This is a genomic window from Kitasatospora sp. NPDC087271, assembly GCF_044744605.1.
In the GTDB taxonomy this organism is placed as follows: Bacteria; Actinomycetota; Actinomycetes; order Streptomycetales; family Streptomycetaceae; genus Kitasatospora.
Genome location: NZ_JBIUYQ010000001.1, coordinates 511,703 through 569,373, shown reverse-complemented (window position 1 = coordinate 569,373; position 57,671 = coordinate 511,703). Strand labels below are relative to the sequence as shown.

Annotated in this window: 43 protein-coding genes (2 of these 43 running past the window's edge); 27 read left to right on the top strand and 16 right to left on the bottom strand. The window is 74.3% G+C overall.

The genetic code is table 11. The features are described 5' to 3' along the window. The 5 genes from ACIO9K_RS02385 to ACIO9K_RS02365 form a co-directional block, all read left to right on the top strand. Positions 1-938 carry the 3' portion of a glyceraldehyde-3-phosphate dehydrogenase gene (locus ACIO9K_RS02385; RefSeq protein WP_363588319.1) on the top strand. 505 nt of this gene lie to the left of the window's left edge, so 938 of the gene's 1,443 nt are visible here — the last part of the coding sequence; the start codon falls outside the window, past its left edge; it ends in the stop codon at positions 936-938. 547 nt (positions 939-1,485) lie between these two features. Next, the gene (locus ACIO9K_RS02380; RefSeq protein WP_400326281.1) at positions 1,486-1,989 is read left to right on the top strand and encodes a hypothetical protein; all 504 of its coding nucleotides are present in this window, start codon (positions 1,486-1,488) and stop codon (positions 1,987-1,989) included. 327 nt (positions 1,990-2,316) lie between these two features. Continuing rightward, the gene (locus ACIO9K_RS02375) at positions 2,317-3,345 is read left to right on the top strand and encodes a hypothetical protein (RefSeq protein ID WP_363588315.1); all 1,029 of its coding nucleotides are present in this window, start codon (positions 2,317-2,319) and stop codon (positions 3,343-3,345) included. Between the two features lie 54 nt (positions 3,346-3,399). Then, positions 3,400-5,286: an HSP90 family protein gene (locus tag ACIO9K_RS02370; RefSeq protein WP_400326278.1), complete on the top strand. Its 1,887-nt coding sequence runs from the start codon at positions 3,400-3,402 to the stop codon at positions 5,284-5,286. Next, entirely contained in the window at positions 5,286-8,198 is a 2,913-nt protein-coding gene (locus ACIO9K_RS02365) for a hypothetical protein (protein ID WP_400326275.1), read from the top strand. The genes ACIO9K_RS02370 and ACIO9K_RS02365 overlap by 1 nt, the downstream gene beginning before the upstream one ends. Positions 8,199-8,284: 86 nt before the next feature. Here the strand turns inward: ACIO9K_RS02365 and ACIO9K_RS02360 are convergent, their stop codons facing one another. Together ACIO9K_RS02360 and ACIO9K_RS02355 are read right to left on the bottom strand one after the other, a co-directional pair. Beyond that, complete coding sequence (locus tag ACIO9K_RS02360; RefSeq protein ID WP_400326272.1) at positions 8,285-9,565, bottom strand: carbohydrate-binding protein; 1,281 nt, start codon at positions 9,563-9,565, stop codon at positions 8,285-8,287. Positions 9,566-9,773: 208 nt separating this feature from the next. Next, the gene (locus tag ACIO9K_RS02355) at positions 9,774-10,724 is read right to left on the bottom strand and encodes a LysR family transcriptional regulator (protein ID WP_400326269.1); all 951 of its coding nucleotides are present in this window, start codon (positions 10,722-10,724) and stop codon (positions 9,774-9,776) included. 166 nt (positions 10,725-10,890) lie between these two features. Between ACIO9K_RS02355 and ACIO9K_RS02350 the strand changes: the two genes are divergently transcribed. Genes ACIO9K_RS02350 through ACIO9K_RS02340 form a run of 3 tightly spaced genes read left to right on the top strand, consistent with a single transcriptional unit; the run spans position 10,891 to position 13,790 of the window. After that, entirely contained in the window at positions 10,891-11,829 is a 939-nt protein-coding gene (locus ACIO9K_RS02350) for a DMT family transporter (RefSeq protein ID WP_400326266.1), read from the top strand. Between the two features lie 9 nt (positions 11,830-11,838). Beyond that, positions 11,839-13,149 (top strand): sensor domain-containing protein, encoded by a 1,311-nt coding sequence (locus tag ACIO9K_RS02345; protein ID WP_400326263.1) that lies wholly within the window; start codon positions 11,839-11,841, stop codon positions 13,147-13,149. Next, entirely contained in the window at positions 13,134-13,790 is a 657-nt protein-coding gene (locus ACIO9K_RS02340) for a response regulator transcription factor (RefSeq protein ID WP_363588301.1), read from the top strand. Before ACIO9K_RS02345 ends, ACIO9K_RS02340 begins: the two co-directional genes overlap by 16 nt. Positions 13,791-13,836: 46 nt before the next feature. Here ACIO9K_RS02340 and ACIO9K_RS02335 read toward each other — a convergent pair whose 3' ends face one another. From ACIO9K_RS02335 to ACIO9K_RS02310, 6 genes are all read right to left on the bottom strand, one after another. Beyond that, positions 13,837-15,051 (bottom strand): lanthionine synthetase LanC family protein, encoded by a 1,215-nt coding sequence (locus ACIO9K_RS02335; protein WP_400326259.1) that lies wholly within the window; start codon positions 15,049-15,051, stop codon positions 13,837-13,839. 137 nt (positions 15,052-15,188) lie between these two features. Then, complete coding sequence (locus tag ACIO9K_RS02330) at positions 15,189-15,359, bottom strand: hypothetical protein (protein ID WP_350883108.1); 171 nt, start codon at positions 15,357-15,359, stop codon at positions 15,189-15,191. 12 nt (positions 15,360-15,371) lie between these two features. Further along, a complete protein-coding gene (locus tag ACIO9K_RS02325) occupies positions 15,372-18,137 on the bottom strand; it encodes a lantibiotic dehydratase (RefSeq protein WP_400326255.1) in 2,766 nt (921 codons plus the stop codon). Position 18,138: 1 nt separating this feature from the next. Beyond that, entirely contained in the window at positions 18,139-19,101 is a 963-nt protein-coding gene (locus ACIO9K_RS02320; RefSeq protein WP_363624363.1) for a thiopeptide-type bacteriocin biosynthesis protein, read from the bottom strand. Between the two features lie 264 nt (positions 19,102-19,365). Then, positions 19,366-20,445: a glycosyltransferase family 4 protein gene (locus ACIO9K_RS02315; RefSeq protein WP_400326646.1), complete on the bottom strand. Its 1,080-nt coding sequence runs from the start codon at positions 20,443-20,445 to the stop codon at positions 19,366-19,368. Next, positions 20,352-21,938: a hypothetical protein gene (locus ACIO9K_RS02310; protein WP_363624365.1), complete on the bottom strand. Its 1,587-nt coding sequence runs from the start codon at positions 21,936-21,938 to the stop codon at positions 20,352-20,354. The genes ACIO9K_RS02315 and ACIO9K_RS02310 overlap by 94 nt, the downstream gene beginning before the upstream one ends. A 175-nt stretch (positions 21,939-22,113) precedes the next feature. On the opposite strand from ACIO9K_RS02310, the gene ACIO9K_RS02305 reads away from it, so the two are divergent. From ACIO9K_RS02305 to ACIO9K_RS02265, 9 genes are all read left to right on the top strand, one after another. Next, complete coding sequence (locus ACIO9K_RS02305) at positions 22,114-23,130, top strand: GNAT family N-acetyltransferase (RefSeq protein WP_400326251.1); 1,017 nt, start codon at positions 22,114-22,116, stop codon at positions 23,128-23,130. Next, entirely contained in the window at positions 23,123-23,917 is a 795-nt protein-coding gene (locus ACIO9K_RS02300; protein WP_400326248.1) for an aminotransferase class IV, read from the top strand. The genes ACIO9K_RS02305 and ACIO9K_RS02300 overlap by 8 nt, the downstream gene beginning before the upstream one ends. Before the next feature lie 152 nt (positions 23,918-24,069). Beyond that, positions 24,070-24,927 carry an ABC transporter ATP-binding protein gene (locus tag ACIO9K_RS02295; protein ID WP_363624371.1) on the top strand — a complete coding sequence of 286 codons (858 nt, stop codon included), beginning with the start codon at positions 24,070-24,072 and terminating at the stop codon, positions 24,925-24,927. 43 nt (positions 24,928-24,970) lie between these two features. Continuing rightward, entirely contained in the window at positions 24,971-27,601 is a 2,631-nt protein-coding gene (locus tag ACIO9K_RS02290; protein WP_400326244.1) for an ABC transporter permease, read from the top strand. A 256-nt stretch (positions 27,602-27,857) separates the two neighbouring features. Then, positions 27,858-28,328 carry a hypothetical protein gene (locus ACIO9K_RS02285; RefSeq protein WP_400326241.1) on the top strand — a complete coding sequence of 157 codons (471 nt, stop codon included), beginning with the start codon at positions 27,858-27,860 and terminating at the stop codon, positions 28,326-28,328. Next, the gene (locus tag ACIO9K_RS02280) at positions 28,325-29,917 is read left to right on the top strand and encodes a multicopper oxidase family protein (RefSeq protein WP_400326238.1); all 1,593 of its coding nucleotides are present in this window, start codon (positions 28,325-28,327) and stop codon (positions 29,915-29,917) included. Before ACIO9K_RS02285 ends, ACIO9K_RS02280 begins: the two co-directional genes overlap by 4 nt. A gap of 178 nt (positions 29,918-30,095) precedes the next feature. Continuing rightward, positions 30,096-31,454, top strand: a complete 1,359-nt coding sequence (locus ACIO9K_RS02275; protein WP_363624378.1) for a DUF2252 domain-containing protein — start codon at positions 30,096-30,098, stop codon at positions 31,452-31,454. Between the two features lie 109 nt (positions 31,455-31,563). Next, positions 31,564-32,106, top strand: coding sequence for a GNAT family N-acetyltransferase (locus ACIO9K_RS02270; RefSeq protein WP_363624380.1), 543 nt, complete (start codon positions 31,564-31,566; stop codon positions 32,104-32,106). A gap of 103 nt (positions 32,107-32,209) precedes the next feature. Next, on the top strand, positions 32,210-33,130 hold the full coding sequence (locus tag ACIO9K_RS02265) for a DUF6891 domain-containing protein (protein ID WP_363624382.1): 921 nt from the start codon (positions 32,210-32,212) through the stop codon (positions 33,128-33,130). A gap of 31 nt (positions 33,131-33,161) precedes the next feature. Here the strand turns inward: ACIO9K_RS02265 and ACIO9K_RS02260 are convergent, their stop codons facing one another. Then, positions 33,162-34,043 carry a diacylglycerol kinase gene (locus ACIO9K_RS02260; protein ID WP_400326233.1) on the bottom strand — a complete coding sequence of 294 codons (882 nt, stop codon included), beginning with the start codon at positions 34,041-34,043 and terminating at the stop codon, positions 33,162-33,164. 26 nt (positions 34,044-34,069) lie between these two features. Further along, positions 34,070-35,692, bottom strand: coding sequence for an FAD-binding oxidoreductase (locus ACIO9K_RS02255; protein WP_400326230.1), 1,623 nt, complete (start codon positions 35,690-35,692; stop codon positions 34,070-34,072). 20 nt (positions 35,693-35,712) lie between these two features. On the opposite strand from ACIO9K_RS02255, the gene ACIO9K_RS02250 reads away from it, so the two are divergent. Both ACIO9K_RS02250 and ACIO9K_RS02245 read left to right on the top strand, forming a co-directional pair. Continuing rightward, the gene (locus ACIO9K_RS02250; RefSeq protein ID WP_400326227.1) at positions 35,713-36,327 is read left to right on the top strand and encodes a TetR/AcrR family transcriptional regulator; all 615 of its coding nucleotides are present in this window, start codon (positions 35,713-35,715) and stop codon (positions 36,325-36,327) included. Further along, positions 36,324-37,901 carry a glycerol-3-phosphate dehydrogenase/oxidase gene (locus ACIO9K_RS02245; protein WP_400326224.1) on the top strand — a complete coding sequence of 526 codons (1,578 nt, stop codon included), beginning with the start codon at positions 36,324-36,326 and terminating at the stop codon, positions 37,899-37,901. The genes ACIO9K_RS02250 and ACIO9K_RS02245 overlap by 4 nt, the downstream gene beginning before the upstream one ends. Before the next feature lie 16 nt (positions 37,902-37,917). Here the strand turns inward: ACIO9K_RS02245 and ACIO9K_RS02240 are convergent, their stop codons facing one another. Next, positions 37,918-38,211 carry a hypothetical protein gene (locus ACIO9K_RS02240; RefSeq protein ID WP_063349769.1) on the bottom strand — a complete coding sequence of 98 codons (294 nt, stop codon included), beginning with the start codon at positions 38,209-38,211 and terminating at the stop codon, positions 37,918-37,920. A gap of 239 nt (positions 38,212-38,450) precedes the next feature. Between ACIO9K_RS02240 and ACIO9K_RS02235 the strand changes: the two genes are divergently transcribed. Beyond that, positions 38,451-39,026, top strand: a complete 576-nt coding sequence (locus tag ACIO9K_RS02235; protein ID WP_350883073.1) for a TerD family protein — start codon at positions 38,451-38,453, stop codon at positions 39,024-39,026. 69 nt (positions 39,027-39,095) lie between these two features. Here the strand turns inward: ACIO9K_RS02235 and ACIO9K_RS02230 are convergent, their stop codons facing one another. Continuing rightward, positions 39,096-40,355, bottom strand: coding sequence for an FAD-dependent monooxygenase (locus tag ACIO9K_RS02230; protein WP_400326219.1), 1,260 nt, complete (start codon positions 40,353-40,355; stop codon positions 39,096-39,098). Between the two features lie 185 nt (positions 40,356-40,540). Here ACIO9K_RS02230 and ACIO9K_RS02225 point away from each other — a divergent pair, with 185 nt between their 5' ends. The 3 genes from ACIO9K_RS02225 (at position 40,541) to ACIO9K_RS02215 (ending at position 44,096) form a co-directional block, all read left to right on the top strand. Further along, positions 40,541-42,583, top strand: coding sequence for an FAD-dependent oxidoreductase (locus ACIO9K_RS02225; protein ID WP_400326216.1), 2,043 nt, complete (start codon positions 40,541-40,543; stop codon positions 42,581-42,583). Between the two features lie 76 nt (positions 42,584-42,659). Then, on the top strand, positions 42,660-43,247 hold the full coding sequence (locus tag ACIO9K_RS02220; protein WP_400326213.1) for a PadR family transcriptional regulator: 588 nt from the start codon (positions 42,660-42,662) through the stop codon (positions 43,245-43,247). Between the two features lie 90 nt (positions 43,248-43,337). Continuing rightward, positions 43,338-44,096: a hypothetical protein gene (locus ACIO9K_RS02215; RefSeq protein ID WP_400326210.1), complete on the top strand. Its 759-nt coding sequence runs from the start codon at positions 43,338-43,340 to the stop codon at positions 44,094-44,096. 239 nt (positions 44,097-44,335) lie between these two features. Here ACIO9K_RS02215 and ACIO9K_RS02210 read toward each other — a convergent pair whose 3' ends face one another. Beyond that, positions 44,336-45,592: an alpha/beta hydrolase family protein gene (locus tag ACIO9K_RS02210; RefSeq protein ID WP_400326207.1), complete on the bottom strand. Its 1,257-nt coding sequence runs from the start codon at positions 45,590-45,592 to the stop codon at positions 44,336-44,338. Positions 45,593-46,038: 446 nt separating this feature from the next. Between ACIO9K_RS02210 and ACIO9K_RS02205 the strand changes: the two genes are divergently transcribed. From ACIO9K_RS02205 to ACIO9K_RS02190, 4 genes are all read left to right on the top strand, one after another. After that, positions 46,039-46,707 (top strand): DUF4097 family beta strand repeat-containing protein, encoded by a 669-nt coding sequence (locus ACIO9K_RS02205; protein ID WP_363624400.1) that lies wholly within the window; start codon positions 46,039-46,041, stop codon positions 46,705-46,707. Between the two features lie 65 nt (positions 46,708-46,772). Then, a complete protein-coding gene (locus tag ACIO9K_RS02200; RefSeq protein WP_400326202.1) occupies positions 46,773-47,894 on the top strand; it encodes a serine hydrolase domain-containing protein in 1,122 nt (373 codons plus the stop codon). Between the two features lie 264 nt (positions 47,895-48,158). After that, the gene (locus ACIO9K_RS02195) at positions 48,159-49,127 is read left to right on the top strand and encodes a DUF4331 family protein (protein ID WP_363624404.1); all 969 of its coding nucleotides are present in this window, start codon (positions 48,159-48,161) and stop codon (positions 49,125-49,127) included. Between the two features lie 116 nt (positions 49,128-49,243). After that, positions 49,244-49,486, top strand: a complete 243-nt coding sequence (locus ACIO9K_RS02190) for a helix-turn-helix transcriptional regulator (protein WP_400326199.1) — start codon at positions 49,244-49,246, stop codon at positions 49,484-49,486. Positions 49,487-49,528: 42 nt separating this feature from the next. Here the strand turns inward: ACIO9K_RS02190 and ACIO9K_RS02185 are convergent, their stop codons facing one another. From ACIO9K_RS02185 to ACIO9K_RS02175, 3 genes are all read right to left on the bottom strand, one after another. Then, positions 49,529-49,903: a hypothetical protein gene (locus ACIO9K_RS02185; RefSeq protein WP_400326196.1), complete on the bottom strand. Its 375-nt coding sequence runs from the start codon at positions 49,901-49,903 to the stop codon at positions 49,529-49,531. A 353-nt stretch (positions 49,904-50,256) separates the two neighbouring features. Next, on the bottom strand, positions 50,257-50,631 hold the full coding sequence (locus ACIO9K_RS02180) for a hypothetical protein (RefSeq protein ID WP_400326193.1): 375 nt from the start codon (positions 50,629-50,631) through the stop codon (positions 50,257-50,259). A 140-nt stretch (positions 50,632-50,771) separates the two neighbouring features. After that, positions 50,772-57,671: the 3' portion of a ricin-type beta-trefoil lectin domain protein gene (locus tag ACIO9K_RS02175; protein WP_400326190.1), read on the bottom strand. Its footprint extends 1,512 nt past the window's final position; the window shows 6,900 of its 8,412 coding nt (coding positions 1,513-8,412); its start codon lies off the right edge, out of view — the gene reads right to left on this strand; its stop codon occupies positions 50,772-50,774.

Here is a 57,671-nt window from a genome sequence, read left to right as displayed (position 1 = left end):
ACGACCTGGTCAAGCGCGCCTCGCTGCTGCGCCGGGACTCCATCCACGGCCAGTTCCAGGGCACGATCACCGTCGACGAGGCGAACAACAAGATCATCGCCAACGGCAACGAGATCACCGTGATCTACTCCGACGACCCGACCAAGGTCGACTACACGGAGTACGGGATCAAGGACGCCATCCTGATCGACAACACCGGCCGCTGGCGCGACCGGGAGGGCCTGTCCAAGCACCTGCGCCCCGGCATCGCCAAGGTCGTGCTGACCGCGCCGGGCAAGGGCGACGTCCCGAACATCGTCCACGGCGTCAACCACGACACGATCAAGCCCGACGAGCAGATCCTGTCCTGCGCCTCCTGCACCACCAACGCCATCGTCCCGCCGCTGAAGGCGATGGACGACGAGTACGGCGTGCTGCGCGGGCACGTGGAGACCGTCCACTCGTTCACCAACGACCAGAACCTGCTGGACAACTACCACAAGGCCGACCGTCGCGGCCGCTCGGCACCGCTCAACATGGTGATCACCGAGACCGGCGCCGCCTCGGCCGTCGCCAAGGCCCTCCCGGACCTCCAGGCGAAGATCACCGGCAGCTCGATCCGCGTCCCCGTGCCGGACGTCTCGATCGCCATCCTCAACCTGCAGCTGGCCCGCGAGACCAACCGCGAGGAGGTCCTCGACTACCTGCGCGACGTCTCGCTGACCTCGCCGCTGAAGCGTCAGATCGACTACACCGACTCCCCGGACGCGGTCTCCAGCGACTTCATCGGCTCGCGCCACGCCTCGATCGTCGACGCCGGCGCCACCAAGGTCGAGGGCGACAACGCGATCCTCTACCTGTGGTACGACAACGAGTTCGGCTACTCCTGCCAGGTCATCCGGGTCGTCCAGTACGTCTCGGGCGTCGAGTTCCCGACCTACCCGGCCCCGGCGGTCTGATCCTCAGGTAGTCCAGGTAGTCCAGGTAGTCCAGGTAGTTCCGGCAGTCCCGGCGGCGGGGCGGTGACCAGTACGGTCGCCGCCCCGCCGCCGTTCACGCCCCGGCTCCGTCCTTGATCGGCCCGGGTGCACCCGGACGCGGGTGGGCCGGGGGCGGCGGCTATCTTGATGGGTCACGGACATCCGGAGGGAGCGGGCGATGGGGATGGGGATGGCTGGTCGGAGGGTGGCTGCCGCAGTGGCGGCCGGGGCGTTGATGGGGGTGCTGGCCGGGTGCTCGTCGGGTTCTACGGGGAGTTCCCCGGCGGGCTCGGACGCGGCCAAGGGCGCGGCGGGGGCGGCGAGCGCGACGGGTCCGGCGGGCGGTGAGAGCGGTGCAGGGGCTTCGGTCTCCGCGTCGGCGTCCGCGTCCGCGTCTGCTGCCGCGACGGGGGCGGGTGCGGCCTCGGGTGCGGCCGCGGCCTCGGCGCCGGCGACCGGAGGCGGCGGCACCGGGGCCTCCGCTCCGCCGACCGGTGCGGCGACGCCCGGGGCGGACCTGGAGGCGGTGCTGCTGGACGACAAGCTCGTCGGGCAGGTGCTGCCGGACGCGAAGGCGATGGCGGGCTGGGAGGAGGAGAAGCGCAAGGTCGACACCATCGACCACACCACCACCTGCACCGCGTCGGTGCCGTGCACCGGCAAGCCGCTCAGCGGCTCCGTCCGGTTCTCCTCGGGGGATCTGGTCGCCCGCTTCATCGTCGAGACGCTGCCGAACCGCGACGCCGCCAAGGGCAAGCTCAAGGAGTCCTACGCCTCCTACGGAGCCGGGCCGTTCCGCAAGGTCGACTCCCCGGTGCTGGGCAGCGAGAGCCAGGTCTTCCAGGGCCAGCTGGGCGAGGGTGAGGGCATCGGCATCGTGCTGCGCTCGGGCACCGTCGTCGCCAGCGTGACCACCGAGGGCGGGCCGGCCGACGTGGCTGCCGCCCGGCGGTTCGGGGCGATGCTGGTCAAGCGGATCGAGCAGGCCCAGGCGGGCAAGACCCCGGACGCCGGGCTCGGACTGGCCTGACGGCCGCCGCGTACGCGAAGCGAAGCGAAGCCCCGGGCCGAGGAGGCGCCGGGGCCGTTTGCGCTCGGCGCCGGACCGGACGGCGTCGGACCGGACGGCGCCGCCGCCCTCGACGTGCCCTCACCCCGTTCGACGTGCCCTCACCCCGGCCGTCGGCCCCGGCCGTTCGCCCCGCTCGGCGGGCCGCGGGGCGGTCCCCGCGCGTGCCGGACCGGGACCGCCCCTGGGCTGGGGAAACGGATGTCGGTCGGCCGTGATATCTACTCATCTGGGGTGGCCGTCGTGCGGCCATGCGAAAGATGCCGATGATGTTCGAGGGGGCCACACATGCCGCTGTTCCGACGCCGCTCCGGCGAGGAGGCCGCGCAGAGCGGGGCGGGCTGGCGCGGGAGGGTGCGACGGGCCGTCGGGTCCGCGCCCGTGGCGGCCGTTGCGGCGCCGCGGCTGGATCCGGCGCTCGGGGACGAGTCGCTGCGCCTGATGCTCGGCCAAGCCGCCGCCGGTGACTGGGCGGCCCTGGGCCCCGCGCTGGCCGCCGTCGGGGACGGCGCCGACCTGACCGGGCGGGTCGGTGCGATCGCCGAGGTGCCCCGGGTCGAGGAGTGGACGGCCCGGGCCCTCGCCGACCGGCCCGAGGACACGTCGGCGCTGCTGCTGTCCGGTGCCCGGCACGTCACCTGGGCCTGGGAGGCCCGGACGGGCGCCCGGGCGAAGCACGTGTCCGAGAAGCAGTGGAAGGTGTTCCACGAGCGGCTGGACGTCGCCGAGGAGCAGCTGCTGGAGGTCGCCGAGCGCGAGCCGTCCTGGCTCGCCCCCTGGTACTTCCTGCAGATCAGCGCCCGCGGCGCCTCGCTCCCGGCGGAGGTCGCGACCTGCCGCTTCGAGGCCGCCGTGCGCCGTGCTCCCGGGCATCCGGCCTCGCACCGCCAGCGCCTCCAGCAGCTGTGCGCCAAGTGGGGCGGCTCGCACGAGGAGATGCACGCCTTCGCCCGGTCCTCGATGCTCGCGGCGCCGGAGGGCAGCCAGCTCGGCGAGCTGGTCGTGCTGGCGCACCTGGAGCGCTGGCTGGACCTCCCGGACGGTGAGGACCGCGCCTACCTGGCCAGCGCGGAGGTGGTGGCCGACTTGCAGGAGGCGGCCTTCCGCTCCGTGCTGCACCCGGACTTCACGCCGGTCCGCGGCTGGCAGGGTTCCTTCAACGCCTTCGCGATGGCCTTCTCGCTGGCCGGCCAGCGCAAGACCGCGCGCCTGCTGTTCGAGGCCTTGGACGGCGCCGTCACCGAGTCGCCCTGGCACTTCCTGTCCGGTGATCCGCTCAAGGCGTTCGCCTCCCACCGGGACCGCTGCGCGTACTGACGCCCCGGCCCCCCAGAACCTCCGTCACCCGCCCCGCGATCGAAAGAGCCCCCGGTGTCCCCATCCGAGAACCCGACGCCCGACAACGCGGCGAGCGCGCACACCTTCCAGGTGGACCTGCGCGGCCTGGTGGACCTGCTCTCCCACCACCTCTACTCCAGCCCGCGGGTGTACCTGCGCGAGCTGCTGCAGAACGCGGTGGACGCGATCTCCGCCCGCCGCGCCCTCGATCCGCAGGCACCGGCCCGGATCGTCGTGCGCGCCGACGACGAGCTGAGCGTCACCGACACCGGCGTCGGCCTGACCGAGGCGGACGTCCACACCTTCCTCGCCACCATCGGCCGCAGCTCGAAGCGCGACGCCGACGGCCGGCTGGACGGCGCCGGGCTGGCCCAGGCCCGCGGCGACTTCATCGGCCAGTTCGGCATCGGCCTGCTGGCCTGCTTCGTGGTCGCCGACGAGATCACCGTGGTGACCCGCTCCGCCGCCACCCCGGACGCGCCGGTGATCGAGTGGCGCGGCGGCTCCGACGGCCGCTACACGATCCGCACCCTGCCCGCCGCGGCCAAGCCGGAGCCGGGCACCACCGTGACGCTGGTCCCCCGCGCCGACGCCGTCGAGTGGACGCGGTCGGGCCGTGTCCTCGCGCTGGCCCGGGACTTCGGCAGCCTGCTGCGCCACGACGTCACGGTGGTGGACGCGAACGGCACCGAGCACCGGGTGAACCGCACCCCGCCGTGGGCCGAGCGGCACGGCTCGCCGCTGGCCCGGCGCGACGCGCTGACCGAGTACTGCCGTGCCGCCTTCGACTTCACCCCGCTCGACACCATCGACCTGGACCTGCCGCTGGTCGGCCTGCGCGGCGTCGCCTACGTGCTGCCGGACGCGGCCCCGCCGTCCCGCCGTTCGGGCCACCGGGTGCACCTCAAGGGCATGCTGCTGTCCGACCAGTCCGCCGAACTGCTGCCGGACTGGGCGTTCTTCGTCCGCTGCGTGGTGGACACCGACGGCCTGCGCCCGACCGCCTCCCGCGAGGGCCTGTACGCGGACGAGACGCTGGCCGCCGTCCGCGACGCGCTGGGCGTCCGGATCCGCGACTGGCTGACCGGCCTGTCCGCGAGCGATCCGGCGCTGCTGCACCGCTTCCTGTCCGTGCACCACCTGGCCGTCAAGGAACTCGCCCGTTACGACGACGAGTTGCTGCGGATGATGCTGCCGTGGCTGCCGTTCGAGACCACCGACGGCAACGTCACCCTGGACGAGTTCACCCGCAGCCACCCGGTGGTGCTGGTGACCCGCACGGTCGAGGAGTTCCGCCAGGTCGCCCCGATCGCCGGCGCCGCCGGCCTCGGCGTGGTCAACGGCGGCTACACCTACGACCGCGACCTGGTGCACCGGCTGCCCGAGATCCGCCCCGGCGTCTCGGTCTCCGACCTCGACCCGGGCACCGTCACCGCGCACCTGGACACCGTCGACCCGGCCGCCGAGCTCGCCGCGAACGCCTTCCTCGCCGTCGCCCGCGAGGTGGTCGGCCGCTTCGACTGCGACGTCGCCCTGCGCAGCTTCCACCCGACCAACGCGCCCGCGCTGCTGCTGGACAACCGGGAGGCCCGGCACGAGCGCAGCCGCGCCCAGCTCGCCGAGGAGGCCGACGGCCTGTGGGCGGACATCCTGGGCTCGCTGCGCGCCGAGGCGCCCCGCGCCCAACTGGTGCTCAACCACCTCAACCCGCTGGTGCGCCGCGCCGCGACGGTCACCAACCGCGAGCTGGCCGTCACCGCCGTCGAGGCGCTGTACGGGCAGGCCGTGCTGATGACCCGCCGCCCGCTCAAGGCGAGCGAGAGCGCCCTGCTCAACCGCTCGTTCATCAGCCTGCTCGACCACGCCATGCTCGGCCACGAGTCGGCCGGCCCGGACCGCACCGACCCGAAGGAGGCCTGATGCTGGACACCCCCGACGCGGTGATGGCCGCGCTGCGCGAGAACGACGCCCGCCCGTACGGCCGCCAGCGGACCGTCGCGGCCGAGGAACTCGTCGACGCCGCGGAGCAGTTCGACGACACCGGGGCGCGCTCGATGGCCCTGCTGGAGCTGATGGAGGCGTACGAGTACGACGGCGAGCGCAGCAAGAGCCCGGTCGTCTTCGCCCGCCTCCTCAAGCTGTGGGACGCCGACCCGGACGGCTTCGGCGAGTGGGCCCGCCAGCAGGTGTTCTGGCGGTTCAAGTGGGTGGCCGGCGCGCTCCTGGGCAACCCGGACGTACCGCTGCCGGCCCTGCGGCGCTGGCACACCGAACTGCGCGACCGCTACCGGGCGGCCGGCTTCGACCTCCAGCCGTACTACGCCCAGCGCTACCACCTGGCCGCGCAGACCGGTACCGGCCGCCAGGACGCCTACGAGCTGTGGACGGCCCGCCCGCGCTCCGAGCTGAGCGACTGCCACGCCTGCGAGACCCGGGCGCGCGCCGAGCACTTCGCGGACGCAGGCGACGACGCCCGGGCGCTGGAGGTCCTGCAGCCGGTCCTCGACGGCCGGAGCAGCTGCGAGCAGGAGCCCGCCCTCAGCCAGGCCGCCGCCCTGCTCCCGCTGCTGCGCCGGGGCCGTCTGGACGACGCCCGCTCCAGCCACCTGACCGGCTACCGCGCCGCGCGCGGCAAGGCCTCGATGGCGCACGCCGTCGGCCGCCATGTCGAGTTCTGCGCGCTGTCCGGCAACGAGCCGCGCGGCCTGGAACTGCTCGCCGAGAACCGCGACCTGTTCGCGGTGGCCGGCGAGCCGTCGGGGCTGCTGTCCTTCCTCACCGGCGTCGAGGTGCTGCTCGCCGTCCTGGCCCGGGGCGGCCACGGCGGGCTCGCCGTCAGCGGCCCGCCCGGCACCTCCTGGACGGCGGACACCCTGCTCGCCCACGTGCGCGCCGAGGCCGACGCGCTCGCCGCCCGCTTCGACGCCCGCAACGGCACCGACGCGGTCGGCGCCGACCGGCGCGCCCGGCTGGCCCGCGAGCCGCTGCTGGCCGAGCCGCTGGCCCTCGGCGTGCGCGCCGCCGCCGCGCCCGAGCTGGCCGCCGCCCCGGCGCTCGCGCCCGCACCGCGTCGGGCCGTCGAGCCGGAGCCGGAGGACTTCACCGCCTTGGTGGTCCGGGCCCGCGAGCTGGAGCTCGTCGGGCACCCGGACGCCGACCGGCTCTGGCGGCGGATCGCCGAACGCGCCGCCGCCGACGGCTTCGCCCACCCCGAGGGCACCGCGGTCGGCAGCCCCGGGCGGCTGCGCGCCGAACTCGCCGAGCAGCGGGCCCACCAGGCGCTGGAGCGGGACGAGCACGCCGATGGCCGGGCCGGGCTGCTGGCCGCCGCCGACCTGTTCGAGCAGGCCGGGCTGCCCGGCCAGGCCCTGATGGTCCGGGCCCGCGCGCTGATCGTGGAACTCGGCGAAGTCGAGGGCGCGGTGGCCGACTGGCCGGCGCTCGACGAGGTGCTGCGCCGGGCCGAGGAGCTGCGGTCCGCCGGCGCGATGGCCGACGACGACCACCTGATCGTGTGGCAGGTCCGCGCCTACGCCGCCCACCACGACCTGGTCGAGGCGCTGCCCGAGCCGCCCGCCGAGGCCGTCGAGCGCTTCGAGGCGGCGGCCGGCGGCTACCACCGCACCGCCGTGGAGCTGGGCTCCGCCCGCCGCGCCGCCACCTCCCGCCAGTACCTGGCCGACGCGGCCGCCCGGCAGGGCCGGCTGGCCGAGGCCACCACCGAACTGCGCGAGGTGCTCGGCGAGTTGGACGCGGCCGAACTGCCCTGGCACACCCCGCGGGTGCTCGGCCTGCTGGGCCAGGTGCTGCTGCAGGGCGGCGAGTCCGCCGAGGCCGTCGAGGTGTTCCACCGGGCGCTCGCCGAGGCCGCCCGCTGGGGCGACGACTCCTACCCGCACGCGCCCACCTACCTGATGCTCGGCCACGCGGCCATGGGGGCCGGCGACCGCGGCGGCGCGGTCCGGGCGCTCACCGAGGCGGCCGCGCGCTTCGACCGCAAGGGCCGGGAGGCGGCCGAGGACGCCGCCCGGGCCCGCCTCCAGCTGGCCGACGTGCTGCGCGCCGCCGACCGCACGGCCGACGCCGTCGCGGTGCTGGAGTCGGTGCTGCTGGACGCCGCCGCGCCGGAGCTGGACGTGCGGATGCTCGCGCAGGCCCGGCTGGACCTCGCCCGGGGCCTCACCGAACTGGACGAGCACCGGGACGCCGCCGAGGAGTACCTGCGGCTGGCCGACGCCGTCGCCGGCTGGGAGGAGCAGGACACCCACACCATGGTCGCCTGCGAGGCCGCGCTGGCGCTGGCCCGGGCGGACCGCTGGGAGGCCGCGAAGGCCGCCCTCGACCGCGCCCTCGCGGCCCACGCCCAGGCCCCCCAGGTGGACCAACTGGCCGCTACGCTACGCGAGTTCGCCCGGCTGACGATGCACGCCGAGGGCCCGGAGGGGCTGGCGTCGGCGCTGGCCCGGCTGGCCGAGGCGGACGCCGCCGGGGAGCACGCCGGGCAGGCCGGTCAGGAGTACAACCCCTGGTACCTGCGCGGCGGTTCGCACTACGAGCGGGCGCGCTGCCTGGCCATGGCAGAGCGCCACGAGGAGGCGCTGGCCGAGGTCGAGCGGGCGATCGCGGTCTACGAGGGCGGCGACGAGCGGGCCGGGACGTCCAGGGCCGAGGCGGTCCGGCTGGCCGCGCTGATCGAGGGCGCCGACCTCGGCCGTACCGGGGCGGCCGTCGCCCGGCTGACCGCGGGCATCGCCCGCTGCGAGGCCGCCGGCCTCCCGGAGGCGGCGCAGGTGCTGGCCGACCTGCGGGAGCGGTTCGCGGCCGCGAACTGACCGCGGCCGCGAACTGGCCTGCCCGGGGCCCGGGGTGCGCAGATCCCCGGGCCCCGGGCGTCGGCCCGTCAGCCCGTCGGCCCGTGTCAGCAGGGACCGTCGTCGCCCCAGACGCCCCACTGGCCGCTGGCGCTCGGCACCTCGTTCAGCGTCCACCACTTGGCGTGGTACTTGTGGCCGCCGTACGAGACCTTGCTGCCGCTGGTGTACGTGGTGCTCGCGCTCCACGCCGGGTCGGTGCAGGCCCCGGGGGTGGTCGGGGGAGTCGTCGGCGGGGTGGTGGGCGGGGTGGTCGGCGGCGTGGTGGGGGGCGTCGCCCCGGCGAACTTCACGGTGTACTTGGTGAAGTCCCAGTCGTTCTGCGCCACGCTGGAGCAGGAGCCGGACAGCCCCGGGTCCACCGGGCCCGTGCACTGCCGGTCCCGGTTGACCGACCAGTAGGTGTACCGGGCCAGGTCGTGCGCGGTGGCGAAGTCCAGCACGGCCTGGAAGTCCGCCTGCCGGAAGTACTCGGCGGCGTCGGTGCGGCCGTTCATCATCGACACGCCCTCGTGGGCGTAGGCCGTCGCCTCGGACCAGCCGAAGGTGGTCTGGAGGATCTGGTTGAACTTCACCAGCGCGTCGGTCTGCGCGGCGGCGCCGTTGAACCCGCCGTCGAACGGCATGATCGAGTAGTTGTTCGGCGTGAAGCCCTGCGACTTGGCCTCGTTCAGCATCTGCGTGCCGAACCAGCCCGTCCCCGCGTTGGTCCCGGCGGTGGTGATCGAGATGTAGAGGCCGGGGTTGTTCTGCTGGAGGATCCGGGCGGCGCCGACCTCGTTGTGGATCGCCGCGGTGTTCTCGTACTCCGGCTCCTCCAGGTCGAAGTCGATCGCCTTCAACTGGTACTTGGTGATCACCTTCTGGTACCCGGCGGCGGTCGCCTCCGGTGTGCCGCAGACCTGGCCGAGCTTGGTGCCGCCGTACCCGCCGACCGACACCGAGACGTCCCCGCCCTTGCCGCGGATGGTCTGGATGACGCCGGGCATGGTGGTGTCGGTGTCGATCGAGGAGGTGCCGCCCCAGGACGGCGAACAACTGGTGCCCTGGGCCAGGATGAACGCCAGTTGGAAGGCCTTCTGCCCGGTGGCGTCCATCACCGCCGCGGCGTCCGGCGGGCTGTTGTCCTCGGGCATCAGATAGGGCGCCGAGGCGTACCAGTTGCTGCCGAGGCCGGTCGTGGTGTCGGCGGCGGCGGAGCCGGTGTTCGCGAGCGCGGCGACGCCGCCGGCGACCAGGCCGAGCACCCCGGCCACGGCGGCGGCGACCCGGCGCGGGCGGCGGCGCGGGTTCCGGGGGGCGGGGTGTGGGGGAAGTGCGCGTTCCATCGAGGGCCTTTCCAGGCGGGACGGCAGTGGGGGAGGGGCTGCTCACGCCGGAGGTGGGGGTGGCGCGCAGACCGAACGGGCCTCCGGCAGGGGGTAGTTGCCGAAGGCTGTCACTGGTATAGACCTGTCGGGGAAGGGTGGTCAACCCCGAAATGGTCAAGCCGGGGCCCGGCGCCGGCGGTGGACCGGGCGCCGGACGGGCTCCCCGTCAGGCGCGCGCCGCCACGCGGACCCCTGCCCCCGTTCCCTGCGCGGCGTCACCGGCTCCCTGTGTGGCACCCACCGCCCCCTGCGCGGCGCCCACCGCCGCCAGCAGCCCGCCGACCGCCGGCGACCACGGCCGGCTGGTCGGCCCGGTGAGCGTGAGCGTGCGGTGGACGGCCGGCCGGATCGGGACGAGCACGCAGTCGGCCGGGAGCATGGTCAGCGCCAGCGCGGGCATCACCGAGACCCCGATGCCCGCGTGCACCATGCCGATGAGCGTGTTGAGGTCGCGGATGCGGTGCCGGGGAGTGAAGCGGGTGCCGGCCCGGCGGAAGGCCTCGCGGATGTGGCGTTCGCAGCCGCCCTCGGAGAGCAGGAAGTCGTCGTCCTCCAGGTCGGCGACATGGATGGCCTCCTGCCCGGCGAGGGGGTGGTCGCGGCGCAGCAGCGCGTGCATGGAGTCGGCCCCGAGCGCGACCGCCCCGGGCGGGAGCGGCCCGGCGTCGACCAGGACGGCGGCGTCGACGGTGCCCGCCTCCAGCCAGGTGGCGAGCTCGTCGTCCTCGCCCTCGAAGACCCGGACGGTGACCTGCGGGTAGGCGGCCTTCCAGTCCCGGAGCAGCCCGGGCAGCAGCGCCTGGCAGACGGTCGTCGGCGCGGCGAGCCGCACGGTCCCGACGGGGCCGCCGGAGTGCCGGGTGGCGATGGCGCGCACGGCGGCGGCGGAGGCCACGGCGGTGCGGGCGTGCGGGAGGATCTGCTCGCCCAGGGGAGTGGGCCGGGCCGGGGTGCCGCGCAGCAGGACGGGCGCGCCGAGGGTCCGCTCCAGCGCGGCGACGGCGTGCGAGACGGCGGACTGGCTGATGCCCAGTTCGTCGGCGGCCGCGCCGAACCCGCCGGTGTCGGCGACCGCGACCAGGGCCCTCAGCTGGGCCAGGTTGACCTCCGGGGCCATGAGACTTCCTCATCCATCCGGCACTGCCACTTGTTGGACTCATGCTCTGCCACCGGGCCACCCTCTGTCCAGACGGGACCCGAGGCGGGACCCGAGACTGGACCCTGGGCGGGACCGGGACGGAACCCGACACGGAACCAACGGGACGAAGGTGGAGGTGATCCGGGTGCGGCGCTGGTTGCCGGGCTTCGTGGCGCTGTCGGCGATCTGGGGCGCGAGCTTCGCGCTGATCAAGGTGGCGGTGGAGGCGGGGGTGCCGCCGCTGTGGGTGGCGCTGTGGCGCTGCGCCCTCGGGGCGGTCACCCTGTGGGCGATCCTCGTGCTGCGCCGCGAGCGCGTCCCCCGCGACCGCGCGCTCTGGGGGCACTCCGCCGTGGTCGCGGTGCTCCTCAACACCGTGCCGTTCACGCTGTTCTCGTTCGGCGAGACCCGGGTCAGCTCCGTCCTCGCCGGGGTGATGAACGCGACCACCCCGCTGTTCACCCTGCTGTTCGCCGTCCTCATCGTCACCGAGGAGCGCCGCCCCGGCGCCCGTCGGCTCTCCGGACTCGCCCTCGGCTTCGTCGGCGTGCTCACCGTGCTCGGGGTCTGGCGCGGCATCGGCTCAGGCGAGGCCGCCGGCGGCCTCGCCTGCCTGGCCGCCGCCTGCTGCTACGGTGCGGGCTTCACCTACCTGCGCCGTTTCCTCTCCGGCCGGCCGGAGTCGGTGGTCACCCTCTCAGCCGTCCAGATCGCCTGCGCCACCGCCGAGCTGGCCGCCGTCGCGCCGTTCGCCGCGGGTGCCCCGCACTGGCCGGGGGCGGGCGCGGCTGGCGCCCTGCTGGTGCTGGGCGCGGTCGGCACCGGCCTCGCGTACCTGCTCAACCTCGGGCTGGTCCGCACGGCCGGCACCGCGGTGGCCTCCGCCGTCACCTACGTCATGCCGCTGTGGTCCACGGCCCTCGGCGCGGCCTTCCTCGCCGAGCCCGTCGGCTGGAACGCCCTGGCCGGCGGCGTCCTGGTGATCGCCGCCGTCGCCCTGACCCGCCCCCGGCCCGCACTCCGCCCGGCCGGCTCCGCCGCCTCCACGACTGACGCCCCGAGGCCTGGTCAGAGGGTTCGTTAGAGTGGCCGGGTGAACGAGGGGGAGCAGCAGCCGACGGCCGTCTGGGCCGCGCTGCGAGCCCACCCGCTGCGCTTCCCCGTCACCCCGTGGGTGCCGCGCTGCTGGGCCTACCTGCTCGGCGGCGCGCTGCTCGGCCCTCTGCTGCTGGCCGCCCTGACGGTGCTGCTGGTGCTCGGTCTGGGCCTGTCCGTGGTCGGGGTCGGACTGCCGGTCCTCCTCGCCCTGGCCCTCGCGGGCATCCCCGCCGCCGCCCTCGAACGCCGACGGCTGCGGCTGGTCGAGCCGGCACCGCTGCCCGACCCGCACCGCCCGCTGCCCGGTGCCGGCCGCCGCGCCCGGCTGCGGACCCGCCTGCGCGAGCGCGCCACCTGGCGCGAACTGGCCCACACCGCGCTCACCGCCACGGCCCTCGCCGCCGCCACGCTCGGCTTCAGCGCCGCGCTGCTGTTCTCCGGCGCCCTGGTCGCCTCCCCGGTGATCGTCTGGGCGCTGGCTCCCGAAACCGTCATGATCATTCCCGGCAGGGCGGTGTCCGGGCCGCTCGCCGCCCTGCCGTTCAGCGCCGCCGGGCTCGCCGGGCTCCTCCTCTGCGCCTACGCCGGGGCCCTGCTGACCGCCGCCCAGGTGGCCCTCGCCCGCCTCCTGCTCGGGCCCCGCGAGGAGGACACCGGCCGACAGGTCCTCGAACTCACCCGCTCCCGGGCCCGGCTCGCCGACGCCTTCGAAGCCGAACGCCGCCGCATCGAACGCGACCTGCACGACGGCGCCCAACAGCAGCTCGTCGCGCTCAGCATGACCCTCGGCCTCGCCGACTACGCGCTGCGCGACGGCAGCGCCCGGTCCGGCGACCGGGCCACCGCCCTGGTCGCCCGGGCCCGCGGCGAAGCCCGGCAGGCCCTGGAACAACTGCGCGGCCTGGTCCGCGGCATTCACCCCCAGGTGCTCACCGACCACGGCCTCGCCGCCGCCGTCGCCGAGGTCGCGCTGCGCCACCCCATCCCGGTCCGGTCCGACTTCGACCTCCCCGGCCGGCTGCCCGCCCCCGTCGAGACCACCGCCTACTTCACCGTCACCGAAGCGCTCACCAACGCCGCCAAGCACAGCGGCGCCGCCGCGATCACCGTCAGCGGGCGCATCGCCGACGGCCGGCTGGTGCTCCAGGTGACCGACGACGGCCACGGCGGGGCGGACCCGGCCGCCGGGGCCGGACTGCGCGGACTCGCCGACCGGGTGGCACTCCTGAAAGGACGGCTCATGGTGACCAGCCCGACGGGCGGCCCTACCACGCTGCGGCTGGAGGTCCCGTGCTCCGGATCGTGATCGCCGAGGATGCCGTCCTGCTGCGCGCCGGACTCGTCGAACTCCTCACCCTCGGCGGCCACCGGGTGACCGCCGCCGTCGGCGACGCCCGCGCCCTCGCCGCCGCCGTCGACACCGAACGGCCCGACGCCGTCATCACCGACGTCCGGATGCCGCCCGACTTCTCCGACGAGGGCCTGCGCGCCGCCCTCGACCTGCGCGAACGCCACCCGGGCCTGCCCGTCCTGGTGCTCTCCCAGTACGTCGCCACCCCGTACGCCACGCGCCTGCTCGCCGCCGCCGGCGCCCAACCCGCCGGCCTCGGCTACCTCCTGAAGGACCGCGTCGGCGACGTCGCCGACTTCCTCGACGCCCTGCGCCGGGTCGCCGCCGGCGAGACCGTCATCGACCCCGACGTGGTCCGCGTCCTGCTGCGCCAGCAGTCCGCCGACCGCCCCCTCACCCGCCTGACCCCCCGCGAACGCGAAGTCCTCGCCCTCATGGCCGAGGGCCTCAACAACCAGGCCATCGCCACCCGGCTCACCATCACCGAGGCCTCGGTGGTCAAGCACTGCGGCAACATCTTCATGAAGCTCGACCTCGATCCCACCGAAGGCAACCGCCGCGTCCTCGCCGTCCTGGCCCACCTCCGGGAGGCGTAGGGCGGGTCCGACAAAAGGCTCGGGTCCGACAACGGGCGTCGGCGGCTCAGCGCAGACCGAGACAGGGCAGCCAGGCCCGTGAGGCGCCGTGGCCCGCGGTGAGCAGGGCGCACAGCGGGCCGGCCGCGCCCCCGAGCAGGCCCATCCCCTCCGCGCCCAGGGCCTCCACCTCGGGCAGGCGGGCCCTGAGGTGGGCGAGCAGACGGGCCTTCAGCGCGGCCGCGGCGGGCAGGCCGGCGTGGTGGGCGAAGGCGTCGGCCACCGCCAGCACGCCCGAGGCGCCGTGGCACAGGGCCAGCAGGTCGCTCGCGCGGTCGCCGAAGAGGTGGAACCGCTCGTCGTACCGTTCGGCGAGCGTGCTGAAGGCCGCTGCGGCCCAGTCGGCCGTCTCCCGGTCGCCCGTCGCGTCGGCCGCGTCCCACAGCGCCCAGGACACTCCGGGGGTGCCGTAGCACCAGGCCTGGCGGGCGCGCGCTCCGGCGGGCGGCGGGCCGTCGAGCCCGGCGCCGTCCCAGGTGCGGATGGAGCGGGCGTCGTCGAAGGACTGCCGCATCAGCCACCCGGTCGCGCGGCGCAGGGCGGGGGTCAGGTCGGGGTGCGGTCCGAGATGGCGTACGGCTGCGGTGAGTGCGGCGACGACTCCTGCGGCGCCGTGGCCCGTGCCGGTGTTGATCCGTCCGTCGAGCCAGCCCAGGTGCGGGTGGCCGGCGTACTGCCCCGTCCGCAGCCGGGGCAGCTCGTCGGCGTCGCACAGCCGGGCCAGGTGGTCGGCGTACGGGCCGAGTTGGGCCGGTGTCGGGCGGGTGCCCGTGCTCAGGGCGAGCAGGGTGCCGGAGGGGCCGACGATGAGGTCGTAGTCCGGGAAGGCGACCTGTTCGCAGCGCCAGGTGAGAGCCGGCGCGGTGCGGACCAGGTGGTCGCGGAGCCGGTCGGCGACCGGATCCAGCCCCGGGAGCACCCGGGCTCCCAGCCGCAGGCCCGCCAGCGTTCCGGCCAGTCCGCCGTCGTACAGCCCGCAGTGGCCCGGCCCCTGGCCGGCGGTGCGGGCCCACACCGCCACGGCACGGGCCGCGGACCGTTCGCCCTCCGGCCCTCCGGTGGTGTGCAGCAGGGCGGCCAGGACGGGGACGCCCGGATCGGAGGGGTGCTCGGCGACCGCCGGGCTCTCGCGGGGCCGGGCGGACCAGGCGTCGAGGAGCCGGACGGCGAGTCCGGTGACGGCGGTGTCGGTGTTCTCGGCGTTCGCGGTGTACTGCGGCACGGTGGCTCCTCGGGAACGACGGGTCGGCACTCCGCCCGGCCTGGAGGGGCCGGGCGGAGTGCCGGTGGTGGCGGCCGTCAGGGGCCGCTGTCCGGGTGGCCGTCCGAGGGCGTGCCCTCGGACGGCCCGACGGGAGATCAGCAGAACAGGCCGCTACAGAGCAGCACCGTGTCGCAGATCAGGACGGTGCAGACGCCGCTGCAGCCGCCGCTGCTGGCCTCGGGGGTCGGCAGGGTGGTCTCGGTGATGCGCGCGTCCAGGTCGCCGATGAGGGCGTCGAGGTCGGTGAGCGCCGTGATGTCGGGCATGGTTGTCCTCCTTCAGGAGCGGTGATGGGTGGAGACCGCCCCGGTGGCCCGCCCGCGGGGGGCGGGCGCACCGGGGACGTCGGGTTCGCCGCGCAGTGCGGCGGCGGCGGGCTCCGCGAGTTCCTCGGCGCCCTGGTCGAACGGAAGTCTGAGCAGCAGTTGGGCGGCGACGGCGGCACCGCCGTGCACGGGGTCGTGGAGCAGCAGGCCGCCGGGGTCGGGGAGCATCTCCTCGACCAGCAGGTCCGCACCGGGGTGGCGCGCGCAGATCCGCTCCAGCAGGGCGACCGAGGTCAGCGCCGCGAAGTCCACGGGCACCGGTTTCGGCTGGGGTACGGCCCGGACGAACGCGAAGCGCGGCAGTCCGGCGGAGCGCCCGAGGGCGGCGAGGGCGCGCACCTTGGTCAGGTCGCCGTCGCCGGGCCGCCACAGCTGGGCCGCCGGCACGCGCCAGACCGCGGGGCTGATGACCAGGGCGCCGCCGCCGACGGTCACCCGGGGCAGCCGGTCCGTGTCGGGGAACGCCTCGGCCAGGCCGTCCAGGCGGATCAGGCGCGAGCCCGCCGGGTGGCCGGCGGCCAGCAGCAGCCGGACCAGGACGTCGTACGGGGGCAGGGGTGTACGGGTGGCGTGGTGGACGGGCAGCAGCCGGCACCCGTCGGCCTCGGCGATGATCCGCGGGCCGACCCGTCGCAGGGTGATGCGCTCCAGCGGCAGGTAGCGGGCCGTCAGGCCGTCCGCTCCCTGGTACGGCAGGGGATCGGGATCGCCCGTCCACCAGCCGGTGATGACCGGCCGCCGTACGGCGTTGGCGGCGCGTCCGGCCAGCGGCGGCACCAGCAGTTCGACGAAGCGGGCCCCGGACAGCCGCTCGACGGAGGCGAGGAAGGCCCGGTAGCTCCGCAGGTTGTCGTAGCCGCCGTGCAGGGTGTGGAGCGCGTCGGCGAACCGGGCGTCCAGCACGCCCGCCGGTGAGGCGGTCTCCAGCACCGCGACCGGACCGGGGCCCGGCAGCGGACGCAGCAGGCAGTCCAGGGGCCAGGGCGGCAGCGCGGTCGCGGCCGGGGGTGCCCCGAGGGTGTCCAGCAGGTCGTCGTCCAGGTCCACCGGTCCGCTGCCGGCCCGGGCGGACAGGTGGGCCAGCAGCCCGGCGTAGCCGGACCCGGAGGTCTCGGCGGGGTGCCAGCCCGCGTACCGGCGCGGGGGCTGAGGCGGCGGCGGGCAGCTGCCGTCGGGCAGGTGGCGCGCGAGGATCTCGCCGAGCGGGCACGGCCGTTCGGTGAGCTCCGCGAGCTCGGCCGGCAGCCGGTGCGGGTCCGGCCCCGCGAGCCGGTCGGCCTCCCGCAGCCACGCCACGCGGGCGGCGGTGCCGAGGCCCTGCTGCACCTGGCGGGCGGCCGCTCCGGAGACGGCCGAGGCTATGGTGCGGTAGGAGTCGGTGAACCACGGCCGGGAGTCGTCGGCGGGGGCGGCGGAGCCGGTGGTGCGGAGCGCCGACGCGGGTGCGGGTGCGGGTATGGGCGCGGGTGCGGCGGAATCGGCGCTCGGTGCAGGTGTCGGAGGAGGCGCCGGTTGCGGAAGGGTGCCGCGCGCGCGGACGTCCTCGGCGGCGAGCCAGCCCGTGGTGCGGCGGCGCGGGGCCGCGCAGGCCTGGAGCACGCCGAGTCCGAGCAGGTGCGCGAGGAAGCCGCGCAGCACCGCGGGAGCGGAAGCCGCCGCCCCGGCCGCCGCTGCGACGGTCGTCGCCGTGCCCAGCAGAGCCGCTTCGAGGTCGCCCAACGGGCGAGGGCCGCCGGCCAGTTGAGCCAGCACGTGATCCAGGGGGAGGGAGCGCCGCAGGTCGACCTGCCGCAACCGGCCCCGGTCGTGCGGGTCGGTCACCCAGCAGCGCAGGACGCCGGCGCCCGGTGCGGTGCCCGCCGGCTGGGGGAAGTGCAGCGGAGCCAGGGCCAGCACCGTGGCCGGGTCCGCCGCCCGCAGGTCCAGGGCGCCGAGCCGGGCCCGCACCCCGTGGACGTTCTCCACGGCCTGGGCCGCCACCTCGCCGAGGGTCGTGCCCGGCGGGACGAGCCGCAGCAGGGTGCCGTCGGCCCGGCCGCCGTTCCCGTCATCGTTCCCGCCGCCGTTCGCGCCCGTCGGGGTGACCGGCAGCAGGGTGACCTGGCCGACCCAGCCGCGCGGGGTGGTCTTCGCCGCGGCCCGGCCGAGCGCCCGCCACACGTACGCCGTCCGCTTGCGCAGCCGCTTCCCGCTCCAGGACTCGCCCGCGGCCAGCCGGCCGGCCACGTCTGCGGCCGCTCCGGGCTCCACCTCGTCCAGGAAGGCCCGCATGACGGGCGACGCGCACACCAGGGACCAGCCCAGGGCGCCCACGCGCTCGCGCTCGGCCGCCACCGCGGCCTCCAGCCGCCGCAGGGCGACGGCCGCCGCCTCGGCCTCGCCGGACAGCCGTGCGGCGTCCGCGACGAGGCCGCCGGCGGCGGGCAGCCGCCCCAGCAGCCCGCAGTCGGCCGGGCCCGGTGCGGCGCCGGAGTGCAGCCGACGGCGCACGGCCAGCACGGCGCGGCGGTCGGCGGCGGTGAGGGCGGGGTGCGGCACGACCACGATGCCCAGCTGCTCGGCCAGTCGGCGGGCGTGCTCCGCCCGCCGTTCGTCCCGTCGGGCGTGGTCGGCGACCTGTGCGAACAGCTCCGGGTTGCCCGCCGCCGCCCACGCTGCCAAGGGCATGCCGGCCACGCGGAGCAGTGCCGCGGCGCCCAGTTCCCGGTCCTCGTCCACGTCAGGACCTCCCGTCACCGGTGAGCGCGTGGGTCAGCAGGCTCTGCCGGGCCAGGGAGAACCGCCCCCGGTTCCAGTGGAAGACGACGTAGTGGGCGGCGGCGCGGCGCGGGCCGATCACCGCTTCACCGGACTCGAAGTAGCCGGTGCGCCACCCCTCGGCGGCCCGGCGCACGGCGTCCCCGTGCACCTCGACCGCCGCCCGCCGTTGCGGCGGCAGCGGATCGAGCAGGCTCCGTCCGCCGGCTCGCCAGGCCGCGAGGATGCCCGCGGCGGCGCGCCGGGTGTCCTCGTCCGGCTCGGTGCCCAGCCTGCGGCCGGCGTCGTCCTGGAGCACCTGCCAGACCCCGCGGTGCTCCCAGCCGACGATGCCGAGGCCGTCGAGGAGTTCACCGAGGAGGTACAGGGACAACCGCCAGTCCGCGACGGCCTCCGGTCGGCCCGGTGCCGCGACGGTGTCGTGGTGATCGAGCCAGGCCAGGGAGTCCACCGTGAACAGGTCGTGGACGTGCCGCATCGAACGCGGGCCGCCGAAGAGGTAGGTCTCCGGCTCGTACCGCCCGCACAGCGGCGGTTGCGGCTGTCCGTCCACCGCGCGGAAGCGGCGCGCCAGTTCCTCGCGCAGCGCCCCGACTTCGGACCGGCCCGCCTCGAACCGGACCCGCAGTCCGGGCGGTTTGTGCATGAAGAAGAAGGAGCGCGCCGCGCCGGCGGAGATCAGGTCGCGGGCCGTGTCCGCGACGGCGCGGTACGTCCGGTGCCAAGTGGCCGGGCCCGGCGCGAGGTTGATCTGCACCCAGCCGTCCTCGGGCCGGTCGTCGCGCAGCGCGGACAGCCCGGCCGTCAGGAACGCGCGGCGCGCGGCCTCGTACTCGGGGCCCGCGGAATCGACCGGTACCGTTCCCCACGGAATGTCGCGAGCGTCCCGGAGGCAGTCGGCCAGCAATCGTTCGACCTCCACCATGGTGCCCACCTCCTCGTGATTTCGGCTCTACTCCCGGGGTTTCCACCATTCGGTCGGATTGAAAAACGGAAGGCAAATATTCATATGATGAAAAAGGGTGCGCCTGCTGCGCATACGGGACTTCGCGCGCCGAAGGCGCATCCTGCGGGCGGATTCGGCAGCCTTTGCCCCCCCTGACTCGATGATCGCCCGCATGTTGGTGAGTTGGTGTCACTTCTGCTCGAACTCCCATTGAACAAAACGGCGTTGGCGCGCCCGAAAGTGTCAGGAGAGCTCGGCGAGGGCGCCGGTGACGGAGCGGGTGGGGTCGAGCAGGTGGGCGAGGCGGTGGGCGGAGGCGGTCCAGGACCAGTGGGTGGCGGCCCAGTCGCGGCCGGCGGCGCCCATCCGGGCGCGGTCCGCCGGCGGGGCGAGGAGGAGGCGGGTGAGGGCGGCGGCCACGGTGGCCGGGTCGCGCCCGTCGACGACGGTGCCGGTGACGCCGTCGAGGACGGTGTCGGGGACGCCGCCGGAGCGGCCGGCGACGACGGGCAGGGCGGCGGCGGCCGCTTCGAGGTAGACGATGCCGAGTCCTTCGGCTTCGAGGCCGGCCCGGCGGGTGCGGCACGGCATGGCGAAGACGTCGGCCTCGGCGTAGTGGGCGGCGGTGGCCGCGTGGTCGAGACCGCCGGCGAATTCGACGCTGCCGGGCTCGGTGCACCGGTGGGCGAGCGCGCGCAGACGGTCCTCGTACGGGCCCTGGCCGACGAGGACGAGGACCGCGCCGGGGACGGCCCGGCGGATCGCCGGCAGGGCGCGGATCAGGACGTCCTGCCCCTTGCGCGGGACGAGCCGGGCGACGCAGAGGATCACCGGCCCGGTGCGGGCCCGCCGGGCGCCCTCGGCGCCGGGCCGGAAGCGGTCCGGGTCCACGCCGGGGACGAGGCGCGCCAGCCGGGCGTCCGGGCCGAGGGCGGGGGCGATCCGGGCGCGGGTGTACTCGCCGAGGTAGGTGACGACGTCGACGCTGCGGCCTATCCGGCGCAGCAGGCGGCGGGCGCCGGGGGTGCGGGCCCACCAGATCTCGTGGCCGTGAGTGGTGGCGACGGTGCGGCGGATGCCGTCGGCCTGGCGGAGCAGGCCGGGGGCCATCGCGGCGAGCGGGGCGGCGGCACCGAACCAGACCCGGTCGCAGCCGTGGGCACGGGCGATCTCGGCGGCGCGGCGGGTGGCCCGGGCGGTGGGCAGCAGGGTGCGGGCCCGGTCGCGGATCACCGGGAAGGGGAGAGCGGCGTCGTGCCGATCGGCGCCCGGTTCGGCGGAGGTGTAGACCACGACGTCGGAGTGGGGCAGCCGGGTGGCCAGGGCGTGGACGAAGGTTTCGATGCCGCCTTGGCGGGGCGGGAAGTCGTTGGTGACGATGAGTGTGCTGCCCATGGGCGGGTGGGACCTCGGTTCGGTGTCGGAGAAGGGGCCGGAGAAGGGATCGGAGAAGGGGCCGGGGAAGCGGCCGGGGAAGGGATCGGAGAAGGGGCCGGGGAAGCGGCCGGGGAAGGGATCGGAGAAGGGGCCGGGGAAGCGGCCGGGGAAGGGATCGGAGAAGGCGGCGGAGAAGGGCTCGGAGCGGGGAGGACGGGGAGGGGCGGCGGGAGCACCCGGGCGAGCAGGACGAGGAGGACCGGCAGCGCGAGGTAGCCGAACCGCCCGGCGGGGGCGAGCAGGAAGGCCAGGGCGAGCCCGAGGGCGAGCCGGTCGGCGGCGGCCGCCGCGTGCCGGGGCGGGTGGGTGAGCAGGGAGGCCGCGAGGGCGGTTGCGGCGAGCAGCAGCAGGCCGACGGCCGCGTACCAGCCGGGCGGGCCGAGGTCGGCGAGCAGCCGTCCGGGCAGCGGACTGGCGGCGGGGGTGGGCAGGTCGCCGCGGCCGGTGGGGAAGGCGAACACCTGGTGGAGCATCGGCCCGGGCGAGCGCAGGGCGCCGGGCAGGACGAGCAGGGCCGTGCCGCCCACCGCGACGGCGGCGGCGCGCAGGGCGGGGCGCCGTCCGGCGGTGGCGGCGAGCAGCGCGGTGACCACGGCGACGGCCGGCCAGGCCGTCCACTTGAGCGAGCAGGCGGCGGCGAGGGCCAGTCCGGCGGTGGCGGGGCGCCGTCGGGCGGCGAGGGTGAGGGCGAGCCAGCAGAGGCCGGTCATCGGCAGGTCGACGCCGCTGACGCAGAGCGGCAGCGCGACGACGGGCGAGGCGGTCAGCGCGGCGAGGGCGGTTCGCGGGCCAAGGGGTGGGGTGGTCGGCGCTGCGAGGGCGGTCCGCCGCCCGGCGGGCGCGGAGCGCGGCAGGCAGGCGAGGAACGCGGCCGCGCACCAGAGCCGCGCGTCGCCCGCCACCCGGGCGAGCGGCAGACCGCCGAGTGACAGGCCATCGAGTGACAGGCCGCCGAGCGGCAGCCCGTCGAGCAGGGCCCGGGGGAGTCCGAGGAGCGCCATCCCGGGCAGGTACGGGGTGTACTCGGCCACCGTCCGGGGCTCGGCGAGGTACGGCGTTCCGGTGTGCAGCAGCAGGGCCCCGGAGCGTTCGATCACCCCGATCTCGCTCTGCCCCCGGCCGGTCAGCACGAGGGCGAGCAGTGGCACGGCGACGGCCCCGGTGAGTGCGAGGGCGATGGACAGCGGCCGGCCCCGGCGCGTCGGCAGGAGGGCGGCGAGCGCCGCCAGCAGGTAGCCGACGGCGGCGCAGGTGCCCCAGGTGCGGTGCGGGCCGAGGTCGGAGAGCAGTGGGAAGGCCCCGGCCCATCCGGCCGCGAGGAGCCATCCGCCGCACCAGGCGGCGGCGTGTCGCCGGTCTGGGGAGTCGTGCCGATTCATCACCCGTTCATTGCATCGTCGCAGGTCAGCCTGGTCATCACGGTCAGGTCGAGTCCTCTGGTCGGGTTTCCCCTACCATCCGTCGAGGCCGTCGCCCGGCGACCTTCGCATCCGATCTGACGTTCGGTGTTCGTCGAATTACGGAAAGTGCCCGCGCTCCCGCTATCGTGTCGGCGTGGTGAGGTCGTGGGATGCGGCAGTGGAGCGGGCGCAGGACCGGCTGGCGGCGGGGCCGCGGCTGCGGGCGGTCGCCGAGGGGGACGAACGGCGGTTCGCCCTCTGGGACTTGGCGTCCCTGGTGGAGGGTGAGCTGGGGGAGCTGGTGGCCCCGGACGAGCTGACGCCGGAGGCCGAGCGCCGGTGGCGCGAGCGGCTGGGGGAGAGCGGCCGGGAGTGGCCCGGCGGCGAGCTGTACCGGCGCCGCTACTGGGTGCTGGACGAGGACGGCGCCGCGGCCGGCACGGTGGCGGTGGACAACTGGACCAAGGGGCCCGGCCAACTCGCCGTCTCCTCCCTCTACTTGATCCCGGAGGCGCGCGGCCGGGGGCTGGCCGCCGGGGCGCTGGACGAGGTGTACGCGGCGGCGGCCGCAGAGGGCCTGCCCGGCTTCCGGCTGGAGTCGCACTGGGCCTGGCAGCACGCCGTCCGCTACTACCTGCGCCGCGGCCTCTGGGTGGTCGGCTGGAAGCGTTCGCTGGCCCTGGCCCGGATGCCGCAGCTCCCGCCGTACCGGGTGTGCGAGGAGGGCGGCTGGCTGCACCTGCTGGTCGCGGACCGGGGGTGGGGCTGGGTGCCGATGCTCGCCGCCGGCTGCGAGGGCCGCTGGCTGCGGCTGGACGAGACGCCCGACTACCGGGCGGCCGACGGCTGGGTGCACGAGTACGCGCGTTCGACGCTGGCGCTGCACCTGGCGCTCGCGGGCCGGCCGCTGGTGCGCGGCCCGCAGTGGTGGGCGGAGGCGTGGCGGTGGTCGGACGCCGGGGAGCCGGAGGGGCTGGCCTACAAGATCGAGCACTTCGAGCAGCTGGCCCTGGCGGCGGGCCGCCAGGTGGTCAGTCCGTACCGCCCGGCGGTGGCGGCGTCTGAAACCCCGACCCAGTCCCCGACCCCGACCCCGTCCCCGGCACCGGCGCCGAGAGCGGAGGCCCCGGTGGCGGCGGCGCCGGGGCTGGCAGACTCGGGGGATGGCTGAGATCGAGATCGACGGCGCGCCGGCCGACCCGGCGCGGCTGGCCGCACTGGGGCTGCTGAACTACGGGCACTTCACCACCCTGCGCGCCGAGGCGGGCCGGGTCCGGGGCCTGGCGCTGCACCTGGACCGGCTGGTCCGGGACTGCCGGGTGCTGTTCGCCGCCGAGTTGGACCGGGAGGCGGTGCGGGAGCGGATCCGCGCGGTGCTGCCCGCCGACGGCGCGCCGGTGATCGTCCGGGTGACGGTGTACGACCCGGCGCTCGGCCTGGAACGCCCCGGCGCCCCGGCGGTGCCCCGGCTGCTGCTGACCACCCGCCCGGCGGCGGCGGCAGCGGCGCCGGGCCCGCTGCGGGTGCGCACGGTCGGGTACCGGCGGGAGCTGCCGGAGGTGAAGCACGTCGGCCTGTTCGGCCTGGTCCACCACCGCAGGCGGGCCCAACTCGACGGCTACGACGACGTGTTGCTGGTGGATCCGGACGGCGGCGGGGTGGTCGAGGGCGCCACCTGGAACGTCGGCTTCCTCGACGGCCGCCGACTGGTCTGGCCGGACGGCCCGAGCCTGCCCGGGGTGACCGCCGCTCTGCTGGCCGGCGCGTACGGCGGGCCGCAGTCGCGCGAGCGGGTGGACGCGTCCGGGCTGGGCCGCTTCACGGCGGCGTTCGCGGTGAACGCGGGCGTCGGCGTCCGGCCGCTGGCAGCGGCCGACGGCACGGCCTTCGACCCGGCGCACCCCGTGCTCGCCGAACTCGCCACCGCCTACGGGGAGATCGTCGCCGACCCGGTGTGAGCCCGCCCGCTGCGGGCCCGCAGCCCCCCCGGAGGGGGGTGGGGATATCCCCACCCCCGGTCCGCCAGCGGCCTCCATGGTCCGCCGGCCTGGCCTTTTCTAGCGTGGAACCCGTCGACGACCACCGACGATCCCCGAGGGAAGGCCCAACCATGGCACGCCGCCACGACCGCCCATCGACCGAGCCGTACGCCGCCGGACCGCACGCCGCCGGCCCGTACGCGACGGGGGCGTACGGCGGCGGCCCGTACCCCGAGCAGGGCGCCCGTCCGGCGATCGAGCTGCGCGGGGTGCGCCGCACCTACGGCCGCGGCGGCGAGACCGTGCACGCGCTGCGCGGGATCGACCTGGCGCTGGCCCGGGGCAGCTTCACCGCCGTGATGGGCCCGTCCGGCTCCGGCAAGTCGACCTTCCTGCAGTGCGCGGCGGGCCTGGACAAGCCCGACCAGGGGGAGATCCGCCTCGGCGGCGAGGACATCACCCGGCTGAGCGAGGACCGGCTCACCAAGCTGCGCCGCAGCCGGATCGGCTTCGTCTTCCAGTCCTTCAACCTGCTGCCCTCGCTGACGGTGGAGCAGAACGTGCTGCTCCCGCAGCGGCTGGCCGGCGAGCGCCAGGACCGCGCCCGGGCCCGGGAGCTGCTGGCCCAGGTCGGCCTCGGCGAGCACGCCAAGCGGCGGCCCGGCCAGCTCTCCGGCGGCCAGCAGCAGCGGGTGGCGATCGCCCGCGCGCTGATCACCGACCCGGACGTGGTGTTCGCCGACGAGCCGACCGGCGCGCTGGACACCCGCACCGCGCACGAGGTGCTGGGCCTGCTGCGGCGCGCCGTGGACGACCTGGGCGCGACGGTGGTCATGGTGACCCACGACCCGGTGGCGGCCTCGTTCGCCGACCGGGCGCTGTTCCTGGCCGGCGGCGCGCTCGTCGACGAGCTGCACCACCCGCAGGCGCAGGCCGTCGCCGACCGGATGGTCTCGCTCACCGCCCGCCCGGTGGGGGTCGCGGCGTGAACGGGCGGCGTGGACCGATCGACGAGTGGAACGGGGCAGGGGCATGAGCAACGGACTGGCGCGCGCCTCGGTGCGCTTTCGACCCGCCTCCTTCGTGGGCACCCTGGTCGCCCTGCTGCTGGGCGCCGTGGTGGTGGTGGCCTGCGGCGTGCTGCTGCAGACCGGCCTGACCGCGAGCGTCGCACCGCAGCGGTACGCGGGCGCCCCGGTGGTGGTCGCGGCCGATCCGATGGTGCGGATCACCGCCAAGGTCGGCCGCGACAACGAGACCAGGGAGCTGACCACCCCCGAGCGGGCCCGGACGGACGCCGCCCTGGTGGGCCGGATCGCCGCACTGCCCGGGGTCGCCGCCGCCCGCCCGGACAGCGCCTTCCCGCTGCCGGCCGGCGCCGGCACCCCCGCCCTGACCGGCCGGGGCTTCGCCGCGCTCGGCATCGCCGGCCCGGCCGACCAGCTGGTCGAGGGCCGTGCGCCCGGCGCCGACGAGGTGGTACTGGACGCCGACACGGCGCGCGCCGCCCACCTCGCGCCCGGCGCGAAGCTCACCCTCACCGCCCCCGGCGGCACCGGCGACTACCGGATCTCCGGCCTGGCCGCCGCCCAACCGGCCGGCCCCACCGCCTGGTTCGCCGACGCCACCGCCGACCGCCTCTCCGGCCACCCCGGCCGGATCGACGCGATCGCCGTCCAGCCGCGCGAGGGCGTGGACCGCGCCGCGCTGGTCGCGCAGGTCCGCCAGGCCCTCGACGCCCAGGCCCTCGGTGCCAAGGCCGCGGACACCCGGGCCGCGGACGCCAAGGCCGCCGGCACCCCGGCCATCGGCCTTGAGACCAAGGCCGAGAGCGGCGGCGCCAAGGTCTTCACCGGCGACGGCCGCGGCACCGTCGAACAGCCCGCCATCGGCGAGGCCCGCACCCTGCTGATAGGGCTCGGCGGCAGCTTCGGCGGCTACGCCACCATGACCGCGATCTTCGTCGTGATGAGCACCGTCGCCCTGGCCACCGGCCAGCGCGCCCGCGAGTTCGCCCTCCTGCGCGCCATCGGCGCCACCCCGCGGCAGATCCGCCGCACCATCGCCACCGAGGCGATGCTGGTCGCGCCGGTCGCCGGGGCGCTCGGCATCCTGCCCGGACTGGCCCTGGCCCGCTGGTGGTTCGACGAACTGACCTCGCGCGGCGCCGTGCCGCAGGGCGTGCGGCTGGACGTCGGCCCGCTGCCGATGCTCGCCGCCGTCCTCATCTGCACCCTCGCCGCGCTGACCGCCGGCTTCCTGGCCGCCCGCCGCCCCGCCAAGCTGCGCCCCGGTCAGGCGCTCGGCGCGGCCGCCGTCGAACCGGGCCACCCCGGCAAGGTCCGGACCGTCATCGGGCTGCTCTTCGCCGTCGGCGGTGTGGTGGCCGCCGCCTTCGCGGCCGCCCTGGACGGCATCAACGCCGCCAACACCGCGCTCGGCGTGGTCATGTGCTTCATGCTGGCCGTCGCGCTGCTCGGCCCCTGGGTGGCGCGGGTCGCCGCCACGGTGTTCGGCGCCCCGCTGAGGGCCGGCGGCGCCCCCGGCTCGCTGGCCGCCGACAACACCCGCGCCAACGCCCGCCGGCTGGCCTCCGCGATCACCCCGATCGTGCTGGTCACCGCCTTCTGCGGCACCCTGCTGTTCCTCCAGAGCACCATCAGCCACACCACCGGCGCGAACGTGCGGGACGGCATCGTCGCCGACCACGTGATCGGCTCCACCGGCCCCGGCCTGCCCGCGGGCACCGCCGGGCGGGCCGCCAAGGTGCCCGGTGTGGACGCCGCGGTCGGCGTGCTGCGCACCGCCGCCGTGTACACCCACGACATGCAGCTCGGCTCCGCCACCGCGCTCGGCGTCGACGGCGACCCGGCCCGGCTGTCCCGGGTGCTCGACCTGGGCGTGCGCAGCGGTTCGCTCGCCGACCTGGGCCGCGCCGCCGACACCGTCGCCCTGGACGCCACGCTGGCCGACGCCCTGGACGTCGAGGTCGGCGACCGGGTGCCGCTGCGGCTCGGCGACGGCACCCCGGTGCGGCCCGCCGTGGTCGCCGTCTACGACCGCGGGCTCGGCTTCGGCCAGGTGCTGCTGCCCCGGGCGGTCGTCGCCGGGCACGTCACCGCCGGGTACGACAGCCAGGTGCTGGTCGCCGACGCGCCGGGCGCCGACCGCGCGGCGGTGGCGGCCGCGCTGGCGGGCCTCGCGGGCCCCGGCGGGGCGACCGTGACCGACCGGGCCGGATTCGTCGCCCAGTCCGACAAGATGATGGAGCTGAACGCCTGGGCCAACACCGTGATGGCCGGCGTGCTCGGCGGGTTCGCCGCCGTCACCGCCGTCAACACCCTGGTGATGACCGTCCTCGACCGGCGCCGCGAGGTCGCCCTGCTCCGACTGGCGGGCACCACCCGGCGCCAGGTGCGCGGCATGATGCGCTGGGAGGCGCTGCTGGTCGCCGCGACCGGCCTGGTGATCGGCGGGGGGATCGCCTGGATCGCCCTCGTCCCGATCGCCCGGGGCGTCGCCAACTCCTCCCCGTACATCCCGCCGGCGCTCGCCCTGCCGCTGGCCGCCGGAGCCGTCCTGCTCTGCCTCGGCGCGACCGGGCTGCCCGCCCGGGCCCTGCTGCGCACCCGCCCGGTGGCGCTGGGCGCCGCCCGGCAGTAGCCGAGGCCAGTGAAAGCCCGAAGGGCCCCGTCCGGTACCGCCGGACGGGGCCCTTCGAGCATTCGCGGCACCTGCTCGAGGATCGCTGGACGGGCACACCAGAGCCTCGCTCGTACGGGTGACAAAAGCCGGGCCGAGTAGGCGCAATGGGGTAGCTGGGAAAGTCCAAACCCCTTTATTGGAGCTGATCGTGATGTCGGATCAGCTACGCTCTCGCCCGCCCCGCCCGACCCGCCGAAGCAGAGAGTAGCCCGACATGAGCAGTCCTCCCGAGGCCGCCGCGCCCCGCTGGCCGCTGATCCTGCTGCGCACCACCGCGACCACCCTGGCGGTCCTGGCCCTGCTCCAGGTCATGCTGGCCGGCAGCTTCCTCAACGGCACCTACGAGTCCCTCAAGGACCACGAGGGCAACGCGATGACGCTGGCCACCGTGGTCCTCTGCCAACTGGTGGTGGCCGCGCTGGTGCGCCGGCCCGGCCGCGGCCCGCTCTGGCCGCTGTGGACCACCGCCGTGCTGACCGTCGCCGTCGTCGGCCAGATCGCGGCCGGCTACGCGCGGTCGATCAGCGTGCACGTCACCCTCGGGGTGCTGCTGGTCAGCGGGGTCCTGTTCGGGCTGGTCGGCGCCTGGCGGCTGCCGCTGCCCGCCCGCGCGGACCACCTGCCCGAGCCGGACGGCAGCGGACGCCTGCCGCGCCCCGGCGGGCCGCTGGAGGTGTCCAAGTGAACCGTCGCCGGTTCCTGGGCGTCGGCGCCTCCGTCCTGGGCGCGGGCGCGCTGGCCGCCGTCGCCGGCCCCGCCGCCGCCCGGCTGTTCGCCGAGGGCCACCCCGGCCGGCTGCTCGGCAGCGGCCTCGACCTGCCCGAGCCGTTCCAGGTCCCGCTGCCGGTGCCCACGGTGCTCCAGCCGGTGCGCACCGACGCGACGGCCGACTACTACGAGATCACCCAACGGGTCGCCGAGCTGGAGATCCTGCCCGGCGTCAGGACCGAGGCCTGGACGTACGGCGGCACCTTCCCCGGGCCGACGGTGGTCACCCGGTCCGGCCGGGCGGCGGTGGTCAAGCACCGCAACGAGCTGCCGGTGCCGTCCGTGGTCCACCTGCACGGCGGCCACACCCCGGCCGACAGCGACGGCTACCCCGTCGACCTGCTGCTGCCGGTCGGCTCCTCCGGCGCGGGCCGGGGGGCGCCGGGCATGCAAGGGATGTCCGACATGCCCGGCATGCAGGGGATGGGCCACGAGGCGGGGCGCACCGCGGAGGGCGAGCGCACCCACACCTACCCGGGCAAGCAGCGCGCCGCCACCCTCTGGTACCACGACCACCGGATGGGCTTCACCGGCCCCGGCGTCTGGCGCGGCCTGGCCGGCTTCCACCTCGTCCACGACGACGAGGAGAGCGCCCTGCCGCTGCCGCGCGGCGACCGCGACCTCCCGCTGATGCTCGCCGACCGCTCCTTCGCCGGGGACGGCTCCTTCCGCTACCCCGCCATGGACGAGGACCTCGCCTCGCCCGGCGTCACCGACGACTACATGAACGGCGTCCTCGGCGACGTCATCCTCGTCAACGGCGCCCCCTGGCCCCGCCTCGACGTCGACCGCGCCCGCTACCGGCTGCGCCTGCTCAACGCCTCCAACGCCCGCCCCTACCGGCTCCGGCTCGACCCGCAGCCCTCCGGCGGCGACGCCCTCGTCCAGATCGGCTCCGACGGCGGCCTGCTCGCCGCCCCGGTCGCCCACGACGTGCTGGAGATCGCCCCGGCCGAGCGCTTCGACATCGTCGTCGACTTCTCCCGCTACGCCCCGGGCACCTCGGTGCGGCTGCTCAACCTCTTCGGCAGCGGGCGCACGGCGGAGGTGATGCGCTTCGACGTCTCCGGCAAGAAGGTCAGCGACGACTCGACCGTGCCCGACAAGCTGTCCACGATCGAGGAACTGGACGCCTCCGCCGTCGACGTCACCCGCAAGTTCGTCTTCCGGCGCAGCGGGAGCTACGGCTGGACCATCAACGGCGACCTGTACCGGCCCGGCCGCGACCTCGCCCGGCCCGCCCTCGGCAGCACCGAGCGGTGGCGCTTCACCTCCGACCTGCACCACCCCGTCCACGTCCACCTCAACCAGTTCCAGGTGCTCAGCCGCAACGGTCGCGACCCGGGCCCGTACGACGGCGGCTGGAAGGACACCGTCGACCTGCGTCCGGCCGAGGCGGTCGAGGTTCTGGTGCGCTTCACCGACTACCGGGGGACGTACATGATGCACTGCCACAACCTGGAGCACGAGGACATGGCGATGATGGCGGACTTCACCGTGCAGTGAGCGGGGGCCGGGGGGTCTCATCCGGTCGGCTTCATCCGGTCGGCCGAGTGTCGGAGGGCGCGCGGTGCGCGCTCCGGCACTCGTGGCCTAGCGTCGCGGGGAGACGTACCCCGCCCGCCGTCTCGCCGCTTCGTCCTCCCGCCGACCCGCCGTCCCGCCGACCGAGGAGCCGCCGCGCATGACCACCCCCGCCGAACGCCGCCGGCACGGCCGGGCCGCCCGCGACCGCGTCTCCCGCTCCGCCCACGGGCGGTGGATCCCCGCCGCCGACCGGCCCGACCCGGTCGAGGTGCTGGTGCGCCAGGGCGAGGACCGGGTCGCCCGGCTGCTGCCGATCCGCTACGGGCGGATGGCCGACACCCCCTTCGCCTACCTGCGCGGCGCCGCCGCCGTCATGGCCGCCGACCTCGGCGCCGTCCCCGACACCGGCCTCACCGTCCAACTCTGCGGCGACGCCCACCTGGTGAACTTCGGTCTGTTCGCCTCGCCGGAACGCGCCCTGCTCTTCGACGTCAACGACTTCGACGAGACCCACCCCGGCCCCTTCGAGTGGGACGTCAAACGGCTGGCCGCCAGCATCGCCGTCGCCGCCCGCGACCACGGACAGGACGAGGACCGCGCCCACCGCGCCGCCCGCACCGCCGTCCAGGGCTACGCCACCGCCATGCGCCGCCTCGCCGGGCTCGGCGAACTCGACGTCTGGTACTCCCGGATCGACGCGGGCGACCTGCTGGCGCCGCTCCGCAAACCCCGGCAGCGCAAGCAGGCCGAGGCCGACCTCGCCCAGGCCCGCCGCCGCACCAGCCTGCACGCCTTCGGCAAGCTCACCGAGGAACGCGACGGGCAGCGGCGCATCATCAGCGCGCCACCGCTCATCGAACCGCTGAAGAAGAACGAACTGCTCGACATCGGCAAGGTGTTCAGTGACTACCGGGCCACCCTCGCCGAGGACCGTCGCGTCCTCCTCGACCGCTACCGCTTCGTCGACGCGGCGATGAAGGTCGTCGGTGTCGGCAGCGTCGGCACCCGCTGCTACATCGTCCTGCTGGAGGGCCGGGACACCCGCGACCCGCTGTTCCTCCAGCTCAAGGAGGCCGGACGGTCCGTCCTGGAGGACCACCTGCCGCCCACCCGGGTCGACGCCGAGGTCTCCGTCCACCACGGCGGGCGCCGCGTCGTCACCGGCCAGCACCTCATGCAGGCCGCCAGCGACATCTTCCTCGGCTGGACCACCGGCCCCGCCGGGCGCCACTTCTACGGCCGCCAACTGCGCGACATGAAGGGCTCGGTCGAGGTCGCCGACCTCACCCCGTCCGGCCTGCGTGCCTACGCCGACCTGTGCGGCCGCACCCTCGCCCGCGCCCACGCGCGCACCGGCGACCGCCTCGCCATCGCCGGCTACCTGGGCGGCGCGGACGCCTTCGCCGAGGCGATCGCCGACTTCTCCGTCCGGTACGCCGACCAGACGGCGCTCGACCACGCCGAACTGCTCGCCGCGATCGACGCCGGCCGGATCGTCGCGACCCCGGGCGTCTGAGTACGGCGCGCCTCCCGGCGGGTGCGCTCCTGGGTACGGGGGTACGGGGGTACGGGGGGTGCGGAAAACGGGTTGCCCCGGCGGGCACGGTCGGCGTTGGCTGGCCCGCATGACCGAACTGCGCACCGACCGCCTTCTCCTGCGCCCCTGGCGGGACACCGACCTCGCACCCTGGGCCGCGATGAACGCCGACCCCGAAGTCCGCGAGCACCTCGGGGACGTCCTCACCCGCGAGCAGTGCGACGCCTCGGTGGCGCGCTTCGAGGCCGAGAGCGCGGCGCGCGGATACGGCTGGCTGGCCGTCGAGGTGCGCGCGACCGGCGAGTTCGTCGGCCTGGCCGGCCTCGACGAGGTCGACGAGGGCCTGCCCTTCACCGGCGTCGAGATCGGCTGGCGCCTCGCCCGCGCCGCCTGGGGCCACGGCTACGCCACCGAGGCGGCCCGTGCCGTCCTCGCCCACGGCTTCGACACCCTCGGCCTCCCCGAGATCCTCGCCGTCACCACCGCGACCAACCACCGCTCGCAGGCCGTCATGCGCCGCCTCGGCATGACGTCCGACCCCGCCGACGACTTCGATGACCCGACCGCCCCCGAGGGCCCGCTGCGTCCCAACGTGCTGTTCCGCCTCCGCCGCGAGCAGCGGGCGGGCTGACGGCGGCCTGAGGGAGGCCTGACGGCGGGCCGAGAACGGGCCGACGGCGGGCGCGTCCCGGGGCTCGGCGCCGTTGTCAGTGGCGTGTGGTTGGGTGATCCACATGCTGGCGATCGGGGTGCAGGAGAACGACGGGACGCGCCACCTCCGGGTGGAGGCGGCCGAGTTGGCGCGGCTGGTGCGGCGGATCGGCGCGAAGGGCGACCGCTTCCTGGTCGCCCAGCGGATACCGGACCTGCCGGACGTCTTCATCCAGGTGTGGCACGCCGAAGGCGGCGAGTACACGCTCGAACACCGCGACGGCTCCGCCGCCCGGCACTTCGAGGTGCGCACCGACGGTCCCGAGGCGGTCATCGCCGCGATGACGGGCTGGGCGCGGCACGAGCCGGGCTGGGGCGACGGCCTGGACTGGCAGCCGCTCGACCTGGGCCCGCAGCCGGAGCCCGCCCCGCCGCTCGACCTGCCCGCCGACGACCTGTGGCAGTTGCACGACCGGCTGCGCCTCACCCTGGCCGGCGGCTACACCACCCGCGCCGAGCTCGCCGAACTCGCCGAGGACCACCTGGTCTCCGGTGACCACCGCCCGCTCTCCCGCGACCAGGCCGAGCAACTGGCCGACCGGCTCTGGCTGGAGCGCGTCGGCGAGCAGACCGGCTGGATCGGCGAGACCGACCCGGAACGCCTCACCCGGGCCTTCGCCGCCCTGGAGGAGGCCGGCATCACCGCCCGGGAGCACTTCAGCTGCTGCGGTTCCTGCGGCGACGCCGAGATCGCCGCCGCCGGGGCGCCGGACGCCCGCGGCTACGTCTACTTCCACACCCAGGCCACCGACTCCGCCGCCGCCGGCCACGGCCTCACCCTCCGCTACGGCGGCTTCGACGCCTCCCCGCTGACCACCACCGCCATCGGCCACGAGGTGGCCGCCGCGCTCACCGACGCCGGCCTGCCCGCCCGCTGGAACGCCGACCCCTCCCGCGCGTTGGAGATCCGCCCCCTCCTCTGGCGCCGCCGCCTGGCCGGGTGAGGCCCGTGGCTCCGACGGAGAGGCGGGTGGATCACGGCACCAGGAGGTGGAGGGCGCCGGGCGCGGCGCTCACGTCGACGGGGAGGGCCGCGATGAACTCGCCGTCGGCGTAGGCGGTGATGGCGGGGGAGTCGATCCGCAGGGATGCGGTGCGGTGGGTGGTGACTTCGGGGTGGGCGGTGTGGGTGCCCTTGAAGAGGGTGGGGAAGAAGCGGGCGATGCGCAGACGGGGCATGGCGGCGACGAGGGTGAGGTCGAGGAGCCCGTCGTCGGGGAGGGCGTCGGGGCAGATGAGCATGCCGCCGCCGTAGCTGCGGGTGTTGCCGACGGCGGCCAGGGTGAGGTCGCGTTCGATGACGGTGCCGTCGGCGAGGGTGATGCGGAAGGGCAGCGGGCGCAGGTTGGCGAACTCGGCGAGGATGGCCAGGTTGTAGCGCATCCGGCCGCGGGGCCAGCGCAGGCGGTTGGCGCGGTCGCTGACCAGCGAGTCGAAGCCGGTGGCGAGGACGGAGCCGTACCAGCGGGTGGTGCCGTCGGCGGCGGTGACCAGGCCGAGGTCGACGGTCCTGGTGCGTCCGGCGGCGACGACGTCGGCGGCGGCTTCGGGGGTGGCGAGGGGGAGGCCGTACGCGCGGGCGTGGTCGTTGCCGGTGCCGGCGGGTATCACGCCGAGCGGGACGGCGGTGCCGGCGACGGCCTGGAGCGCGAGGTTGACCATGCCGTCGCCGCCGACGGCCACGACGGCGTCGACGCCGTCCGCCACGGCCCGGCGGGCGAGGCGGACGGCGTCCTCGGGGTCGCGGCCGGCGTGCCGGTCGACGTGGAGGCCGAGGGCGTGCAGACGGGCGACGGCCCGGTGGGCGGCGGGTGCGGCGTGGCCGGCGCCCGCCGCCGGGTTGCTGAGGACGGCCACTCGCCTGATGGCTCGCGGACCGCCGGTCACGGGATCAGCTTGCCGGGGTTGAGGATGCCCGCCGGGTCCAGTTCGGCCTTGACGGCGCGCAGGATGCGCACGCCGAGCTCGCCGATCTCGTCGCTCATCCAGGGCCGGTGGTCGGCGCCGACGGCGTGGTGGTGGGTGATGGTGCCGCCGGCGGTGACGATGGCGTCGCCGGCGGCGCGCTTGGCGGCGGCCCACCGGGCGAGCGGGTCCTCGCCGAGGGCGGCGACGACGGTGAAGTAGAGCGAGGCGCCGGTCGGGTAGACGTGCGAGACGTGGCAGAGGACGAGGGCGCCGGGCAGGGCGGTGGTGAGGGCCTCGGTGACGGCGGTCCGCAGCCGCGGGAGCCGGCTCCAACTGGCCGCGGTCTCCAGGGTTTCGCAGAGGGCGCCGGCGCTGAGCAGGGAGTCCCGCAGGTAGGGGGCGTTGAAGCGGCCGTGTTCCCAGGCCCGGGCGGGGGCTTCGCCGAGGGAGGTGGCGCCGGCGGCGAGCAGGGTGTCGCGGGTGAGCCGGTGGCGGGTGGCGACCTGTTCGGCGGTGCCTTCGAAGACGGTGACGGCGAGGCAGCCGGTGACGGCGGGGGCGCCGCCGATCTGCTCGGTCATGGCGAGGTTGACCATCGTCTCGGCCTCGTCGGAGAGCCGGATGACGGTGGGGCCGGTGCCGGCCTGCTCGACGGCGCGCAGGGCGGCGCTGCCGGTGGCGAAGTCGGGCAGGCTCCAGGCCTCGTAGGCCTTGACGGCGGGCAGCGGGTGGACGCGGAGCCGGACGGCGGTGATGACGCCGAGGGTGCCTTCGGAGCCGAGGAAGAGTTCGCGCAGGTCGGGGCCGGCGGCGGAGGCGGGGGCGCGGCCGAGGTCGAGCACCCCGGCGGGGGTGACGACGCGCAGGCCGCGGACCATCTCGTCGAAGCGCCCGTGGCCGGCCGAGTCCTGGCCGGAGGAGCGGGTGGCGGCGAAGCCGCCGAGGGTGGCGTAGCGGAAGCTCTGCGGGTAGTGGCCGAGTTCGTAGCCGCGCTCGGCGAGCAGGGCCTCGGCGGCGGGGCCGGTGAGGCCGGCGCCGAGGACGGCCTCACCGGAGGTCTCGTCGAGGTCGTGGAGCCGGTCGAGGCGGCGCAGGTCGAGCGAGATGACGGCGGTGAGTCCGCCGCGTTCGGGGTCGAGGCCGCCGACGACGCTGGTGCCGCCGCCGAACGGGACGACGGCGATGCGGCGTTCGGCGCAGAGTGCGAGGACGGCGGCGATCTCCTGCTCGTCGCCGGGCAGCACGACGGCGTCGGGCGCGTCCTGGGGGGTGCGGCTGCGGCGGCGCAGCAGGTCGGGGGTGGACTTGCCGCCGGCACGGGGGAGCCGGTCGGCGTCGGCGGCGCTGACGTTGGTCTCGCCGACGGCGGCGGCGAGGGCCTTGAGGTCGTCGGCGGTGATCCGCGAGGGGTGCAGGAGGACCTCGTCGGCGGCCGGTCCGGGGGTGGCGTCGCCGGTGACGCCGAGGGCGGCGGCGAGCAGCCCCTTGATGTCCGCGGACAGCTCCTTGGCGAGGGCCGGGTCGCCCCAGGCGTCCCACTTCATCGGGGGGAGCGGCAGCGCGGCGCCGGCCGGTCCCGCTTGCGTCTCAGGTGCCATGCGTTACAGTTTCACACATCATGTCAAGTAGTAACGCCGAGTCCCCTGGCAGTCCCGCGCGCAGCACCGACGACGCGATCCTGGACGCCGCCGCCGACCTGATCGTCCATCTCGGCGTGCGCCGAACGCAGTTGGCGGAGATCGCCCGCCGCGCCGAGGTCAGCCGGCCGACCGTCTACCGGCGCTGGCCGGACGTCCGGGCGGTGATCGGCGCCCTGCTCACCCGGGAGATCCGGGCCACCCGGGAGGGCGTCGCCCTGACCCTCGGGGGCGACGGTGCCCCGATCGGCCGGGAGGCCTTCGTCGACGGGGTCGTCGAGGTGGCCGTCCGGCTGCGGGACCACCCGGTGCTCGGCGCGCTGCTGCGCTCCTCCGACTCCGACCTGCTGCTGGAGTACGTCGTCGAGCGGCTCGGCACCAGCCAGCGCGGCCTGCTGGAGGCGCTGCGGGCCGGCATCGAGCAGGGGCAGGCGCACGGTTCGATCCGGGCCGGGGAGCCGGTCGAACTGGCCGCCATGGTCCTGCTGATCGCCCAGTCCACCGTCCAGTCGCACCGCATGGTCGCCTCCCTGCTGCCGGAGGCCGCCTGGCGGCGCGAACTGACCAGAGCACTGAACGGATACCTCGCGCCATGACCTCGACGCCCGCCGGATCCTCCGCCGCTCGCTCCGCCGCTCACTCCGCCGGCTCCAGCCGACTCGACGCCGGCCGGCGCCGGGCGGAACTCGAAGCGCTGGGGGACCGCCCGAGAGTCGACCTGCTGGTGATCGGCGGCGGCGTCACCGGTGCCGGGGTGGCCCTGGACGCCGCCTCGCGCGGGCTGCGCACGGTGCTGGTCGAGTCCCGCGACCTGGCGTTCGGCACCAGCCGCTGGAGCTCCAAGCTGGTGCACGGCGGCCTGCGCTACCTCGCCTCCGGGCGGATCGGGGTGGCCCGGGAGAGCGCGATCGAGCGCGGCGTGCTGATGACCCGCACCGCCCCGCACCTGATCCGCGCGCTGCCCCAACTGGTGCCGCTGCTCCCGGGGCTGCTGCGCCCCGGGCAGGCCTCGCTGATCCGGGCGGGCTTCCACGCCGGGGACGCGCTGCGGATCGCCGCCCGGACGCCGGGCGCGCTGCTGCCCCGGGTGCGCCGGATCGGCGCCGCGCGGACGCGGCAGCTGGTACCGGGCGTGCGGACCGCCGGACTGTCCGGCGCGCTGGTCGCGCACGACGGCCAACTCGTCGACGACGCCCGGCTGGTGGTGGCGCTGGCGCGAACCGCGGCGCAGTACGGCGCCACCGTGCTGACCAGGGTGCGGGCGGAGTCCGTGACCGGCAGCTGCGCCCGGCTCACCGACACCGTCACCGGGCAGTCGCTGACCGTCGAGGCCGGTGCGGTGGTCAACGCCACCGGCGTCTGGGCGGGCGAGGTGGATCCGTCGATCAGGCTGCGCCCCAGCCGGGGCACCCACCTCCTGGTGGACGCCGCCGCGCTCGGCCACCCGACCGCGGCGCTCACCGTGCCGGTGCCCGGTTCGACCAGCCGCTTCGTCTTCGCGCTGCCCCAGCAGCTCGGCCGGGTGGCGATCGGGCTGACCGACGAGGACGCGCCCGGTCCGATCCCGGACGAGCCGCAGCCCGCCGAGGGGGAGCTCGCCTTCCTGCTCGACACCGTCAACGCCGCCCTGAGCACCGCGCTGACCAGGGCGGACGTATGCGGCGCGTACGCGGGGCTGCGGCCGCTGATCGACACCGGGGGCGGCAGCACCGCCGACATCTCCCGGGAGCACGCGGTGCTGGAGTCGCCGTCCGGGCTGGTCACGGTGGTCGGCGGCAAGCTCACCACCTACCGGCGGATGGCCGAGGACGCGGTGGACGCCGCCGTGCGGCTGCGCGGCCTGCCGGCCCGGGCCTGCTGGACGGCCCGCCTGCCGCTGGTCGGCGCCCCGGCCCACCGGGACAGCCGCCCGCTCCCGGCGGGCGCCGTGCCCGGCTCGCTGCTCGCCCGCCACGGCGGATCGTCCCAGGAGGTGGTGGCCACCGGGGAGTTGACGCCGATCGCGGAAGGCCTGGACGTGACGCGTGCCGAGGTCGCCTACGCCGTCACGCACGAGGGCGCGTTGGACGCCGCCGACGTGCTCGACCGCCGGACCAGGATCGGCCTGGTCGCCGAGGACGCCGAGCGGGCCCGGAAAGCGATCGAGGAGATCGTGGCGCAGCGCCTGTAGCGGGCGGGCGGAGGGCTCAGCGCGCCGCGCGCTCCGGCATCGGGTGCTCGGCTCCCGCGACCTCCAGGACGCAGGAGTACGGGTGCTCGGCCGCGCCCGTGCGGTCCAGCCGCACCGAGAGCGGCAGCGGCGGCTCCTCGGCGAGCTGGGCGGCGAGCGTCAGCGGGTAGACGCCGTGCCCGTGGACGCGGTGGAAGGCGCACTCCTTGCCGTCCACCAGCAACTCGGTCTCGGTGATCCAGCCGGAGCGGACGTTGACGGTGACCGAGTGCCCGGCCTGGTCGAAGTGGAAGCTGTACCGCTGGCGCATGGGGAACCTCCCGCGCGGGGGCCGCCGGTCGGGGCGGACCAGGGGATCCACCGCCAGTCTAGGGCGTGTCTTCCAACCCCCGCCTGCGCGGCGGCGTGGGGGCGGTGCGGGCCGGGGTGATGGGGGGTTCCCGGTGGAACCCCTGAGAAATCCCCGGGGTGGGGCCCGACCGCAGGTGGATTCCCGTGATCTCTACAGTGTTGTAGATTCGTCCGCAGGGAGAGATCGAGGAGGGCATTGTGGGAGTTTCACTGGCCAAGGGCGGCAACGTCTCGCTGAGCAAGGAGGCGCCCGGTCTGAGCGCCGTGATCGTGGGTCTCGGCTGGGACGTGCGCACCACCACGGGCGCCGACTACGACCTGGACGCCAGTGCGCTGCTCTGCAACGCGCTCGGCAAGGTGGTCTCGGACCAGCACTTCGTCTTTTTCAACAACCTGCGCAGCCCCGACGGTTCGGTCGAGCACAGCGGCGACAACCTGACCGGTGGCGGCGACGGCGACGACGAGCAGATCAAGGTCGACCTGGCGCGGGTGCCGGCCGACGTGGCGAAGGTGGTCTTCCCGGTGTCGATCTACGACGCCGACGCCCGGCTGCAGAACTTCGGGCAGGTCCGCAACGCGTTCATCCGGGTGCTGAACCAGGCCAACGGCCAGGAGATCGCCCGCTACGACCTCAGCGAGGACGCGTCCACGGAGACCGCGATGGTCTTCGGTGAGCTGTACCGCAACGGCGCGGAGTGGAAGTTCCGCGCGATAGGGCAGGGTTACGCCTCCGGTCTGCGCGGCATCGCGACCGACTACGGCGTCAACGTCTGATCGCGGCAGGTGAATCGCGGCAGGTGATCTGACGGGGTTTCGGCGGCCACCGGCCTTTGCGGCCCACGCTCACTCGGGACGCCCGAGGGCGTGGCCGCCGAAACCCCCGCTGCCGGTGAGCTGACGGCGCCACCAGGCGTCCATCCCCGGTCCGTCCATGGCCGACCAGTCCGGTGCGGCGGCGACCTGCTCCCGGCCGAGCCGTCGGCCCAGTTCCACCAGCTCCCGCCCGACCACGCCCCGCTCCTGGTCGTACGCGGCCAGCAGGGCCGGCCAGGACCCGCCGTCCGCGGCGGCGGCCCGCCCGGCCTGCTCGAAGGCGTGCGCGTCCTGCAGGGCCTTCACCGCGCCGCTGGTGTTGTGCGGGCGGACGACGGTGGCCGCGTCCCCGCCGAGGAGCAGCCGGCCGGCCGTGCGGCGCGGGGTCTCCAGGTCGTAGACGGGCTGGAGGAAGGTCCGCTCGCGCGGGGTGAGGGTGACCAGGGCGGCCCAGTACGGCGGCAGGTGCCGCTCGGCGAGCTGGCGTAGGCCGTCCAGCCGCCCGTCGGTGAGGGTGCCCGCCGGGATGCTGGTCGGGCCGTCGAGGCGCAGCCAGGCGGGGGTGGGCGCGTAGAAGACCCAGTTCACCTGGGTGGTGCCGGGGGTGAGCCCGGGGATGCGGTAGATCACGACCTGGCCGCCGGGGTAGCAGACGGTGGCGCACTCGTCCTCCGGCCAGGCCGCGGCGCCGCCGGGCAGCTCCGCCAGCAGTGCGGTGTCGTAGCTGCCGCGCCAGCACACGTACCCGGCGTATGCGGGCCGGGCCTGCGGGCAGACCGCCGCGCGGACCACCGAGCGGTAGCCGTCGGCGCCGATCACCAGGTCGTACGGTTCGCGGGTGCCGTCGGGGCCGGCCGTCCAGGCGCCGTCCTGGTCGGTGCCGGCCGCGGTGACGGTGTGGCCTTGCCGGAACTCGATCCGGTCGGGGGTGCGTTCGCGCAGGGCCTGCCAGAGGACGGCCCAGTGGTGGGAGTGGAACGGCATCGGCTGGTTCCAGAGGACCCGCCCGCGCCCGTCCGGTCCGTCGCCGCCGCGGTCCTCGGCCGTCTCCCGGGTGACCCAGCGGCGGACGGTGAGGCGGTGGCGGCGGACGCCGTCGTGGAGGTGGCCGGCGTGGACCAGTTCGTCGAAGCGGTCGTCGTTGATGCAGATCCCGACGCCGCGGTCCTCCAACTGGCCCTCGCTGCGTTCCAGGACCACGATCCGGTCCGCTCCCAGCCGGGCGGCGGCCCCGGCGAAGGCGCTTCCGGCGATGCTGCCGCCGATCACGGCTATCGAGCTATCCCGCATGGCGGTCCTCTCCCAGCTGCCCACACTGCCGATCTGACAATACGCGGATCATGTCCGCGAGTTGGCGGGAACCGGCAGAGCGCGGAGCCTCGGCCCGCGGACCCCTTATGCAACTAGTTGCACATCGAGCCGCCGTCCCCTACTCTGCGGTAACACCGACCCCCCGCCGCCCCCAGGAGACGTCGATGAGCACCACCCCCGGCAGCAGCCGCTACCCGCACCTGCTCAGCCCGCTCGACCTCGGCTTCACCACCCTGCCCAACCGCGTCGTCATGGGCTCCATGCACGTCGGCCTGGAGGAGGCCCCCGGCGGCTACCGGCGGATGGCCGAGTTCTACGCCGAGCGGGCCCGCGGCGGCGTCGGCCTCATCGTCACCGGCGGCATCGCCCCCAACGAGGCCGGGCGCCCCTGGGAGGGCGGCGCGATGCTCACCACCGGGGCCGAAGCCGACCGCCACCGCGTCGTCACCGACGCCGTGCACGCCGCCGGCGGGAAGATCGCCCTGCAGATCCTGCACTTCGGCCGCTACGCCTACCACCGTGACCTGGTCGCCCCCAGCGCCCTCCAGGCCCCGATCAGCCCGTTCGTCCCGCACGAGCTCACCGCCGCACAGGTCGAGCAGACCATCGAGGACTTCGTCCGCTGCGCCGAACTCGCCCGCCGCGCCGGGTACGACGGCGTCGAGATCATGGGCTCCGAGGGCTACCTGATCAACGAGTTCGTCGTCGCCGCCACCAACCGGCGCGAGGACGAATGGGGCGGCCCGTACGAGCGCCGGATGCGCTTCCCGGTGGAGATCGTCCGCCGGGTCCGCGAGCGGGTCGGCGAGGACTTCATCATCGTCTACCGCCTCTCCATGCTCGACCTGGTGCCCGGCGGCTCCACCCTCGACGAGGTCGTCCGCCTCGCCCAGGCCGTCGAGGCCGCCGGGGCGACCATCATCAACACCGGCATCGGCTGGCACGAGGCCCGCATCCCCACCATCGCCACCTCCGTGCCGCGCGGCGCCTTCGCCTGGGCGACCAGGAAGGTGATGGGCACCGTCGGCATCCCGCTGGTCACCACCAACCGCATCAACACGCCGGAAATCGCCGAGCAGTTGCTCGCCGACGGCTGCGCCGACCTGGTCTCGCTGGCCCGCCCGCTGCTCGCCGACGCCGACTTCGTCGCCAAGGCGGAGGACGGCCGCGCCGACGCCATCAACACCTGCATCGGCTGCAACCAGGCCTGCCTCGACCACACCTTCAGCGGCCTGATCACCTCCTGCCTGGTCAACCCGCGCGCCTGCCACGAGACCGAACTCGTGCTCACGCCCACCAGGTCGCGCAAGCGCATCGGCGTCGTCGGAGCCGGCCCGGCCGGGCTCGCCTTCGCCGTCTCCGCCGCCGAACGCGGCCACGACGTCACCCTGTTCGACGCCGCCGCGGCGATCGGCGGGCAGCTGAACACCGCCCGGCTCGTGCCCGGCAAGGAGGAGTTCGACGAGACGCTGCGCTACTACCGCACCCGGCTCGCCGAGTTGGCCGTCATCCAGCGCCTCGGCACCACCGCCACCGCCGACCAGCTCGCCGCCGAGAACTTCGACGAACTCGTCCTCGCCACCGGCGTCACCCCGCGAACCCCCGGCGACCTGCCGGGCGTTGACCACCCCAGCGTCGTCGGCTACCTCGACGTCCTGCGCGACGGCGCCCCCGTCGGCGAGCGGGTCGCCATCCTCGGCGCGGGCGGCATCGGCTTCGACGTGGCAGGCTTCCTCACCGACCAGGGGGACGCGGCCAGCCTCGACCCGGCCGTGTTCCAGGCCAAGTGGGGCATCGACCCGGAGTACCGCGAGCGCGGCGGACTGCGCCGCCCCGAGCGGCCCGCACCGCCGCGCGCCGTCCACCTGCTCCAGCGCAAGACCAGCAAGGTCGGTGCCGGGCTCGGCAAGACCACCGGCTGGATCCACCGCACCGAACTCCGGCACCGCGGCGTCACCATGGTCGCCGGCGCGACGTACGACCTGATCGACGACGCCGGCCTGCACTTCACCGTCGACGGCGAGCGCCAGCTGCTGCCCGTGGACACCGTGGTGCTCTGCACCGGCCAGGAGCCGCGCCGCGACCTCTACGAGGCGCTGCGCGAGCGCGGCCTGGAGGCCCACCTGATCGGCGGCGCCGACGTCGCCGCCGAACTCGACGCCAAGCGGGCCATCAAGCAGGGCACCGAGCTGGCCGCCGCGATCTGACCCTTCCTTGCGCGCTGGGTCCTGTTCGGCCGGACAGGACCTGGGCACGCCTTGGGCACGCCCTAGGATCGACGGCATGTCGCTGCCGCACGCCATCCTCACCGCCCTGCTGGAGAAACCGTCCTCGGGGCTGGAGCTGACCCGGCGCTTCGACAAGTCGATCGGCTTCTTCTGGCCCGCCACCCACCAGCAGATCTACCGCGAACTGGGCCGGCTGGAGGCCTCCGGGCAGATCCGGGCCCTCCCGCCGTCCGGCCCCGTCCGCGGGCAGAAGAAGGAGTACGAGGTCCTGCCCGAGGGCCGCGCCGAACTCGCCCGCTGGACGGCCGAGGGCGCCGAGCCGCGCGCCGTCCGCGAACCGCTGCTGCTACGGCTGCGCGCCGCCGCGGTGGTCGGCACGGACGGCCTGGCGGCCGAGGTGCGGCGGCACCTGGCGCTGCACCGCGCGCAGTTGGACGACTATCGGGAGATCGAGCGGCACGACTTCCCGGCCGAGGCGACGGCCGGGGAGAACCGCCTCCAGCACGCCGTGCTGCGGGCGGGCATCGGGCTGGAGGCCTTCTGGGTGCAGTGGCTCGCCGAAACCCTCGAAACCCTCGAAGCGCTCGAAACCCCCGGCCCGCCCCCGGCGGACCAGGGGGACCGGCCGGACCAGGGGGTCTGACCTGCGGCGATCCGTGCCCGCGAGCCCCTTGCCAGGCCCGGTGGGACACTGGTGCCTGTCCCTGCCCGCACCCTCGACCGGGGGGCCCGCATGTCCCACCCGAAGCCGCTCCACGCCCTCGCCGCCGCCGCCCTCGCCGCGGCGGTCGCCTTGGGCCCGGCCCACCTCGCCGCGGCCGCGACGCCCGGCCAGCCCGCCCAGGGCCTGCCCACCTCCGAGCAACTCACCGCGGCCCTGCTCACCGTCGACGACGTCGGCCCAGGCTTCACCCAGGTCCCCAGCACGGCCAGCCCCAGCCCCAGCGCCGGCCCCAGTACGATGCCGTCCCCGGCCAACGGCTGCGACGCCCTCAGCGACCTGATCAACATGCACACCGGCGTCCCCGGCCCCGAGACCCCGCACGCCGAGGCCGAACTGGACGGCCCGGGCGGCAACCCGATGGTGACCGAGTCCCTCACCGCCGAGGACGCGGGAAAGCTCACCACCGACCTCGACGCCGTGACCGCGGCCCTCAAGAGCTGCCACACCATCACCTTCAACGCCGGTGCCAACGACTCGGTGACCTTCACCGTCACCCCGGTCACCCTCGGCGACCGCCAGGACGCGCCCGCCGTCCGCCTCGACGGCACCCTGGCCGGCGTCCAGCTGAACGCCTTCGTCGGCGTCGAGCGCTTCGGCACCGTCGGCATGGCCTTCGGCTTCTTCCAGCGCGGCGGCGACTCCCCCCAACTGGCCTCCTTCCAGTACCGCGCCGCCGTCGCCAAGGTCCAGCGCGCCCTCGGCACCACCGCCGGCAGCACCACCCCGCCCACCGCCACGGCCCCCGTCACCCAGGGCACCTCGGTCTGAGCCGGGCAACGCGACGGCCCCCGTCGGGCAGGCAGCCCGACGGGGGCCGCGGCGTGCGGGGGCGCCGGTGCTGAGCGGATCGGCGCGCTGTTCGCCGACTACACGCCGGACGAGATCGCGGTGATCGCCGACTGGTTCACCCGGGCCAAGGGGGTGCTGGGGGAGTCGCTGGACGAGATCCGGGCCGAAACGCCGTAGCGGCCGGCCCCGGGGAGGGGCCGGCCGCCACGGTCGCGGGTTCACGGCAGGTACGTCACCTCGGGGAAGGCCGCGGACGGGCCGTCGAGGAGGCGGCTGGCGCGGTGCCGCAGGTGCAGGTCGAAGAAGGCCACCGGGTACGCCTGCTGGATCTTCACCGCGCGGGCCGGGTCGAGGGTGCCGATCATGCCCCGGACCTGCTCGTCGGTCAGGCCGAGGAGCTTCGCGGCCTGCGGGATCAGCACCTGGTTGTCGCCGTACGAGACGTGCACGGCGCCCTGGGCCTGGACGTCGAGGCGCCAGCCGCGCAGGTGCGGCCAGAACTCGGCGACGTCCGGCTGGCCGACCCGGGTGAACGCGGCGGTCATCATCATGAACGGCCGGTCCAGGTCGGTGGTGATGGTCGGCTGCATCGGGCCGTCCAGGCTCAGCCCGGCGCGGACGCGCCGGTCGGTGAGCATGGTGTAGGCGGTGGCCGTACCGCCCTTCGACCAGCCGAACATGCCGATCCGGTCCGGGTCGAGGGCGTGCAGCAGCCCGGCGGGCAGCGGCCTGCCGTCGGCGTCGGGGTTGCGCCCGGCGGCGAGGGCCTCGACCTGGTCGAGGAGGAAGCGGATGTCCGCGGCGAAGTCCTTCGGCCCCATCGGGACGCTCCGGTCCGGGGTGAGGACCAGTCCGTCGGGGAACTCGGTGATCGCGTCGCGGGTGTGGTCGACGGTGACCACCACGTAGCCGTGGCTGGCGAGTTCCTGGACCATCACGGTGTGGTCGGCGCGGTGGCTGTGCGCGCCGTGCGAGTAGACGACGACGGGCAGGCGGCGGCCCGCGCGGTGGACCGGGGCGCCCACGCGGCCGGAGGTGAGCGGGGCGAGCGCGGGGTCGATGGCGAAGCCCGTGTCCGCGAGGAACGCCCGCAGTGCGCCGTCGGCCATCCAGGGCGCGAGCGGGTACGCCCCGGCCTCGCGGGCGGGGTACCAGACGCTCGCCATCAGCTCGCGGAACCGGCCCGGGCCGGCCAGCGGGTCCGGGCGGGAGGCGTCGAGCAGGTGCAGCGGGACGGTGCCCACGGGGTGCGGCCCGGTGGGCTCGGGCAGGGTGAGTCGCGCCGGGCCACCGGTGGCGGTGCTGGCGGCGGGCGTGGTGGTCCCGGGCGTGGCGGTCCCGGGGGTGGTGGTCCCGCCCGCCGCCCACGCGGGGCGGGCGAGGGCGAGCGGTGCGGTGGCCCCGGTGGCCAGTGCGGCCCCCAGCAGGCGGCGGCGCGTCATGGCGTGTCGGCTCGTGAACGGCGTGGTGGTCATGGGCCCTCCCTGGGTGTGCTGGACAGAACCGGGCCGAGGCGCGCGGTCTTCGCAGGTGCGGCCGTCGTTCGACACCGGACCTCCGGGGAAACTCCCCTGACGGTCCGTCCGATGGATCTCCGTGCACCTGAGCGGAAGGCTGTCATCGCGCCGCACCCGGCCACATCCGACCACCGGATGACAGTGCGGCCGCGCGCATTGGCCTGGGGGTTTACATCCGTGGGCTGATGCGGCGGTGCGCCGGGGCGGGGCAGCGCATAGCGTTCACGCTCAATCCAATGCAACGGACGGCGTGGCTGACGTTGCGTTAAATCTGCAACTGTTGCAACGATTATAAGGCTCTGGCCTGTGGTGATGCTGATTCTGCGCAACATAGCTGTTGCCCTCAGGTGTGAAGGCAACGTAGCGTTTCCATTGTCAGAAACAACGAGCCGCAGGAGAGCATCATGCAGAAGTTCGCCACCCCCGCCCCGGTCTCCGCCGTCCTTGACATCCCCGCCGGGCGCATCCGGTTCATCGCCGCCGACCGGGCCGACACCACGGTCGAGGTCCTGCCCGCCGACGCCTCGAAGAGCCGCGACGTGAAGGCGGCGGAGCGGACCACCGTCGAATACGCCGACGGCGTCCTGCGGATCGAGGCGGCGGCGGCCGAGAACCGGATCCTCGGCCAGTCCGGCACCGTCGAGGTGACCGTCCAACTGCCCGCCGGCTCCCGCGTCCAGGCGAAGACGGCCAGCGCCGAACTCCGGGGCGTCGGACGCCTCGGCGACGTCACCTTCGAAGGCGCGCAGGCCTCGGTCAAGCTCGACGAGACCGCCGGAGCCCACCTCGCCGTCCTCGCCGGCGACATCTCCGTCGGCCGCCTCAACGGCCCCGCCGAGATCACCACCGCCAAGGGCGACATCCACATCGCCGAAGCCGTGCACGGCACGGTCACGCTGCGCACCGAGGCCGGCGACGTGTCCGTCGGCGCCGCCCGCGGAGTCTCCGCCTCCCTGGACGCCGGCACCACCTACGGCCGGATCCGCAACGCGCTCAAGAACACCGACGCCGCCGCCGGCCTGAGCATCCACGCGACCACCGCCTACGGCGACATCACCGCCCGCAGTCTCTGACGCGGCACCGCTCACCCACCCCTGAACTGCGCCGCGCACATCCCACCGCGAGACGAGGAACGACCATGACCAGCACCCTCCACACCGTCGAGAACGACACCGCCCAGGACCGCCCGGAACTGCAGCAGGCCACCCAGGAGTTCGTCGACGCCGGCTTCGCCGGGATGCAGCTGCGCGTGCACGACGAGCGCGGGGAATGGGTCGGCAGCGCCGGGGTGCGCAAGCTGGGCGAGGCCGCGAAGCCGCCGGTGGACGGGAAGTTCTGGGTGGGCAGCACCACCAAGACCTTCGTCGCGACCCTGGTGCTGCACCTGGTGGCCGACGGCACGATCGGGCTGGACACCCCGGTGGCCGACCACCTGCCGCAGTTCGGGCTGGACCGGCGGATCACCGTACGGATGCTGCTCCAGCACACCAGCGGATTGGCCAGCTACACCGGCGACCTCGAACCCGACGGAACGTTCGTACCGGGGATCCCCGCGATGGGCAAGGAGTGGGTGGACAACCGGTTCCACAGCTACCGGCCCGAGGAGCTCGTGCAGTTCGCCCTCTCCAGGCCGGCCCGGTTCGAGCCGGGCACCGACCAGAGCTACTCCAACACCAACTACACGCTGGCCGTGCTCCTGATCGAGCAGACCGGCGGCCGCCCGTACGCCGAGGAGATGCGGCGGCGGATCCTGCGGCCGCTCGGACTGCGGGACACCGTGGTGCCGGGCGACTCGCCGGAGCTCCCCGGGCCGCACGCCCACGGCTACTACCGCTACCAGGACGGCGACCAGTGGAAGGTGGTCGACGTCGCCCGCCAGAACCTCTCCCTCCTGGTCGGCGCCGGCGACCTGATCTCGACCACCCGGGATCTCCACACCTTCTTCGCGGCCCTGCTCGGCGGCAAGCTCCTGCCCGCCCCCCTGCTGGACGAGATGCGCACGCCGCACGGGATGCTCGGCTACGGCCTGGGCCTGTTCGTCCAGGACCTCGGCCCGGACGGCGGCACCATCGTCCACCACAACGGCGGCGCCCCCGGGGGCTACGGGGCACTGATGATCAGCACCCCCGACGGCAGCAAGACCCTGACCGCCGGGCTCACCACCGGCGACTCCGCGTCCGACCCGGCGCAGGAGTTCCCGAAGGCGCTGGACCGGCTCATCAAGGCGGTGTTCGGCGGCGGCGAGCGGGCCGAGGGCTGACGGGACTGCGTTTCGGCACGTGGAGTGGGAAGTCGGCGGGGCCGACTTCCCACTCCGTTCGTCTTGAGGGGTGGTGCCCCGGCGCGCGGTGGTGGTGAGGCAGGGGTGAAGCGCGAAGCCGCGCTCCGGAACGCGGGCTGCGCAGTCGCGTCGGCGGCGGGCCGTCGGCGTTCCATCGTGCAGTGACCGCCGATCGGCGGACGGACGGGCGGAGTGCGGGTGTCGTCGGGCCGGTGCCGGGTGGGGGCTGCTACCAACGGTCCCATGTCCCATCACCTCAGCGGCCCCAACCTGCGCTCCCCCCGGGGCGACGCGCGGCTCGACCTCACCGACGTGTTCGCCTTCCCGGCCGCCGACGCGCCCGGCCGGACCGTCCTGATCATGAACGCGAACCCCTACGCCCCGACCCAGGCGGCCGAGTTCCACCCCGACGCCGTCTACCGCATCAACATCGACAACGACGGAGACCACCGCGCCGACGTCGCCTACTCCTTCACCTTCTCCGCCCCCACCCACACCGGCGCCCAGACCGTCACCGTCCACCGCGCGACCGGCGCCGCCGCGCAGAAGCACGAGCCCACCGGGGACGTCCTGTTCTCCGAAGCCCCGGTCGCCTTCGGGGACGCCCCCGACGTCATCGAGGCGAACGGCCGCAAGCTCTCCGTCGGCCTGCGCAGCGATCCCTTCTTCGCGGACCTCGAAGGGATCGTCAACGACTTCACCTGGACCGGCAAGGACGCCATGGCCGACGCCAACGTCTTCGGCATCGCCCTCGAAGTCCCCGACAGTGACCTCGGCCCCGACCCGACGATCGGCGTCTGGGCCCGGGTCAGCCTCCGCCAGGACGGTCAGCTCGTCTCCGTCGACCGTGGCGCGCACCCCTCCCTCACCGCCTACTTCAACAAGGAGGAGGTGAAGGACGCGTACAACGCGGGCGAGCCGGCCGACGACTGGGACACCTACCGCGAGGCCTGGACGGCCGTCCTCCAGCACACCGGGGACTACACCACCGAGGCCGCCACCGAGACCCTCAAGCTCGTCCTCCCGGACATCCTCCGCTACGACCGCTCCCGCCCCGCCGCCTACCCCAACGGCCGCACCCTCGTCGACGACGTGACCTCGGCCCGCCTCACCATGGTCTCCGGCGGCAAGATCACCAGCGACCACATCCCCCCGCACACCGACGTCCTCCCCGTCTTCCCCCACCTCGGCCACCCGCACCCCGTCAAGTAGCGAGTCAAGTGGCCGGACGACAAAGCGGCGGTCAAGAATCCTTGACCGCCGCTTCGCACTTCCCGCTCTGATCATGTGCCAGGCTGTGCGCCCCCACCCGCGTATGAGGAGGTTCGGTGAACCACGCGCGCCCCCTGATCGAGGACTTCCCCGCCCACCCGGACGGCGACCCAGCCGGTGCCCTCGCCCGCGCCGTCCGCGAGCGCCGCACCGCCCTCGGCCTCTCCGTCGCGGACCTCGCCAAGCGCGCCGACCTCACCGACGCCCAGATCCGCGCCGTCGAGGCGGGCCACGCCGCCCCCACCCTCCCCCTCCTCACCGCCCTCTCCCGGGCGCTGGAGGTTTCACCGAGGCCGTGAGCGCGGCGGCACGCGGCTGGGAGAACCCGGTCCGGCCTTCCTTCAGCGCTGCTCGAACACGCCCTTCTCCCAGTCCGAGAGATCGCCACGGAACCGGCGCTGGTCGACCCAGGTCCCCTCGGGCAAGGGAACCCGCAGGACCAGCTCCCGCCCGAACCACGCGAACGAGAAACGGACCTCGCCCCTTTCGAGCACATCCACGAAGTCGAGGATCCGGTGCGCGGGGACGTCGTCGAAGACGTAGTCCTCGAAGAGGACCCGGGCCACGTCGAGGCGCGGCGGCAGCATCACCAGGTAGAGGTTCCCGGTCAGGGTCTCCAGGTGGACGTCCACCAGCTCCGGATCGCCCGCGACCTCGACCGTCTCGCTCCCGGCGAACCGCCCGGACCGATGGGCCGCTTCCAGGAGATCCTTCACTGAGTGCCCTGGGGTCAATTCTTCCTGTCCCATATCTTTCTCATTTACTGACTGTCACTCGGCAATTTGGTCGACGACTTGCCAGGCGAGTTGGGCACCTCCGGTCTCGAAGCCCTGGCGGATCTTCTGCAGTGTGGCGTGGATGTCCTGCCACGACTGGTCGCTCTCGGGCCAACAGTCCAGGTAGAACGTCGATCCTTCAATGCCTGGCGGCCAGGTCGAACCGTCCTTGAGGTCGGACGTGGTGCCAACCTCGATCTCTCACCCATCGGCGAAAATGGCGAATGGCTTGTGGCTGTAGGTGTCCAGGGCAGTAGCGGTGATCCCGACTCCTTGCCAAATATCAGGCGAACTCAGCAGCTCTCTTCGAGGTACAACATCGATAGACCACTCGCCGAGACAAACTCGCAGGCCTCGTAGCTCGGCCCCACAGATGCGTGAAGCCTCGTCCCGACCTCGCCCCAAACCTCGCTTCGTTCAGCCTTGGACACATGGCGGAACCGCGAGCCGGCACCTTCGCCGACGATCACAACATCGGCTGTCGTCATCAGTCGCTTGGCCAGGCGCGGCTGCAGGCGACTCCGCACTTTGTGCCATTGCTGGCCTTCATCGTCAGTGAACTCGTCCAGCCCGGCGGGCGAGGGAACGCCGGCGCCGTACCAATCGTCGGAGGGCGGCATCGAGGCGACTAGATCGCGGAAACTCTGAGATTGCGGCTTCTTCGGCATCCACCCATTCTTGCAGCACAGGTGAGCCCTGTCTCCCCTAAAGCGGGGGAGACAGGGCTCACCTTGGGTGTCCTTCAGGCCCTTGGGTAAAGGATCCCTGCGAACCGATCTTCAGTTACGTTCTACAGCCTTGGTTGGTCTTATCTCTTCCCGTGGCGCCTGACAATTGCCTTTTTGATCACCTTCGGGACTCGGAACCGATAGTGCATCGTGACTCCGATCCTCCCCCGGCTGTCCAGGTAGTCGACGTGCACGTGATCACCCGACTTGCAGACGTCACGGAACCGGCAGCGGGCCCCAACAGCGGCGTCCGCACGGGCCTTCGCCTCGGCTGCCTTCCGGCTCGGGAAGAGCTTCGGGAACCACCGCTCGGTCAGGGTCGGTGCCCTGGGGATGGGGCGGGCGCAGTTGTGGACCAGAACGGTGTCGCTGTCGGTCGCTACCCAGAATGTGTGCAGGTCCGCGACGTTGAGGTTGAATACCAACTGGTCGGCGATGTAGCCGAGGTCCGTCGTCGAGCGGACAGTGGCTGGAGCACCGTCGGTCGCGACCAGGAGGTCTCCGGCCTCTACCTTGCCGGCCTCGACCCAGCCCTTTCCGAGAACCCGCATCGGATGATTGGCCGTAGCCGTCAGCGGGGCCGTTGAGGAGTTGTCGTCCGTTTTGATCTCAACCAGATGCCTGGTGCCGTAGCCAGTGATCACCTCCAGTACCGGCTCAGCGCGGGTCTCTCCCGTGTCCGGGTCGGTGGCCGCTACGTAGTCACCAATCCGAAGGTTGCCGATCGCCTCATAGCTCCCGTCCGCCATGAGGACCGGGGTGTCTCCGGTGAAGGAGTTCCCAGTGAGGAGGCACGACTCTGCCGCGACTCGCCGGAAGGCCGTCTTGGCGACCGGGGCCGCCCTGCTGGCCTTCGCGGCGACCCTGGTCGCCTTCACCGCTGTTGCCGCGGCCTTGACCACAGGGCCCGCGCCGACGGTCTGCGCGACCGCGGTGACGGCCATTTCGGCGGCCTTCTCCCAGTTGCCGGTCGCCGCATAGGAGACCGAGGAGACGGCTGCCGCCACCGCACCGATGGGGCCGGGGATGTAGGACGCGACCTCGGCGACCTTGGCGACGACCTCGACCGTCTTCTTCAGCCACTTGGGCATGCCCCAGTTGCCGTCGAGGTCGGTGCAGTTGATCGGGTCGCCGGTGCAGTAGTCGTACGGGCTGGCGTTGCCGCCGGGGACCGGGTCGACCTGGAGGAAGCGGCCGAGGGCCGGGCTGTACAGGCGGGCACCCATGAGGATGTCGCCGTCCTGCGCCTCGGCGGAGCGTTCCTTGCCGCCGAGCCAGCCGTAGCGGACGTTGGCCTGGCCGTCCTGGGGGATGCCGAACTCGTCGAAGTCCAGCACCACCGGCTTGGTGAGGGCGGTGTCGGTGGTGACGACCACCGAGCCGAACAGGTTGGTGAGTTGGAGCTTGACGTCACCGGTCTTGCTGGTGGTGGCGACCAGGCTGGCGTCCGGCCCTGTGACGTTGCGGGTCAGATTGCCCTGGGTGGTGTCCTCGATGGTCCAGCGGACGTGGTCGGAGTCGTCGCCGTAGTGGTTCAGCTTCGACGTGGCGTTGGCCCAGGTGCCGTCGGCCTGCTTCTTGCTGGTGGTGAACGCGGTCAGGCGGTGGGCGGCGTCGACGGCCCACTCCTGCTTGGTGTCCTCCTTCTCCTGGGCGGCGACGCGGTCGTTCGCCCAGTAGGTGTTGGTCGCGCCGGTGGCCGTCTTCACGGTGCGCCCGAAGGCGTCGTAGACGAAACCGGCGTCGGTGAGCCGGTCGGCGCTGTCGTAGGTGTGGTTCTCCGCCGTGGCCCCGGCCGTGCTGCACTCGCCGGCCGCCCCGCGCGGGGAGGTCTGCTTGGACAGGCGGTTGGAGTGGGCGTCGAAGGCGTACTGCCGGGTGACGCAGCCGGTGGCGACCGTGGTCTGCTCGGCCTTCACCAGCCGGCCGAGCCGGTCGTACTGGTAGGAGCGGGTGGCGGTGGAGCTGGTGTCCTTGGCGACCTGGCCCTGGGTGGACATGTCGGCGGTCTGGGCCCAGACCACCGTGTTGTCCGAGGTGCGGGTGTAGGTGCGGCCGGTCGCCTCACCGACGGCGTTGAAGGTGTCCTTGCGGACGATGCCGCCGGGGTAGGTCTGCTCGACCAGCTGGCCGTCCGGACCGTACTTGGCGGTGAACTCGCCCGCCACGCTGTCGGTCACGGAGGTGACCAGCCCGCGCGGCTCCTTCGCCCGGTCGTAGCCGTAGCCGGTGGACCCGGTCGGGTCGCTCACCTTCACCGGCTTGCCGAACCGGTCGAACTCCGTGGTGGTGGTGCCGCCGTCGGCGTCCGTGTAGGAGATCAGCCGGCCCAGTTGGTCCATGACCCGGGTCAGGGACTTGCCACCGGAGGTGGTCTTCACCGCGTCGCCGGTGGCCGGGTCGTACTCGACGGTGACCTTCGGCAGCGGCTTGCCCTCGTCCGAGGTGATCTCGGTCGAGACGATCCGGTCCAGCTCGTTGTAGACGGTGACGGTGGTGCGGGACTTGCCCGCGTTGGTCTCGGTGACCTCCTCCGGCTCGTTGAACGCCGAGTACCGCGTGACCCGCTTCACCGGCAGGGTGGTGGGCATCCGCGAGGCGTCGGCCCCGGTGACGGAACCGCCCGGCATCGTGACGCAGGGCAGGCCCGCCCACTCGGGACGGTTGGCGCACGCGGCGTCGTCCGCATTGGTCCCGGCGGTGTAGAACACCGACTTGACCGTTCCGGCGTCACCGCCTGTGGAGCCCGGCTTACGGGATTCCAGCGCCCGCCCGGAGGCGTCGAACTTGACGTAGGCGATCAGCTTTGCGCCGAGGGCGTCGGTGGTGACCGAGGTCGCCTTCTTCAGCGTCCAGCCGGGGGTGCCGCCGATCGGAGCGTCGTAGCCCTGCTTGGTGACGCGCAGCTCCACGTCGTCGGCGTAGCCGTCGATGCGGGCGCCGTCGGTGGAGGTGGTGACCAGGTGGTAGGTCTGGCCGTCGGGCTTCCCTTCGTCGTAGGTGTTGGTGTTGTGGTCGCGGGCGACGACCGAAGTCCCGGCGGCCAGAGTCGGGTTGACGGTCGCCTTGGTGAGGGTGACGGTGTCGATGCCGGTGTGGAACCGCTCGCCGCTGCTGGCCGCGTTGGTGTCGACCACGGTGAGCTTCAGCTCGTGGTCACCGCGCGTCAGCTTCACGGGTGTGCCGGTGGTGTACGGGGCCACCGCGGCGTTCACGCTGTAGGTGTCGATCCGCTGGCCGACGTCCTTGCCGTCGATCGCCCACTGGATGACGCCGTGGTCGCTGTTCTTCGTCAGCTGGCCGGAGAGGACGTACTCGCCCTCCTCGGGAACGGTGACGCGCATGGCGTCGAACGCGCCCGCCGCCGTGCCGCGGATGGCCAGCTGGGCACCGCCGGACCAGGTGACGCCGCAGCAGTCGTTGTCGATCTGGACCTTGGCGTTGGTCCCGAGCTGCGGCAGCTTCTCGGCCTCGGCCGTGACGATGGCCGGGTTGGTCTGGCCGTTGACCTGCTCGGAGAGCGAGGCGCGGTAGACCGGGCCGAGGGCCTCCGTCACGTCCAGGCCGTCGGCCGTGTAGACGGTGCGGGAGTCCAGCAGCCGGGCGCGCGAGACGGAGTCGGCCGTCGTCAGGTTCAGCTCGGCGGCGAGCTTGTCCGCGTCCGGGTGGGTCCCGAGCGCGATGGAGCGGTTGGTGGCCGACAGGGCGCGCACGACGTGGCCGTAGCGGTCGTACTCCTTGGTGTCGATGTCACCGCCGGGTGTGATGGACGGGGTTGCGGTGTTGACCTCGTTGCCGGAGGCGTTGAGGTAGTGGACGGTCGCGGGCTTGTAGCCGTCCGGGCCCGGCTTGGCGGCCGAGGCGGTGTTGGTGCCCGGGTCGTCCTCGGGACCGAACACTGCGGTGGCGTCGGTCGGCGCATCGGTCTGCGCCCACTTGGCCACGTCCGAGCCCGCCAGGTCGTACGGACCGCCGGCGCTGCGGGTCAGTGGCACCTCGTAGACGACCGACGTGGCGTTCTCGCCGGTGACCTGGTCCTTGCTGCCCGGCGCGAGCGTGCCGCGACGGACCTTGAGCAGGCGGCCCGGGTCCTGGTCGGCGGCGGCCTTGCCGTAGTCGAAGTTCCACGGCAGCTCACCGGCGCTGCCGATCCGGGTGACCCGGCCGGCGTCGTCGTAGCTGTACGAGGTCTTCAGCGGGGCGGCCAGACGTGGGTCCCAGACCTGGGCGAGGCGGCCGCGGTCGTCGTACGCGTAATGCGCGACCTCGACGGCCTCCTGCTTGGAGGTGGTCGGGTTCCACGTCCAGACCTTCACGCCGCGGACGCGATCCAGGTAGTCACCCGGGGCCGCAGCCGTGGCGGTGGTCGCCTTGGCGTAGTCGTACTCCATCACCTCGCAGCCGCGCGGCAGCGGGTCGACGGTGCAGCCGTTGACGTCGTCGACGCCCGGCTCGACGGCCGGGACGACGCGCTTGACGAGCGAGCGGCCGTCGGTGGTGTCGTACTGGTAGCGGGTGGTCGAGGCCGCGTCGGGCCCCGTCTCGCTGACCACCTGGTAGATGCTCGAACCGGCCTGGCGGGCGAAGACGGTCTTCGAGCCGTCCAGCCCGCTCAGCTCGTAGGCGGTGCCGGCGGTCTGGATGTCCCAGACCTGGTTGGGGCCAGCCCAGCAGACCCAGATCGAGGCGCCCTTGTCGGCGTCCAGGCACTGGCCCGAGTGGCGGTTCATGACCGTGCCGTTGGTGCGCACCTCCCACTGCTGGTTGTCGCCGCCGTTGCAGCCCCACAGCGTGAGCGGGGTGGCGTTGCCGGTCTGGCCCCAGGGGTTGTCCAGGCAGTAGCCGAGCAGGCGCAGGGTCAGGTCGTCCCCACGGGTCCACTGCTGGTTCGACGCGCCCGTGCAGGCGGCGGGCCGCAGGCCGGCACCGTTGCCGGCGGCCCCGTTCGGGACCTCCAGGCACTGGCCGCTGGCCGACAGGACGATCGCACCGGACTTGGCCGGAACGGCCTTGAGCGACAGCGACTCGGCGCCCGGCTCGGGGAAGAACGTTCCGTCCGTGCCCTTGGCGAAGGTCAGTGAGGTGTCGTCGTTGCCCTTGATCTCGACCAGGTCGGACTGCGGGAACGACAGCGCGCGGTAGTCGGAACCGGCACCGGCATCCGGACCGCCGGCCCACTGCGGGCCGAACGGGGCGACGATCTCCTTCAGCGACAGGTCGTCGAAGAAGACCTCCTTGCCGCTGCCGGCGGTGTTGCCGTTGTAGAGGCGGAACCAGGCCTCGGTGGCGTCCTTGGGTACCGTCAGGTCCAGCGTCAGCTGCTGCCAGCCGTCGGTGAACGACGCCTTCGGAGAGGCGGTCTCGCCGTAGCCGGCCGGGGTGCGGTAGACACCGACCATCCGCAGACCGCGATTGGCCAGCGGGTTGTCCAGGCCGGTCGCGCCGGGGACGTAGATCCAGCCGGTGAGCCGGTAGGTCTTGCCGGGCTGCATGCCCTGGCCGAGCGTGTACTCGGGGCCGAGCGCGGCGAAGGAGTCCCATCCGGAGCCGGCCGGGACGACCAGGAGCGAGTCGGGCGAGTTGTCGTGGCCGCGGACCGTGGAGCGGGACAGCGTCGTCTGCCCGGCGGTGAAGCCGGTGAGGTCGGTGCCGATCTGACGTTGGTTCAGCGTCAGGCGCTCGCCCTGGGGCTGCCAGCCGCGGCCGGTATCGCGAGAGGAGGTGGCGCGCTTGACCGACAGGCCGCGTTCGTCGGCGTCGGTCACGTCGGTCGAGTAGTCGCCGGTGAGCAGGTTGACCGAGCCGGGGCCGATGCCGGCGCCGGCCGCGCCGTCGGCGTTGCGGTCGACCGTGATGGTGTTCCAGACGGTGGCGTAGCCGTTGCCGGAGCCGTCCTCGGGGAAGAGGAGGGCGCGGACCTGGACGACGCCGCCGACCTGGCCGAGCGTGTCGAGGACGCTCCAGTTGGCGTGCGGGCCGAGGTCCGCGAGCCGCGGCTTGTCCTCGGTGACCGCGGTGTTGTCCGCCTTGGTCAGGTTGGTGCGCGGGACGTTGTACTCCGCGGCGCCGGGGCCCCGGCGGTACTGGTAGACGACGCGCTGGAACTGCGCCTGGGCGTCGACCGCGAGCTTGACGCGCTTCGCGGACTGGGTGCCGTTGACCGGCGAGCTCATGCCCGCCTGGCCGACCTGGAAGGTGTACGTCGCGGGCGGGGACAGGTTGCCCGCGCGGTCCTTGGACTGCACGCTGAGCACGCGCCGACCCTCGGTGGTCGGCGTGATCGACGTGGTCAGCGCGCCGGTGGCGGCGACCGTCACCGGGGTGCCGCCGTCCAGGGTGTAGACGTAGGCCGCGGTGTCGTCGGTGCCCGGGGCGGGGGAGAAGGTGAACGACCCGGCCTGGTTGGCGGTGCCGTGCCAGAGCCCGTCCGCCGGGTAGTCCGCCGAACTCACGAACGGCGTACCGGGCTTGACGGTGTCGGCGATGACGTTGGTGCCGACCCAGCCGGAACGGGACTTGCCGTCGTCGAGCATGGCCCAGATCGTGTACTGCACGCCCTCGTCGAGCTTGGCGATGCCGTAGTCGGAGGGGCGGACGGTCGCGATCGCGCCGTTCGGGGTGTCCCGGACGATGGTGCCGATGAACGTGCCGCCGCGCCACAGGTCCAGGTAGACCTTCAGCGGGTCGCCGTCGGGGTCGGCCGCCTGCACCTGGAAGCGCGGGTTCGCGTCCGAGGTGTAGCGCGGGTTGCCCTGCTGGGACGGCTGCACCTCCACCGTCGCCGGGGTGGCCGGGACGGTGTTGTAGGTGATCGAGAGGTACGGAGGCCAGTAGCCCTCGGCGGAGCTGAACTTCTTCCAGGACAGGTTGCTGGACTCGTCGGCCGCCTTGAGGGCGAACCCGTATTCGTTGTGGCCGAACCCGGCGAAGTACCGGATCATCTCGGTGACGTCGGCCTTGGCCCAGAACGTGCCGTCGGA

What these genes read in the sequence shown, in the direction of transcription:
- ACIO9K_RS02375 (WP_363588315.1), top strand. Translation starts at nt 2,317, where the DNA reads ATGCCGCTGTTCCGACGCCGCTCCGGCGAGGAGGCCGCGCAGAGCGGG.
- ACIO9K_RS02365 (WP_400326275.1), top strand. Translation starts at nt 5,286, where the DNA reads ATGCTGGACACCCCCGACGCGGTGATGGCCGCGCTGCGCGAGAACGAC.
- ACIO9K_RS02360 (WP_400326272.1), bottom strand. Translation starts at nt 9,565, where the DNA reads ATGGAACGCGCACTTCCCCCACACCCCGCCCCCCGGAACCCGCGCCGC.
- ACIO9K_RS02355 (WP_400326269.1), bottom strand. Translation starts at nt 10,724, where the DNA reads ATGGCCCCGGAGGTCAACCTGGCCCAGCTGAGGGCCCTGGTCGCGGTC.
- ACIO9K_RS02330 (WP_350883108.1), bottom strand. Translation starts at nt 15,359, where the DNA reads ATGCCCGACATCACGGCGCTCACCGACCTCGACGCCCTCATCGGCGAC.
- ACIO9K_RS02320 (WP_363624363.1), bottom strand. Translation starts at nt 19,101, where the DNA reads ATGGTGGAGGTCGAACGATTGCTGGCCGACTGCCTCCGGGACGCTCGC.
- ACIO9K_RS02310 (WP_363624365.1), bottom strand. Translation starts at nt 21,938, where the DNA reads ATGAATCGGCACGACTCCCCAGACCGGCGACACGCCGCCGCCTGGTGC.
- ACIO9K_RS02300 (WP_400326248.1), top strand. Translation starts at nt 23,123, where the DNA reads ATGGCTGAGATCGAGATCGACGGCGCGCCGGCCGACCCGGCGCGGCTG.
- ACIO9K_RS02295 (WP_363624371.1), top strand. Translation starts at nt 24,070, where the DNA reads ATGGCACGCCGCCACGACCGCCCATCGACCGAGCCGTACGCCGCCGGA.
- ACIO9K_RS02290 (WP_400326244.1), top strand. Translation starts at nt 24,971, where the DNA reads ATGAGCAACGGACTGGCGCGCGCCTCGGTGCGCTTTCGACCCGCCTCC.
- ACIO9K_RS02285 (WP_400326241.1), top strand. Translation starts at nt 27,858, where the DNA reads ATGAGCAGTCCTCCCGAGGCCGCCGCGCCCCGCTGGCCGCTGATCCTG.
- ACIO9K_RS02275 (WP_363624378.1), top strand. Translation starts at nt 30,096, where the DNA reads ATGACCACCCCCGCCGAACGCCGCCGGCACGGCCGGGCCGCCCGCGAC.
- ACIO9K_RS02270 (WP_363624380.1), top strand. Translation starts at nt 31,564, where the DNA reads ATGACCGAACTGCGCACCGACCGCCTTCTCCTGCGCCCCTGGCGGGAC.
- ACIO9K_RS02265 (WP_363624382.1), top strand. Translation starts at nt 32,210, where the DNA reads ATGCTGGCGATCGGGGTGCAGGAGAACGACGGGACGCGCCACCTCCGG.
- ACIO9K_RS02255 (WP_400326230.1), bottom strand. Translation starts at nt 35,692, where the DNA reads ATGGCACCTGAGACGCAAGCGGGACCGGCCGGCGCCGCGCTGCCGCTC.
- ACIO9K_RS02250 (WP_400326227.1), top strand. Translation starts at nt 35,713, where the DNA reads ATGTCAAGTAGTAACGCCGAGTCCCCTGGCAGTCCCGCGCGCAGCACC.
- ACIO9K_RS02245 (WP_400326224.1), top strand. Translation starts at nt 36,324, where the DNA reads ATGACCTCGACGCCCGCCGGATCCTCCGCCGCTCGCTCCGCCGCTCAC.
- ACIO9K_RS02240 (WP_063349769.1), bottom strand. Translation starts at nt 38,211, where the DNA reads ATGCGCCAGCGGTACAGCTTCCACTTCGACCAGGCCGGGCACTCGGTC.
- ACIO9K_RS02230 (WP_400326219.1), bottom strand. Translation starts at nt 40,355, where the DNA reads ATGCGGGATAGCTCGATAGCCGTGATCGGCGGCAGCATCGCCGGAAGC.
- ACIO9K_RS02225 (WP_400326216.1), top strand. Translation starts at nt 40,541, where the DNA reads ATGAGCACCACCCCCGGCAGCAGCCGCTACCCGCACCTGCTCAGCCCG.
- ACIO9K_RS02220 (WP_400326213.1), top strand. Translation starts at nt 42,660, where the DNA reads ATGTCGCTGCCGCACGCCATCCTCACCGCCCTGCTGGAGAAACCGTCC.
- ACIO9K_RS02215 (WP_400326210.1), top strand. Translation starts at nt 43,338, where the DNA reads ATGTCCCACCCGAAGCCGCTCCACGCCCTCGCCGCCGCCGCCCTCGCC.
- ACIO9K_RS02210 (WP_400326207.1), bottom strand. Translation starts at nt 45,592, where the DNA reads ATGACCACCACGCCGTTCACGAGCCGACACGCCATGACGCGCCGCCGC.
- ACIO9K_RS02205 (WP_363624400.1), top strand. Translation starts at nt 46,039, where the DNA reads ATGCAGAAGTTCGCCACCCCCGCCCCGGTCTCCGCCGTCCTTGACATC.
- ACIO9K_RS02200 (WP_400326202.1), top strand. Translation starts at nt 46,773, where the DNA reads ATGACCAGCACCCTCCACACCGTCGAGAACGACACCGCCCAGGACCGC.
- ACIO9K_RS02195 (WP_363624404.1), top strand. Translation starts at nt 48,159, where the DNA reads ATGTCCCATCACCTCAGCGGCCCCAACCTGCGCTCCCCCCGGGGCGAC.
- ACIO9K_RS02180 (WP_400326193.1), bottom strand. Translation starts at nt 50,631, where the DNA reads ATGCCGAAGAAGCCGCAATCTCAGAGTTTCCGCGATCTAGTCGCCTCG.